Annotated in this window: 44 protein-coding genes and 1 CRISPR repeat array; of the genes, 29 read left to right on the plus strand and 15 right to left on the minus strand. The window is 62.4% G+C overall.

The annotated features are described in order from the left end of the window. The 19 genes from H6X51_RS20065 to H6X51_RS08930 all read left to right on the plus strand — a co-directional run. On the plus strand, positions 1-2,679 hold a 2,679-nt coding region (locus tag H6X51_RS20065; protein ID WP_235991283.1), incomplete at its 5' end, for an Ig-like domain-containing protein. Positions 2,680-2,739: 60 nt separating this feature from the next. Then, positions 2,740-4,224, plus strand: coding sequence for a TolC family protein (locus H6X51_RS08845; protein WP_185267179.1), 1,485 nt, complete (start codon positions 2,740-2,742; stop codon positions 4,222-4,224). Between the two features lie 489 nt (positions 4,225-4,713). Continuing rightward, a complete protein-coding gene (locus H6X51_RS08850) occupies positions 4,714-5,460 on the plus strand; it encodes an aspartate/glutamate racemase family protein (protein WP_185267180.1) in 747 nt (248 codons plus the stop codon). A gap of 22 nt (positions 5,461-5,482) precedes the next feature. Next, the gene (locus tag H6X51_RS08855; RefSeq protein WP_185267181.1) at positions 5,483-5,872 is read left to right on the plus strand and encodes a nuclear transport factor 2 family protein; all 390 of its coding nucleotides are present in this window, start codon (positions 5,483-5,485) and stop codon (positions 5,870-5,872) included. A 95-nt stretch (positions 5,873-5,967) separates the two neighbouring features. Further along, positions 5,968-8,085 (plus strand): FAD-dependent oxidoreductase, encoded by a 2,118-nt coding sequence (locus tag H6X51_RS08860; RefSeq protein ID WP_185267182.1) that lies wholly within the window; start codon positions 5,968-5,970, stop codon positions 8,083-8,085. A 55-nt stretch (positions 8,086-8,140) separates the two neighbouring features. Then, on the plus strand, positions 8,141-10,219 hold the full coding sequence (locus tag H6X51_RS08865) for an oxidoreductase (RefSeq protein WP_185267183.1): 2,079 nt from the start codon (positions 8,141-8,143) through the stop codon (positions 10,217-10,219). A 258-nt stretch (positions 10,220-10,477) separates the two neighbouring features. Further along, positions 10,478-11,677, plus strand: a complete 1,200-nt coding sequence (locus H6X51_RS08870) for a CaiB/BaiF CoA transferase family protein (RefSeq protein ID WP_185267184.1) — start codon at positions 10,478-10,480, stop codon at positions 11,675-11,677. Between the two features lie 2 nt (positions 11,678-11,679). Continuing rightward, complete coding sequence (locus H6X51_RS08875; protein WP_185267185.1) at positions 11,680-12,603, plus strand: hydroxymethylglutaryl-CoA lyase; 924 nt, start codon at positions 11,680-11,682, stop codon at positions 12,601-12,603. Next, entirely contained in the window at positions 12,596-13,573 is a 978-nt protein-coding gene (locus tag H6X51_RS08880) for a WD40/YVTN/BNR-like repeat-containing protein (protein ID WP_185267186.1), read from the plus strand. Before H6X51_RS08875 ends, H6X51_RS08880 begins: the two co-directional genes overlap by 8 nt. Positions 13,574-13,575: 2 nt before the next feature. Then, complete coding sequence (locus H6X51_RS08885; RefSeq protein ID WP_185267187.1) at positions 13,576-15,993, plus strand: efflux RND transporter permease subunit; 2,418 nt, start codon at positions 13,576-13,578, stop codon at positions 15,991-15,993. A gap of 19 nt (positions 15,994-16,012) precedes the next feature. Next, positions 16,013-17,665: a DUF1302 family protein gene (locus H6X51_RS08890; RefSeq protein WP_328795647.1), complete on the plus strand. Its 1,653-nt coding sequence runs from the start codon at positions 16,013-16,015 to the stop codon at positions 17,663-17,665. 16 nt (positions 17,666-17,681) lie between these two features. After that, positions 17,682-18,938 carry a DUF1329 domain-containing protein gene (locus tag H6X51_RS08895; protein WP_185267189.1) on the plus strand — a complete coding sequence of 419 codons (1,257 nt, stop codon included), beginning with the start codon at positions 17,682-17,684 and terminating at the stop codon, positions 18,936-18,938. A gap of 75 nt (positions 18,939-19,013) precedes the next feature. Continuing rightward, a complete protein-coding gene (locus tag H6X51_RS08900; RefSeq protein WP_185267190.1) occupies positions 19,014-21,077 on the plus strand; it encodes a hydantoinase/oxoprolinase family protein in 2,064 nt (687 codons plus the stop codon). 5 nt (positions 21,078-21,082) lie between these two features. Beyond that, on the plus strand, positions 21,083-22,936 hold the full coding sequence (locus tag H6X51_RS08905) for a hydantoinase B/oxoprolinase family protein (RefSeq protein ID WP_185267191.1): 1,854 nt from the start codon (positions 21,083-21,085) through the stop codon (positions 22,934-22,936). Positions 22,937-22,943: 7 nt separating this feature from the next. Further along, positions 22,944-23,534 (plus strand): isochorismatase family protein, encoded by a 591-nt coding sequence (locus tag H6X51_RS08910; protein ID WP_185267192.1) that lies wholly within the window; start codon positions 22,944-22,946, stop codon positions 23,532-23,534. Beyond that, on the plus strand, positions 23,518-23,889 hold the full coding sequence (locus H6X51_RS08915) for an isopropylmalate isomerase (RefSeq protein WP_185267193.1): 372 nt from the start codon (positions 23,518-23,520) through the stop codon (positions 23,887-23,889). Before H6X51_RS08910 ends, H6X51_RS08915 begins: the two co-directional genes overlap by 17 nt. A gap of 39 nt (positions 23,890-23,928) precedes the next feature. Further along, a complete protein-coding gene (leuC, locus tag H6X51_RS08920) occupies positions 23,929-25,344 on the plus strand; it encodes a 3-isopropylmalate dehydratase large subunit (RefSeq protein WP_185267194.1) in 1,416 nt (471 codons plus the stop codon). A 3-nt stretch (positions 25,345-25,347) separates the two neighbouring features. Then, a complete protein-coding gene (leuD, locus tag H6X51_RS08925; RefSeq protein WP_185267195.1) occupies positions 25,348-25,986 on the plus strand; it encodes a 3-isopropylmalate dehydratase small subunit in 639 nt (212 codons plus the stop codon). A gap of 39 nt (positions 25,987-26,025) precedes the next feature. Further along, positions 26,026-27,888 (plus strand): sigma 54-interacting transcriptional regulator, encoded by a 1,863-nt coding sequence (locus tag H6X51_RS08930; protein ID WP_185267196.1) that lies wholly within the window; start codon positions 26,026-26,028, stop codon positions 27,886-27,888. An 11-nt stretch (positions 27,889-27,899) separates the two neighbouring features. Here H6X51_RS08930 and H6X51_RS08935 read toward each other — a convergent pair whose 3' ends face one another. Next, positions 27,900-28,292, minus strand: a complete 393-nt coding sequence (locus H6X51_RS08935; RefSeq protein ID WP_185267197.1) for a RidA family protein — start codon at positions 28,290-28,292, stop codon at positions 27,900-27,902. A gap of 324 nt (positions 28,293-28,616) precedes the next feature. Between H6X51_RS08935 and H6X51_RS08940 the strand changes: the two genes are divergently transcribed. Continuing rightward, positions 28,617-29,468, plus strand: coding sequence for an EamA family transporter (locus tag H6X51_RS08940; protein ID WP_185267198.1), 852 nt, complete (start codon positions 28,617-28,619; stop codon positions 29,466-29,468). Between the two features lie 176 nt (positions 29,469-29,644). Then, positions 29,645-32,480: a CRISPR direct-repeat array (repeat unit 29 nt; unit sequence CGGTTAATCCCCGCAGGTGCGGGGAACAC). Between the two features lie 65 nt (positions 32,481-32,545). Here the strand turns inward: H6X51_RS08940 and cas2e are convergent. The 9 genes from cas2e to cas3 all read right to left on the minus strand — a co-directional run bounded on the left by cas2e (position 32,546) and on the right by cas3 (position 42,398). Continuing rightward, a complete protein-coding gene (cas2e, locus tag H6X51_RS08945; RefSeq protein WP_185267199.1) occupies positions 32,546-32,845 on the minus strand; it encodes a type I-E CRISPR-associated endoribonuclease Cas2e in 300 nt (99 codons plus the stop codon). Further along, entirely contained in the window at positions 32,845-33,771 is a 927-nt protein-coding gene (cas1e, locus tag H6X51_RS08950; protein WP_221627287.1) for a type I-E CRISPR-associated endonuclease Cas1e, read from the minus strand. Before cas1e ends, cas2e begins: the two co-directional genes overlap by 1 nt. A 2-nt stretch (positions 33,772-33,773) precedes the next feature. Then, positions 33,774-34,598 carry a KilA-N domain-containing protein gene (locus H6X51_RS08955; RefSeq protein ID WP_185267200.1) on the minus strand — a complete coding sequence of 275 codons (825 nt, stop codon included), beginning with the start codon at positions 34,596-34,598 and terminating at the stop codon, positions 33,774-33,776. Positions 34,599-34,622: 24 nt separating this feature from the next. Continuing rightward, entirely contained in the window at positions 34,623-35,285 is a 663-nt protein-coding gene (gene cas6e, locus H6X51_RS08960) for a type I-E CRISPR-associated protein Cas6/Cse3/CasE (RefSeq protein WP_185267201.1), read from the minus strand. After that, the gene (cas5e, locus tag H6X51_RS08965) at positions 35,282-36,049 is read right to left on the minus strand and encodes a type I-E CRISPR-associated protein Cas5/CasD (protein ID WP_185267202.1); all 768 of its coding nucleotides are present in this window, start codon (positions 36,047-36,049) and stop codon (positions 35,282-35,284) included. Before cas5e ends, cas6e begins: the two co-directional genes overlap by 4 nt. A gap of 2 nt (positions 36,050-36,051) precedes the next feature. Next, positions 36,052-37,086 (minus strand): type I-E CRISPR-associated protein Cas7/Cse4/CasC, encoded by a 1,035-nt coding sequence (gene cas7e / locus H6X51_RS08970; RefSeq protein ID WP_185267203.1) that lies wholly within the window; start codon positions 37,084-37,086, stop codon positions 36,052-36,054. After that, entirely contained in the window at positions 37,083-37,724 is a 642-nt protein-coding gene (gene casB, locus H6X51_RS08975; RefSeq protein WP_185267204.1) for a type I-E CRISPR-associated protein Cse2/CasB, read from the minus strand. Before casB ends, cas7e begins: the two co-directional genes overlap by 4 nt. Continuing rightward, positions 37,721-39,274, minus strand: coding sequence for a type I-E CRISPR-associated protein Cse1/CasA (casA, locus tag H6X51_RS08980; RefSeq protein ID WP_185267205.1), 1,554 nt, complete (start codon positions 39,272-39,274; stop codon positions 37,721-37,723). The genes casB and casA overlap by 4 nt, the downstream gene beginning before the upstream one ends. 394 nt (positions 39,275-39,668) lie before the next feature. Then, a complete protein-coding gene (gene cas3 / locus H6X51_RS08985; RefSeq protein WP_185267206.1) occupies positions 39,669-42,398 on the minus strand; it encodes a CRISPR-associated helicase Cas3' in 2,730 nt (909 codons plus the stop codon). Between the two features lie 167 nt (positions 42,399-42,565). Here cas3 and aguB point away from each other — a divergent pair, with 167 nt between their 5' ends. The 3 genes from aguB to H6X51_RS09000 all read left to right on the plus strand — a co-directional run bounded on the left by aguB (position 42,566) and on the right by H6X51_RS09000 (position 46,003). Then, positions 42,566-43,444, plus strand: a complete 879-nt coding sequence (aguB, locus tag H6X51_RS08990; RefSeq protein WP_185267207.1) for an N-carbamoylputrescine amidase — start codon at positions 42,566-42,568, stop codon at positions 43,442-43,444. A 3-nt stretch (positions 43,445-43,447) separates the two neighbouring features. Further along, on the plus strand, positions 43,448-44,545 hold the full coding sequence (aguA, locus tag H6X51_RS08995; protein ID WP_185267208.1) for an agmatine deiminase: 1,098 nt from the start codon (positions 43,448-43,450) through the stop codon (positions 44,543-44,545). A 108-nt stretch (positions 44,546-44,653) separates the two neighbouring features. Next, positions 44,654-46,003, plus strand: coding sequence for a hypothetical protein (locus H6X51_RS09000; protein ID WP_185267209.1), 1,350 nt, complete (start codon positions 44,654-44,656; stop codon positions 46,001-46,003). Here the strand turns inward: H6X51_RS09000 and H6X51_RS09005 are convergent. Continuing rightward, complete coding sequence (locus H6X51_RS09005) at positions 45,987-46,166, minus strand: hypothetical protein (RefSeq protein ID WP_221627293.1); 180 nt, start codon at positions 46,164-46,166, stop codon at positions 45,987-45,989. The two genes, H6X51_RS09000 and H6X51_RS09005, sit on opposite strands and share 17 nt — an antisense overlap. Continuing rightward, the gene (argH, locus tag H6X51_RS09010; RefSeq protein ID WP_185267210.1) at positions 46,166-47,560 is read right to left on the minus strand and encodes an argininosuccinate lyase; all 1,395 of its coding nucleotides are present in this window, start codon (positions 47,558-47,560) and stop codon (positions 46,166-46,168) included. Before argH ends, H6X51_RS09005 begins: the two co-directional genes overlap by 1 nt. A gap of 93 nt (positions 47,561-47,653) precedes the next feature. Here argH and H6X51_RS09015 point away from each other — a divergent pair, with 93 nt between their 5' ends. From H6X51_RS09015 to H6X51_RS09040, 6 genes are all read left to right on the plus strand, one after another. Next, the gene (locus H6X51_RS09015) at positions 47,654-48,715 is read left to right on the plus strand and encodes a sensor histidine kinase (RefSeq protein ID WP_185267211.1); all 1,062 of its coding nucleotides are present in this window, start codon (positions 47,654-47,656) and stop codon (positions 48,713-48,715) included. Positions 48,716-48,736: 21 nt separating this feature from the next. After that, on the plus strand, positions 48,737-49,486 hold the full coding sequence (locus H6X51_RS09020; RefSeq protein ID WP_185267212.1) for a LytR/AlgR family response regulator transcription factor: 750 nt from the start codon (positions 48,737-48,739) through the stop codon (positions 49,484-49,486). Positions 49,487-49,566: 80 nt separating this feature from the next. Then, a complete protein-coding gene (gene hemC, locus H6X51_RS09025; RefSeq protein WP_185267213.1) occupies positions 49,567-50,505 on the plus strand; it encodes a hydroxymethylbilane synthase in 939 nt (312 codons plus the stop codon). Continuing rightward, positions 50,502-51,260, plus strand: a complete 759-nt coding sequence (locus H6X51_RS09030; RefSeq protein WP_185267214.1) for a uroporphyrinogen-III synthase — start codon at positions 50,502-50,504, stop codon at positions 51,258-51,260. Before hemC ends, H6X51_RS09030 begins: the two co-directional genes overlap by 4 nt. A gap of 10 nt (positions 51,261-51,270) precedes the next feature. Next, positions 51,271-52,470 carry a uroporphyrinogen-III C-methyltransferase gene (locus H6X51_RS09035; RefSeq protein WP_185267215.1) on the plus strand — a complete coding sequence of 400 codons (1,200 nt, stop codon included), beginning with the start codon at positions 51,271-51,273 and terminating at the stop codon, positions 52,468-52,470. Then, positions 52,463-53,704: a heme biosynthesis HemY N-terminal domain-containing protein gene (locus H6X51_RS09040; protein ID WP_185267216.1), complete on the plus strand. Its 1,242-nt coding sequence runs from the start codon at positions 52,463-52,465 to the stop codon at positions 53,702-53,704. The genes H6X51_RS09035 and H6X51_RS09040 overlap by 8 nt, the downstream gene beginning before the upstream one ends. 41 nt (positions 53,705-53,745) lie before the next feature. Here H6X51_RS09040 and H6X51_RS09045 read toward each other — a convergent pair whose 3' ends face one another. The 3 genes from H6X51_RS09045 to rho all read right to left on the minus strand — a co-directional run bounded on the left by H6X51_RS09045 (position 53,746) and on the right by rho (position 57,573). Further along, on the minus strand, positions 53,746-54,711 hold the full coding sequence (locus tag H6X51_RS09045; protein ID WP_185267217.1) for a 2Fe-2S iron-sulfur cluster-binding protein: 966 nt from the start codon (positions 54,709-54,711) through the stop codon (positions 53,746-53,748). Then, on the minus strand, positions 54,711-56,177 hold the full coding sequence (gene ubiD / locus H6X51_RS09050) for a 4-hydroxy-3-polyprenylbenzoate decarboxylase (RefSeq protein WP_185267218.1): 1,467 nt from the start codon (positions 56,175-56,177) through the stop codon (positions 54,711-54,713). The genes H6X51_RS09045 and ubiD overlap by 1 nt, the downstream gene beginning before the upstream one ends. Before the next feature lie 136 nt (positions 56,178-56,313). After that, positions 56,314-57,573, minus strand: coding sequence for a transcription termination factor Rho (gene rho / locus H6X51_RS09055; RefSeq protein ID WP_185267219.1), 1,260 nt, complete (start codon positions 57,571-57,573; stop codon positions 56,314-56,316). Positions 57,574-57,671 lie beyond the last annotated feature (98 nt).

A 57,671-nucleotide genomic window follows, 5' to 3' on the forward strand; every position in this document is an offset into this window, starting at 1 on the left:
GGTGAAACCAGCACGATCACCATCACCTTCAGTGAGGCGGTGACCGGTCTGGATCTGGCCGACTTCAGTGTTGCCAACGGCGTTCTCAGCGGACTCAGCTCCAGTGATGGCGGTATCATCTGGACCGCGACCCTGACGCCGGACGCCAATATCGAAGACACCAGCAACCTGATCACCCTGGACAATACCGGCTATACCGATACCGCCGGTAATACCGGCAGCGGCACCACCGACTCCAACAGCTACGCCATCGATACCCAGCGTCCGACGGCCAGTATCGTGGTCAGCGATACCGCACTGGCGGCTGGCGAAACTGCCACGGTGACCATCACCTTTAGTGAGGCGGTGACTGGACTGCTCACGGCGGATTTCAGCGTTGCCAACGGTAGCCTTAGCGGACTCAGCTCCAGCGATGGCGGTATTACCTGGACGGCAACCTTGACGCCCAGCGCCAACGTCGAGAATGCAGCGAATCTGATCACGTTGAACAACGCCGGGTATATCGATGCGGCGGGCAACACCGGCACTGGCACCACCGACTCCAATAACTATGCTATCGATACCCAGCGTCCGACCGCCAGCATCGTGGTGAGCGATACTGCATTGGTGGCTGGTGAAACCGCTACGGTCACCATCACCTTCAGTGAGGCGGTCACCGGACTGACCACGGCGGACTTCAGCGTTGCCAACGGTAGCCTCAGCGGACTCTTCTCCAGTGATGGCGGTGTCACCTGGAGCGCGACACTGACACCGGACGCCAATATCGAAGACACCAGCAACCTGATCATCCTGGACAACACCGGCTATACCGATACCGCCGGCAATACCGGCACTGGCACCACCGACTCCAATAACTACGCCATCGATACCCTGCGTCCGACCGCCAGCATCGTGGTGAGTGATACCGCCCTGTCGATCGGCGACACCGCCACGGTCACCATCACCTTCAGCGAGGCGGTCAGCGGACTGGACGTAGCTGACTTTACCATCGCCAATGGCACATTGAGCGGGTTGACCTCGGCAGATGGAGGCATTACCTGGACCGCGACACTGACACCGAATGCCAATGTCGAAGATACCGCTAACCTGATTACCCTGAACAATGCTGCGGTGCAGGATGCCGCCGGTAATAGCGGCAGCGGCACCACCGACTCCAACAGCTACGCCATCGATACCCAACGTCCGACGGCCAGTATCGTGGTAAGTGATACCGCCTTGGCGGCAGGCGACACCGCCACGGTCACCATCACCTTCAGCGAGGCAGTCAGCGGGCTGGACATAGCAGACTTCACCGTCGCCAACGGCACATTGAGCGGGTTGACCTCGGCAGACGGAGGGATTACCTGGACGGCCACGCTGACGCCGGACGCCAATATCGAAGACACCAGCAACCTCATTACTCTGGACAATACCGGGGTGACCGACTTGGCGGGTAACGCCGGCAGCGGCACCACCGACTCCAACAACTATGTCATCGACACGCAGATACCTACCGTCAACAACGTAAGTGTCCCGCTCGCCGTACACTACAGTGCCGGCGACACATTGACCTTCGTGGTCAATACCAGTGAAGTGGTCATCATCGATGGCACACCGCGCCTGGTCCTGGATATTGGTGGCACCATGGTGTTCGCCGACTATGTGGCGGGCTCCGGCACCAATGCCCTGGTCTTCCAATACAGCGTGCAGGCCGGCCTCAACGATGCCGATGGCATCGCCGTCAATGGCCTGGAGATAAACGGTGGCAGCCTGCATGACGTCAGCGGCAATGCCATGGATCTGACGTTGAACAATGTGGGCGACACCAGCGGGGTGATCGTGGATACCACAGCACCCAGTGTCAGCGCGATCGTCACCATGGACCCATCACCTACCAATGCGCGCACTGTGCGTTATACCGTGACCTTCAGCGAGGATGTGAGCGGTGTCGACCTGTCCGACTTCGGCCTGGTGACTACCGGCAACGTCATCGGCAACCTTGGTAATCTGGTGCAGATAGATGGGCGTACCTACCAGGTGACCATCAATGATGTAGCCGGAAACGGAACCTTGGCGCTTGCATTGGCGGACAGCGGTACCTTGATTACTGATGCCGCTGGTAACGCCCTCACCAGTGGCCTGATCGGGCAGAGCTACATATTGGCAGCAAGCACAGGTGATCCCGAGTTTCGCGCCTATCCGCCGAGCCATAATGTCGATACGCCGAGCGTATCCTTGCAGCCCGCGCTGCCAAGCGTGCCACCGCCCACCACGACCTCGCCATTGTTGCCACCACCACTATTCGAGGTGCCGACGCTGGGTAGCGGCATTCCCACACTGGGCAATATCTTCATCAACCAGAACCCACTGGCACCGAGTTATATCGCCCAGGTCTTCGCCAGTTCCAGTGATGTGGGCGGTGATGGCTCGGGCATCGGTTTCCTCGGCTTTGGTGGCGGCGACGGTGGGGTGTTCGGCTCCAGCAGTCTCTCCAGCCTCTTCGGCCAGGACGTACTGCAAGAGAGCGAGCAACTGGAAGTCTTCGATGGCAAGAAATGGGGTGCTGGCCATGACGGCGGCATTTTTGGCGCACCCACGCTGGGTCAACAGTTGAACGATCTGCGAGAGGGCGAACAGAGTCAGCTCCGAGAGTTGGCCCAGGCTCTGCAACAAATAGCGGCGGCTCAGTCGCCAAGCTGACCCAACACATAACAACGAATAACCAGTGAGTTGGTGCCGTAGCGAGGAGGCGGCCCAAGGATGAAAAAGAGCCAAGCACTATTTGCGGTCAGTTTGCTGACCCTGACCATCAGCGGCTGCGCTGTAACCAGCCAGCCCATTGAGCGCAGTGTCAGCGAGCAGCGTGCGCAAAGCGATCTGCAAACCATGTTTGCCGATCAGGAATCGCTCAGCGCCCCGCTGACCCTGCACGAAGCCATGGCGCGTGCGGTGAAGTACAACCTCGAAGCGCGTCTTAAGGTAATGGAGGAGGCCATGGCCCAGCGCCAGGTCGACCTGGCCACCTTCGATATGCTGCCGCGCATGGCTCTCTCGGCCGGGTATGCCGGACGCAGCAATGTCAGCGCCTCAAGCAGTCGAAGCGTGGAAACCGGCACCCAGTCGCTGGAACCATCTACCTCGCAGGATCGCGATCGCGGCGTTGCCGACCTGACCATGGTATGGAACGTGCTGGACTTTGGTGTCAGCTACGTCAGCGCCAAACAGCAGGGTGACCAGCGCTTGATCGTTCAGGAACGTCGGCGCAAGGTGGTTCACACCATTGTTCAGGACGTGCGCTCCGCCTACTGGCGCGCAGTCGCCGCCGACCGTCTGCTGACGCAGATCGATAGCCTCATGGCGCGCGTCGCCCAGGCCCGTGACAACAGCCAGCGTCTCAGTGAACAGCGTATTGGCGATCCTATTCAGGCATTGAGCTACCAGCGTGCCCTGATCGAAGCCACTCGCCAGTTGGAAGAGCAGCGGCGAGCACTATCGCTGGCCAAGACCGAACTGGCCACCTTGATCAATCTGCCCCTGGGCACCCAAGTGGAACTGGCTCCCGAGGAGGGCTATCAGGTACCGGAGCTCAAGGTCGAACTGAGTAGACTCGAGCAGGAAGCGTTGGCCAGCCGCCCCGAGCTGCGTGAGCAGGACTACCATGCCCGCATCAGCGCCGCAGAAACGCGCAAGGCCATGCTGCGCCTGCTGCCAGGCCTGGAATTCTCGACCGGTGGACATTACGACAGCAACTCCTTTCTGGTTAACCAGAGCTGGGCCGACTACGGTGTGAAGGTCACCTGGAACCTGTTCAATGTTCTCTCGGCACCGGCTGCTATCGACGTGGCCAAAGCTGGGCAAGAGGTCGCGGATGCTCGTCGACAAGCCATGTCGATGGCAGTCCTTGCCCAGTTGCATGTGGCCAATGCCAATTTCCGTGAGGCCCAGCGCCAGTTCCAGACCAGCCAGCAACTGGCCGGCCTGGATGGGCAGATCGTTGAGCAGCTGCGTAACCGCTATCAGGCCCAAGGCATCGGGGAGCTGGAGTTGATCCAGGGAGAACTCAATACCCTGCAAGCCGATCTACGCCGCGATCTGGCTTATGCAGAACTGCGCAACAGCTATGGGCAGCTTTTTGCCAGCGTTGGCCTCGACCCACTGCCGGAGAGTATCGCCTCCGACAGCGTGGCGGATATCGCGGCCGCTTTTGCCAGCCGGGAAGCAGAGTGGCAGGCCGGTCAGTTGTAATTTTCGCATGAGACTGGCGATCCGGTAGTTGAGCAGCCCATGTCGTTGCAGACGGTGTGGGCTGTGAGGTGTCCGCGCCTGACTGACCTCTATCAGCAGGGCTTGCTGGTCTCGTAAGCGCTGCGGCTATGGGGTGTAGCGCGCCTGCAGGCCATGCGGGAGTGCAGAGGCCCGTCGTCGAGTCGAGCGCGACCCGGTCCAGCGCGACCCGGTCCGATCGCGGCCCTAGGCGCTCGACAACCCAAGGGGGCGCTGTGTCTGCATCATCTCGATCGATATCCGGATCATCCTGTCCGGGTTTCCTATTGCACTGAACGATTTCATATTGCACTGCTCGCTGAGTTGTCCTGCCAGATCCCTACCACCAGAACCACACGCTTCAAGGGCTGGAGCGATTTGTCCAGACTTGGCCGCCATATTGCATCGCCTTCGACAACAACAATAAAGGGCGTACGGCCAGACAAGCCATGGCGCCAGGAAGGAGACATCATGACGTATCGTATCAAGGTCATTATTCCGATCCCCATGGATCAGGCCGGTGCCATGAATCGTGCCTCGCAGCTACCCGACAGTCTTATCCTGCCGGGCTTTCATCCGGAGTTCGTGCCCGTGGCCAGGGGTGCCTCCCTGGCTGACAGTGCCTATGACGTGTTATTGATGGACTTTTCGGTGGTCGAGGCTGGCATCCGTGCCCAGGAAGAGGGCTACAGCGCCGTCTGTATCGACACGGTAAGCGACTCCGGGCTGGCGGCCCTGCGTTCCCGTCTGGATATCCCGGTGATTGCCCCCGGCATGTCGGCCTTCTACATGGCCTGCATGCTGGGCAAGAAGTTCAGCGTCATCACCATGTGGGACGAGTGGTTCCCCCTGTATGAGAAAACCCTGACTGAATACCGCTTGTGGGATCGTGTGGCCTCGCTGCGTTCGATCAAGACCCGCCCCGATCTCAAGGAGCTGCTGGGCGGCAAGGAAGATATCGTGTTCGCCAAGCTGGAGGCCGAAGCGCGCAAGGCCATGGAAGAAGACGGCGCTGACGTCATCGTCCTCGGCTCGACCACCATGCACCAATCCCATGCCTATCTGAGCGAGCACCTGCCGATTCCGGTAATCAATCCCGGGCAGGTCTCCTACAAGCTGTGCGAACTGATGCTCAGCCTGGGGCTGAGCCAGAGCCGCAAGGCCTATCCCGCACCGGAAAACCCCAACGATGCGGCCTACCACGCCTTTGTTGACTGACAATAACAATCAGGAGAGTGACATGACTCGTTTGACCCGTGAACAACTGACCGACCTGGCCATCAACTCGTACTTCGGCAATGTCGACAAGAAGAACATGCAGCAGGTGTTGGATTGCTGTCATGAAGACGTGCAGTTCACCATCCAGACCGACAACCTTACCCATAGCGGTCAGTCGGGTGTGCGCAAGATGTTCGATAACCTGTTTTCCGGTTATGAGGAAATCTGGCATGGCGACTTCGAGGTGGCTGCCGATGAAGTCACGCAAACCGTCTGCGCCCGCTTCAACGTCTACCTGAAGGATCACCAGGGCAATGAGAACCGCCTGCGCAACTGCAACTTCTGGTATGTCGAGGATGGCAAGTTTCGCCGGGTATTCGTGTTCATGAGTGGGGAGAACGTATTGCGCTGACGCCCTCAAGGCAACGGGCTGCCCGGCCAATCCTTGATTTCCCCGGGCTGGGCGGCCCTCTTCCTGAAATACAACAATAAAAAGGATGAGGCAGGATGAACCAACCCAAACAGCCTGGGGAGCTACGCTACCCTTCGCTCTTTACGCCGCTGAAGATCGGCAATATCACCATCCGCAACCGCCTGATGCAGACCGCCCACGCCAAGGGCTTCGCCTCGGCGGATGGCCTGACCAACGATCGTGATATCCATTACCAGGCCGAGCGCGCCAAGGGCGGCATCGGTCTGATCGTGACCGGTGCACGTCATGTCCATCCCCAGTCCACCGGGCCGAACCGCTCGCTGGCGCGGGGTAATCGTCACGAGATGATCGAACGCGATGCGGAAATGGTACGGGCCGTACACAGCTTCGGTGGGCGGATTTTCGCTCAGCTGATCCATTTCGGCCCGCAGGGGCGCAGCGGTGCGCTGGATGATTATCGCGTGCTGGTGGGGCCGTCCACCATGAAGTCCCCGGCATACAACGAGTGGGCCAGGGAAATCACCAAGGCCGAGATGGACGAGGTCTCGGATCATTTTGCCCTGGCTGCCTGCAATGCCAGGGCGGCCGGCTTCGATGGCGTCGAGCTGCACTATTCGCACGGCTATCTGCATCAGCAATTTCTGTCGTTCGTCTACAACAAGCGTACCGATGAGTACGGCGGCAGCCTGGACAATATCGTGCGTTTCCCGATCGAGACCATGCAGCGGGTGCGCGACGCGGTAGGGCCTGATTTCGTGGTTGGCATCCGGGTCTCGCTGGATGAATGCACGGTGGACGGCATGCACGCCGACACCGCGATCCAGATGACCCGCAAGATGGTCGAAACCGGGCTGATCGATTATGTCAGTGCCACCGCCGGTACCTACGCCGCGCATGCCGACCAGATTCCGCCTGGCGACTATCCGGAGAACTGGCTGGTAGAGGATGGCGCCCGGCTGCGCGCCGCGCTGCGTGAGATCAGCGATATTCCGGTGTTCATCGTTGGTCATATCGTCGATCCGGACAAAGCTGAGGCGCTGGTCGCCGAAGGGGCCACCGATATGGTCGCCATGACCCGCAGCCAGATCGCCGATCCGCAGTTCTGCAACAAACTGCTCGAAGGGCGCGAGGACGAGATTACCCACTGCATCCGTTGCAACCAGGCCTGCATCGCCCGGTTGATGGCGGGCAACGCCATCTCCTGCGTGGTCAATCCCGCCGCGGGACGCGAACAGCGCTTCGGACTGCATACCCTGCAGGCCGCCGGGCAGCCGGGGAGTTGGCTGGTGGTCGGCGGTGGCCCGGCGGGCATGAAGGCGGCACTGACCCTGCGCCAGCGAGGGCACCAGGTCACCCTGGTGGAGCGTGCTGCGCAGCTGGGCGGGCAGACGCTGCTGGCGGCGCAGCTACCGCGCCGGCAGAAGTTCGGCTTCATCGCCCGCGACCTGGAGCGCCAGTTGCGTAAGGCCGGGGTGGAGATCTGCCTGAATACCGCCATGGACGCCGAGGCCATCATCGGTGCCGGCGCCGATGGCGTGATCCTGGCGACGGGCTCGATCCCCCTGAAGACCGCATTCACCTCCACCCGGCCTGCGCTGGACCGGGTGCCGGGTACCGAGCAGGACAATGTGCACAGTGTCATCGAGGCATTGCAGGCGCCGGAGCGGCTCGGCAAGCGGGTGGTGCTGTTCGATGAGGATGGTGGCCGCTATGCCCTGGGCACCGCGGAGTTCCTGCTGGACCGCGGGCATGAGGTGCACTTGGTCAGCCGCTTCACCGCGTTGGCTCCCAACCTGGCGTTGACCCTGGATCTGCCGGTGAACTACCGGCATGTGTTCGCCAAGGGCCTGCGCTACACCCTCAACAGCTGGGTGCGGCGTATCGACGGCGGGCGTGCCCAGTTGCTCAACCTGTTCACCGACGAGGACAGCGAGCTGCTGGAAGCTGACAGCTTCATCATCGCCGCCGGACATCAGCCGGATGATGCGCTCTACCGCCAATTGCAAGGTCGGATCGAGCGACTGTATTGCATCGGCGATGCCAACCTGCCGCGTCCACTGCAGGACAGCCTGTACGAGGGCATGCTGGCTGGCCGCGAGCTGCTGGATGACCCGGCGCGCTTCATCGAGCAGGGCGAGCTGGAGGGCTTCGGTGCCGACTGGCATACCGCCATGGGCGCTACTGGCAGTTGAACAAGCATAACGATAAGGGGCCGGCGTCGGTGCGCCGAGCCCGGAGGAAGACCTGATGACCGTTGAGCGTTATCCCAATCTGTTCTCGCCGCTGAAGATCGGCAATATCACGGTGCGCAACCGTATCATGCAATCGGCGCACGCCATGGCCTTCAATTCGCCGGAAGGCCTGACCACCGACCGCGATGTCTACTATCATGCCGCCCGGGCCAAGGGCGGCATCGGCCTGATGATCACCGGCAACCGCCTGATCCACCCTACCTCCAATACCTTCTGCCGCGGCTACTCCTATGGCTACCGGCCGGAGATGGTAGAGCGCGATCGCGCCCTGACCGATGTGGTACATGGCTTTGGCTCGCATATCTTCGCCCAGCTCAACCATTTCGGCGTCATGGGTGAAACCCATGCCATGGACGATTACCGGGTGTTGTGGTCGGCATCCAACATCAAGTCGCCGGTATTCGGTGAAATGGCCAAGGCCATGGAGCGTAGCGACATGGATGAGGTGCTCGATGGTTGGGTGGTCTCGGCCGATTATTCGAAGCAGGCGGGCTTCGATGGTGTCGAGGTGCATCTGGCGCACAGTTATCTGCTGCACCAGTTCATCTCGCCGCTGTTCAACAAGCGCGATGATGAATATGGCGGCAGCTTCGAGAACCGCATGCGTTATCCACTGGAAGTGATACGCGCGGTGCGTGAGCGGGTCGGGCCGGATTATGTGGTGGGCATCCGCCTGTCGATGGACGAGATGGTGCCCGGCGGCATGGAGATCGACGACTGGATCGAGGTGGCCCGTACCGTGGAGGCGACCGGGGATATCGATTACATCATGGCCACCGCCGGTGTGTACCAGTCGGCCACCTACATCATGCCGCCGTACGATGTGCCCAATGGCTGGCTGGCCGATCCGGTGGCGCGGCTCAAGCGGGCGGTGCAGATCCCGGTATTCTGTGTGTCCGGGATCGGCAGTGCCGGTGAGGCCGAGGCGATCCTGGCCCGTGGCGGGGCGGATATGGTGGCGATGACCCGGGCCCAGATCGCCGATCCGGAGTTCGCCAACAAGACTGCGGAGGGCAGGGAAGATGAGATATACCACTGCCTGCGCTGCAACCAGGGCTGCGTGTCACGCCTGTTCCATGGCACCTCCATGACCTGCCAGATCAATCCGGCGACCGGTCGCGAGGAGGTGTTCGGTCCGCAGACGCTGGAGCTGGCACCGGTCAGCAGGCACTGGGTGGTGGTTGGCGGCGGGCCGGCTGGCATGAAGGCGGCGGAGGGGCTGGCCAAGCGCGGGCATCGGGTCACCCTGCTGGAAAAGGGGCCTGAGCTGGGTGGCCAGGTCAACCAGATCGTCAAGTTGCCACGCCGCGACTCCTTTGCCTGGATCACCGAGGACCTGAAGGTGCACATGGCCAAGCATGGGGTCAAGGTCAGGCTCAACTGCGAGGCCGATGTCGGGATGATCCAGGCCCTGAACCCGGACGGGGTGATAGTTGCCACCGGCTCGGTGCCGGATCGCAGTGGCTATTCCGATATCAACCCGCTGGTGGAGCAGGTGCCCGGCCTGGATAGCGACCGGGTGCTGACCGCGCTGGATGTGCTGGCGCACCCGGAGCGGGTCGGCAAGCGGGTGCTGGTGCTGGATGAGGAGGGCAACCGCTACTCTGCCGGGATCAGCGAACTGCTGGTGGAAAATGGCCATCAGGTGCATGTGCTGACCCGCTGGAACGCGCTGTTCCATCGTCTGGGTACGACCCTGGACCAGCCGGTGGTCTATGCCAACCTGTTCAGCCAGGGGCTGACCTACACCCTCAACGCCTGGGTCAGCCAGGTGCGCGACGGCGATGTGGATATCTTCAACCTGTATACCGGCGATGAGCAAACCCTGTCGGGCTTCGACAGCATAGTGCTGGCGGTGCGGCATCTGCCGGTGGACGCTTTGTACCATCAACTGAAGGCGGTCCTGCCGAACGTGCACCGGGTCGGCGATGCCGTGGTGCCCCGCAAGACCGACCATGCCATCTTCGAGGGCTTTCTCGCTGGACGGGAGATCTTCGACAACTGGAAACGCTATATAGAGCCGGGGTCCATCGAGCAATTCAGTGGGCCGATGGAGTTGGCTCGTTTCGGCTAAGCAGCTGCTCCGCCAGTAGGCGTTGCCGGCACCTTCGGGTGCCGGCTTTTTTTGGGTCCGCCTTGCCGCTTTATTGCGAAGTTGCAATGTGAAACGGGTATTTCACATTGCAACTTCAGCTTCTCGTTTGGTTTGTTCTGCAGTCTTTTTTGTATTTATAACTTGTTTAAAAACAATGAGTTATTTGTTTTCAAGGATGTTGGCAAGGTGCTTGCTTGAGGGATTGCAGAACGCAAATAAATATAAAAGAGAAAAGCCATGAGTAAACCGCTAGAGGGGATTCGCATCCTCGATCTGACCCACATGCTGTCCGGTCCCTACGCCGGGATGCTGCTGGCAGATCTCGGGGCTGAGACCATCAAGGTCGAGCCGCTATCGGGGGAGGGTACCCGCGCCTTGCTGGCGACTGATCCCAAGCATTCCTACAAGGGCATGGGGGCGTACTTCCTGACGCTCAACCGCAACAAGCAGAGCGTCTGTATCGATCTGAAGAACGAGCAGGGGCGCGCGGTATTCTATGACCTGGTGCGCCATGCCGATGTGGTGCTGGACAACTTCAGCGCCGGCGTACCGCAGAAGCTCAAGATCGACTTCGAGCAGCTCAAGCATATCAATCCGCGGATCATCACCTGCTCGGTCTCCGGCTTCGGTCAGGACGGGCCCAACTACCTGCGGCCGGCCTTCGACCAGGTGGTGCAGGGGATCGGTGGCGGCATGTCGATCACCGGCCTGGATGAGCAGACACCCACCCGCGCGGGTATCCCGATCGGCGACCTGGGCGGCGGCATGTTCGCGGTGATGGGCATATTGGCTGCCCTGCAGGCCCGTCACAGCAAGGGACACGGCCAGCATGTGGATATCAGCATGCTCGACTGCCAGATCAGCATGCTCAACTACATGGCCACCATGCACCTGCTCAGCGGCGAGAACCCCACGCCACTGGGCAATGGCCACTTCGTGCATGTGCCCTACAACACCTATACCACCGCCGATGGCTTCATCGTCATTGCGGTCATTTTCGACAGTTTCTGGGACAACCTGGTGGGGTTGCTGGACGTCGATGAGCTGAAGGACCCCAAATACAAGACCCAGCCCGTGCGTCTGGCCAACAAGCCACTGATCGACGGGATTCTCAATGAGGCGCTGCGCAGCAACACCACCGCCTACTGGGTCGAGCGCCTGGCCGAGGTGCGGGTGCCCTGTGGCCCGGTCAATCGCTTCAGCGAGGCGTTGGCCGACCCGCAGGTACGGCACCGGCAGATGGTGGTGGATATCCCCCATCCGCTGGGCGGCAGGGTCGAGGTGCCCGGCAACCCGATCAAGCTCAGTGCCGACAATGCCGACACCTACAGCGCACCACCGCTGCTGGGCGAGCACACCGACCAGGTGCTGCAGCAGGTCCTGGGTTATGACGCCGAGCGCATCGCCGGCCTCAAGCAGCAGAAGGTGGTGGGCTAGCCATGAGAGATTTCGTCAAGATCAACGAGGTCGGCCCGCGTGATGGCCTGCAGAGCCAGGGGCAGACGCTGAGCCTGGAGCAGCGCCTGCGGATGATCGAGGTGCTGTTGCAGGCCGGTATCCGGGCTGTCGAGGCAGGCAGCTTCGTATCGCCCAGGGCGGTGCCGCAAATGGCCGGTACCGGCGAGCTGTTTGCTCGCCTGCCGATGCGCGCCGAGGTCGACTATTCGGCACTGATTCCCAACCTCAAGGGCTATCAACTGGCCCGGGATGCCGGGGTGGAGTCGGTCGCTGTGGTGCTGTCGGCCACCGAAACCATGAACCAGCGCAATATCAACATGAGCCTGGCGCAGACCACCGAGGTATGTGCCCAGCTGATGCAGCAGGCCCGCGCCGACGGGGTGAATGCCCGGGCCTATGTCGCTGTCGCCTTCGAATGTCCGTTCGAGGGTCCCACGCCGCCGCAGGTGGTGCAGGCCCTGACGCACAGGATGCTGGATGCCGGGGCGGATACCGTGATCATCGCCGACACCATAGGCGCGGCCAATCCGGCCGCGGTACAGCGGCTGCTGCAACTGCTGGCGCAGGGGTGCCAGGCCGATCGGCTGTCCTGTCATTTCCACGATACCCGGGGCATGGCGCTGGCCAATGTGCTGGCGGCCCTGCAATGCGGTGTGCGCGAGTTCGACAGTTCCATTGGTGGCCTGGGCGGTTGCCCGTTTTCCCCCGGTGCCACCGGCAACCTGGCTACCGAGGACCTGGTGCTGATGCTGGATGCCATGGGCTACCGCACCGGGATCGAGCCGCTCGCGCTGGTCGAGGCGGTACACCAGGTTCAACTGCTGACCGGAGGGCAGCTGGGTGGACACGCGTTCCGCTGGCTCGAGCGCCAGTGGCACAAGCAACAGGAGGCTCGCAATGTTTAGTTCTCTCGGAGGCTGGCTGGCGCGCCTGGCGCCATGGATGGTGATTGGAGGCCTGGCCTATGCGGCCGTGTTCATCAAGCCCTCGGTCGACCCGGTGCCGCTGGACCAGCCATTGCTGGAACGCCGCGATGCCTTCTTCGACGGCGCCGTGCTGGGCAGCAACATCTGGATCGTCGGGCAGAACGGCGCGCTGCTGACCAGCGAGGATGCCGGGCAGCACTGGGTCAGGGAAGAGCTGCCGCAGCGCAGCAACCTGCAGTCGATTGCCGTGTCGCCCGCTGGCCAGAAGGTGGTGGTGGGTAATGAGGGGCAGATGTGGGTCCGCGTGCTGGATGGGCCATGGAAGCATCTCGAGCTGCAGGTGTCGGATCTCGCCGGCAAGTTGCAGAACGTCAAGTTCATCGATGGTGAGTTCTGGGTGGTCGGGGAAATGGGCGCCCTGTTTCGTGGCTCCGCGGACGCCAGCGACTGGCAGATGCTGGGGCTGGACGAAGACATCAACCTGAATTTCATCAGCGCCGGCGTGGATGGCGATCTGTGGATAGCCGCCGAGTTCGGTCGCCTGTTGCGTAGCCGCGATGGTGGTCGCACCTGGAGCGTTCAGGAGCTCGGCAGCGAAAGCCTGCGTGCGCTGCACTTCCACGACAGCACGGGTATCGCCGTGGGTAATCGGGGCCAGGTATTCATCAGCCATGACGCCGGTGACCACTGGAAGCAGCTGCCGGCCTTCACCAGCGAGCACCTGTTCGACGTGGTTGAGCGCGACGGTCAATGGCTGGTCACCGGGGCGCGTGGCGCACTGTTCAGGACCGATGATCCCGAGCGGCAATGGCAGGCCTGGGCTCCGGAGGGACTCGACATGAGCTACCACAACCGCCTGTTGGCCACCGCCGACGGTGTGGTGTTGATCGGGCAGCAGCTGGGACTGCTGCATGGGGACCAACTGCAAATCTGGCCCGGAGAACAATAATCATGAACTATCTTGCAACCCGCACGGCGCGCCTGAGCGCCTGGGCCATTCGTCATCGGCTGCTGGTGCTGAGCCTGGTCGGGCTCATCACCCTGGGCTTTGCCCTGGTACTCAGTGGCCTGGATATACGCACCCGCTTCAGTGACATGGTTCCCCATGACCATCCCTATGTGAAGGTGCACCAGAAATACCAGGACAGCTTCGCTGCCAGTAACCGCGTGACCATCCTGGTCAAGGCGCGCGAAGGTGACATCTTCCGTCAGGAGATTCTCCGGGAGATCCAGCGCATCACCGTCGGCCTGCAGCAGGTGCAGGGGGTCAACCCCATGCAGATCACCTCGCTGGCATCGAAGAAGCTCAAGCGCGTCAATGCCTCCAGCGAAGGTATTGAAACGCGGCCGCTGATGTGGCCCGACCTGCCCAGCACCGCGGAGCAGATGCGTGACCTGCGCCAGGCGGTGCTGAACAACCCGCTGGTGTATGGCCTGTTCGTCGATCGGGACCTGGGCTCCGCGCTGATCCAGGTCGACTTCTACGATCACCTGGTGGACTACAGCAAGATCTTTCCGCAGATCCAGGCCTTGCTGGATGCATCACCGGTTGCCGATCAGGTGAGCCTGCATCTGGTCGGTGAGCCCATCCTCTACGGCTGGGTGTCGCACTATCTGGATGAGACCGTGGGCATCGCCATCCTGTCGCTGGTGGCCATGCTGGTGCTGCTGTTCGTGTTCGCCCGTACCTGGCGGGGCACCATACTGCCGCTGATCGCCGGCGTGGTTGCGGCGATCTGGGCGCTGGGGATCGGCACCCTGCTGGGCTACAACTTCGATCCGCTGGTCATCGTCGTGGCCTTCATCATTACCGCCCGGGCGTTTTCCCACTCGGTGCAGATGATTACCCGCTTCGATGACCTGGTGCTCGAAGGCGGCGAGCCGGATACCCGCAAGGTGGCCGAGCAGACCATGCGTGAGCTGTTCCGTCCGAGCATGCTGGGGCTGTACGCCGATGCCGGCGCCATCCTGTGCGTGATGCTGACGCCGATCCCGCTGCTGCACAAGGTCGCCATCGTCGGCGCGATCTGGGTGATGAGCATTACCGTATCGGCGGTGTTTCTCACCCCCGTGCTGTTGTCCTATATCCGTCGTCCGCAGGGTTACGCCCACCCGTTCAACCTGGATGGCTTCATGCGGGCGATCCTGGTGGGCGCCAAGTGGGTGGTGCGTTCCCGTGCGCGCTACTGGGTTGGCCCGATCACCCTGGTGTTCGTGGCAGGTTGCATGTTCGAAGCCACCAGGATCAACGTCGGTGATGCCAGCGACGGCTCGCCGATCCTCTGGCAGGACTCGCAGTTCAACCGCGACAGCGCCCTGATCAACCAGCTGTACCCCGGCTCCGAGCAGATGTTCGTGGTGCTCGAAGGTGGCGAGCTGGACGCGATGAAGCGCCCGGAGGTACTGGACTGGATGCTGCGCTTCTCACGCTATATGGAGCGCCAGCCGGAGATCGGCGGTGCCGTGTCGTTGGCCGATATCGTCATCGACATCCGGCGCAACCTCTACGAGGGCAATCCCCGCTACGGCGAGCTGGGCGCCAGCAGCATGGAGAACGGCGAGCTGATCAGCTTCTATATGCAGGGAGCCGATCCGGATGACCTCAACCAGTTCGTCGACGTGGTATTCAACAATGCCTCGGTGACGCTGTTCTTCCGTGACCACAAGGGTGACACCCTGCGCAAGGCGACCCACTACGCCAACCAGTTCATTGCCGAGAACCCGCTGGAGGGCGTCGAGGTCAAGCTGTTCGGTGGCGTGCTTGGCATCATCGCTGCGGTCAACGAGATTCTGCTATCCGACCAGATCGAGGCGATCGCCCTGGCCTTCCTGGTGGTGGTGACCTGCTGCCTGGTGGTGTATCGCTCATCGGTCAGCGGTATCTTCTTCATCATCCCGGTGCTGATCTCCAACGTGGTGACCTTCGCCTTCATGGCCTGGCAGGGCATCGGCATGAGCATCAGTACCCTGCCGGTAGTGGCGCTGGGCATCGGCCTGGGGGTGGACTACGCCTTCTATATCGTCGATTCGATGAAGGAGTACCTGGAGAAGCACCCCGAGGCCGAGCACCTCGATGCCGTGCTGCAATCGCTGGGTTCGGCGGGCCGTGGTGTGGTGCTGACTGCCTTCACGCTATCGGCCGGCGTGCTGTTCTGGTCCTTTTCATCACTGCGTTTCCAGGCGGAGATGGGCATGTTGATCGGCCTGTGGCTGGCCGTGTCAGCGTTGACCTCGCTCTTCGTCATGCCTTCGCTTGCGCTGGTGTTCAAACCCAACTTCATCTTTGGCGCCAGCCAGTCGAACCACGCCCCAACAGAGGGCAACCTCACCAACCTGAATACATCGGGAAATGAATATGAGCGCGTATAAAAAGACAAAATCGAGCGCCATGCGGACTTCTCTTGCCTGTGCGGTAATGGCGGCAAGTATGGGAGCGCATGATCTAGCCAGCGCTGAAGGCGGGTTTTTCGAGGACTGGGAGGTCAGCGGTTATATTCGCGAACACCTCTCGTGGAACCTCGAGAATCCCTATCTCATGGATACACGGGACCCGAACGGGCTGGTAGGTGCCGAGCGACGCGGCAACTATCGCTATGACCTGTCCATGGCCCGCACCATCCTCAAGGTCAACCTGTACAAGGACCTGGGCAATTCTCAGCTGTATATCTCCGGCCGCGCGGCCCGGGAGATCGAGACCAACTACCTCAAGGACCTGCAGCGGGCGATGGACCGCAACGCGGCATCGGACCTGTTCAGCAACCGCAACAAATCCGCCGTGGACCTGATGGACGATGTCTACAACAGCGAGGAGATCCGCGAGTTCTGGTGGCAGACCGATGTGCGACCCACTACCTCGCTGAAGCTGGGCAAGCAGCAGGTGGTCTGGGGCGAAACCGACTTCTTCCAGTCACTGGACGTGATTCACGGGTATGACAACCGTATTCGTTCCTTCCTGGAGCCGGAAAACGAGGACTCGCGCAAGCCGTTGTGGATGATCAATCTGGTGGAGCGGTTCGATAGCCTGGATGGCAGCCTGCAGGTGCTGTACATCCCCGGCCGGATCAACCGGGCGCGTGACCGCGGCAACAGCTTCGACCTGGAAGGTGGGCGCTGGGCCAACAATCCGAACAAGGGCATCACCTTCGAATCCGCCACCTTCGGTGCCGATGTGCCGTACAACTTCGACCACAAGAACGCGGATATGGACGATCCGTCCTACGGCCTGCGCTGGAAGGCCAGGGCCGGGGAATGGGAATACTCCCTGGGCTGGTTCCATGGCCCCTCGGTGAACCCGGTGATCAACCCCAACCCGAACAACCCGCTGGGGGTGGGTGATGCGGCCAGTGGCCGGCGCTTCGAGGGCGCCTACAAAGGCGATTACCGCTCTGACCCGAATTCCACAGTGGGCGAGTTGATCTTCCCGTTCGTGGATGTGTTCGGGGTGACGGCCAACCGCTATATCGAGTCGGTCGATGCGGTATTCTCGGCGGAAGTGTCCTATATCCCCGACTCGCCCTACAACGTTGGGGTACAGGCGGGCGAGGTCGGTGGTTGCGCCTTCTTCCCGGGTTTCTGCGGCATCATCGAAAAGGATGTGGTCAAAACCATGCTGCGCATGGACAAGCAGCTGAGCCTGCAGCGCTACCTCAAGACCAGCCGTCCGTCGTTCTTCTCGGTGCAGCTGTTCAACACCTGGATCACCAACTTCGACCGTGATGACGAAGTGGTCAACTCGGCCGGCTTCAGCGGTCGCGCCAAGGAGCATTCGACCATCGCCACGGCCATCCTGGCGACCAACTACGACAACGACCGGATCAACCCGGCGCTGGCGCTGGGTACCGACCTGAGCTATGGCGGCAGTTTCATCATCCCCAGTGTCGAGCTTGCCTATGGCGACCATTGGCGAGTGCGTGCCGAAGCGGACATCTTCTTCGATGACCAGCGGCAGAAGCGTGCCCTGCAGGGCTTCAATAACACCAACCTGTTCGGTTACTTCCATGGCAACGACCAGTTGTCGCTGCGGATCACCTACCAGTTCTGATTGGGAGACAACAATAATGAAAAGCACCGTACATAGACTGACCGCAGCGCTGGCGCTGTCCTTCTCCATGGCTATGGTGGCACAGGCCGCGGAATTGGCGCCCGGTACCGTGATCAACAAGCAGAACCTCGATCAACATCTGGGTGACAGCTTTGAAGGCCACAGCATCGACAGCCTGCTGACCGAGCGGATGAAACTGCTGATCCAGAATGAGGGCCTGAGCCTGCGGCTCAAGGCCTCCGAACCCGTCACCCTGGGCAGGGACTACATGGCGGCGACCCAGGCCAATGCCGGCAAGGCCGTATACGATCCCGATACCCGTCTGGTCGAGGGCTGGGTGGCGGGCATGCCCTTTCCCGATGTCAGCGAGGATGACCCGCATGCCGCGGCCAAGCTGATCTGGAACCACCACTACGCACAGCCGATCAAGAACATGCAGGACTATCCGAACTTCGGCTACCTGTTCCTGAATGACAAGGTCGGCCTGGAGCGGCGTCAGCAGTGGGCATTCAAGCGCTACTTCATGAAGGGCCGGCTGGGTACCGACCAGGTGGTCGAGGGCGATGGCAGCATCCTGACCAAGACCCTGCTGTATGCGACCTATCCCAACGATATCCGCGGTCTGGGGCTGTTCACTATCCGCTATGACTCGCCCAAGCTGGAGGACTCCTGGGCTTATGTGAAGTCGGTGCGGCGCACCCGGCGCCTGTCGGGCGGTACCTGGATGGACCCGATCGGTGGTACCGACCAGCTCAACGATGACATCGAGATCTTCAACGCCCACCCGACCTGGTATCCGGAGTACAAGCTGCTGGGCAAACGCTGGATTCTGGCGGTCGCCAACTCCACCGGCGAGACCTGGAACCAGAAGGCCTCCGGCAACGCCGAGTTCCCGGTGGTGGATCTGGACAACTGGCCGCACTGGAACCCGAATGATCACTGGGAGCCACGCCAGGTCTGGGTACTGGAGGCTACTACACCACCGGAGCACCCCTACAGCAAGAAGGTCATGTACATGGATGTCGAGTTCCCGCGCTTCTATCAGGCCGAAGCCTATGACCGCCAGGGGCAGTTCTGGAAGTGGATGAACTATCACCTCAAGACCATAGCGACCGAGGATGGTGATGTCGGCATGATTTCCGCTGCGGGTTTCACCATCGATTACCAGCGGCGTCATGGCACGGTGTTCGTGCTCGGCGGGCCGCGACTGAACACACCCGGTGTCACCGGTGACGACATTGCCCTGCGTGAACTGGAAAGAGCTGCACGCTAAGCTGATGGCCGGGGTGCCGTGCACCCCGGTTTCCATAGCGCAACATAACGCCAATAAAAAAGTGCTGGAGGCAACATGAGTTTTCGTTTGGGTGCAGACGTGGGCGGAACCTTTACCGACCTGCTTCTGATCAATGATGCAACCGGCGACAGTTACACCGCGAAGGTCCCTTCCACACCGCATGATCCCTCGATTGCGGTGCTCAACGGGATAGAGAAACTGTGCCGGAACTCCGGGGTGCAGCCCTCCGAGATCCGCTCGGTGATGCATGGCACCACGGTCGCCACCAATGCCATCCTGACTCGGCGTGGTGCCAGAGTGGGCCTGGTCACGACCAAGGGCTACAAGCAGGTATTGCATATCGCCCGCTCCTTCGTGCCGGGCGGCCTGGGTGGCTGGGTTACCTTCAATAAGGGCGAGCTGCTGGCTCCCCTGGAATGGACGGTGGAAGCGGATGAGCGTCTCGATGCGCAGGGCAATGTGGTGCGCGAGCTGGACCGCGAGGCGATGATCCGGGAGCTGCACAAGCTCAGGGAGGCGGGTATCGAAGCCCTGACCATCAGCCTGGTCAATGCCTATGTCAGCGACGTGCATGAGCGGGCCGTGCTGGAACTGGCGCAGCAGGTGCTGCCGGGCGTGCCGGTGTCGCTGTCTTCCGAGGTGGTACCGGAGATGCAGGAATACGAGCGCACCGAAACCACCGTGGTCAACAGTTACGTACGGCCGGAAGTGGCCACCTATATGGAGCATCTGCAGAACGAGCTGGTGCAGCGCCTGCGCCCGGATGTGCAACTGTCCATCCTGCGCTCCGACGGTGGCCTGGCGACCAGCCAGTCGGCCGCCGCGACCCCGGTCAACATGCTGCTGTCCGGGCCGGCCGGTGGCGTCGCTGGGGCCATCTGGTTCTGTTCACGGGCCGGGTTCAGCAAGGTACTGACCTTCGACGTGGGCGGCACCTCGACCGATGTGGCGCTGATCGATAACAACCAGGCGCGCATTCGCCGGGAAACCCGGGTCGGGGATGTCGCCGTGCGGGCACCGTCGGTAGACGTGCGCACCGTTGGCGCTGGTGGTGGGTCGATCGCCACGGTGCCCGAGTTGACCAGGGCGCTGCGGGTCGGGCCGGAAAGCGCCGGCGCTGTGCCGGGACCGGCGGCCTATGACCGTGGCGGCGAGCAGGCCACGGTGACCGATGCCAACGTGGTGCTGGGCTATCTGCCGGTAGAACAGAAGCTCGGCGGTGATTTCCAGGTGCGCAAGGACCTGGCCGTCGCTGCGGTACAGCGGATTGCCGATGCCATGGGGGTATCCCTGTACGATGCCGCCGAGGGTATCGTGCGCATCGCCACCGAACACATGTACGGCGCACTGCGCCTGATCAGTGTCGAGCAGGGCTACGATCCTAGGGACTTTGCCCTGTGCGGCTTTGGCGGTGCCGGTCCGCTGCATGCCAACGCCATGGGTATCCTGATGAACTCCTGGCCGGTCATAGTGCCGCCATCGCCCGGTGTGCTGTGTGCCTATGGCGATGCCACCACGCGGGTCAAGGATGAGGCATCCCGCTCGCTGGTCAAGCGCATCAGTGATCTGGATACCGAGGAGGTCCTGCAACAGTTCCAGCAACTGGGTGATACCGTGCGTGACTCGCTGGCTTCGCAGGGTATTCCCGCAGAACTGCAACAGCTGACCTGCCAGGCGGACGTGCGTTACCAGGGCCAGGCCCTGCTGCTGACGCTGGATGTGGATCTGCAGGCGGTGCGCGAGCAGGGCCTGGCAGCCATCGTCAGCGCCTTCGATGCCGAGCATGAGCAACTGTTCACCTTTGCCTTGAGTGAGGCGCACGAGCTGGTCAACCTGCGCGCCATTGCGCGTTCCCCGCGTCCGGAAATCACCGAGCGCATATTCGAAACCAGCGGCGTCAGCCTGCAGGATGCGGTGACTGGCACCTCGACCATCTACTTCTCCGGCAAGGACTACCAGGCCACCCTGTACCAGCGCCAGCGCCTGACCCCGGGGCTGGTGGTGCCCGGCCCGGCCATCGTCATGGAGATGGACTCGACCACAGTGCTGTTCCCCGGTTACGAAGCCGCTGTCGATCACGTCGGCAACCTATTGATTCGCCCCCAGGGCCAGGAGTAACGACAATGGTTGCGAAAATAAAGCAGACAAACAACACCCCGTTCCAACGTATCGAGGTGGACAATATCACCGTCGATATCGTCGAAAACGCCCTGGCCAACGCCCGTACCGAGATGGACGCGGTGCTGTTCCGTACCGCCATGAGTCCGGGTATCCGCGAGCAGGGCGATGCCTTCCCGATGATCGCCACCTCCGAAGGCAAGATGATCGTCGGCCAGTTCGGCTCCTTCATCACCGGCTTCCTCGACAGCTATGCCGGCGAGATCGAAGAGGGCGATATCTTCCTGACCAACGATCCCTATCTGTGCAATGGCGCGGTGAGCCACCTGCCTGACTGGCTGGTACTGATGCCGATCTTCAAGGATGGCCGGATCATCAACTACGCCGCCATGTTCGGACATATGTCGGATGTCGGCGGGAAGGTGCCCGGCAGCCTGCCGACCAACGCCAGCACCATCTGGGAGGAAGGTATCCGCATTCCGCCGGTCAAGCTGTACCGCCGCGGAGAAATGAACGCGGACATGCTCGATGTCATCCTGCACAACGTGCGCATGCCGCGCTGGAACCGCTCCGACCTGAATGCCATCGTGGCGGCCTGCCGCACCGCGGGCAGGCGCTGCGTCGAGCTGGCCGAGCGCTTTGGCGACGATGCCTTCTACAGTGCGCAGCAGGAAATGCTCGATCGCACCCACCGCGCCATGCGCGAGGTCATCACCCGGGTGGTGCCCGAGCAGCGTCAGGAGTTCGAGGACTACATCTGTGACGATGGTGCCGGCTTGGGACCCTACACCCTGCGTTGCGCGCTGTGGCGGGAGGGCGACAAGGCCATCTTCGACTTCGAGGGCACCGACCCCCAGGCGCCGTCTTCGGTCAACTTCTACGTCAACGAGGAAATGTTCAAGATCTTCTTCGGCGCCTTGACCATCAGCCTCTACGATCCGGCGATCCTGCTCAACGATGGTTTCTATGACCTGGTGGAGGTGCGCATTCCTCAGGGCTCCATCCTCAAGCCGAACTTCCCGGCGGCGCTGTCGTGTCGTACCCACCTGCTGGGGCGCATCTTCGACATGATGGGCGGGCTGCTCGGCCAGGGCACACCGGAGGCGATGAATGCCGCCGGCTTCTCCGACTCACCGCACTTCATGTATTCGGGTTACGACCAGAAGGGCGAATGGTTCCAGCTGTTCCAGATCGGTTTTGGCGGTATCCCCGGCCGGCCGGTGGGTGATGGGCCGGACGGCCACTCGTTGTGGCCGGGCTTTACCAACGTGCCCAACGAGTTCGTCGAGGCTTACTTCCCGTTGCGTATCGACACCTACGAGACCCTGGCCGATTCCGGCGGTGCCGGGTTGCACCGCGGTGGCAATGGCCTGCGCGTGGCCTACCGACTGCTGGTGGACGGCGAAATCTCCATTCACGACGACCGCTGGCTGACCTACCCCTGGGGCGTGAATGGCGGGGCGCCCGGCGCGCGCAGCCGCAAGGAGCTGCTGCGGGCCGATGGCAGCCGGCAGATCCTGCCGGCCAAGTGCGACAACATCCAGGTCAAGGCCGGCGACCTGCTGCTGTTCGACACCTGGGGTGGCGGCGGCTGGGGGGACCCGCTGGCGCGTGATCCGGCTCTGGTGCTGCGTGATGTGCGCAAGGGTCTGGTCACTGTCGAGGGTGCACGGCGCTATGGCGTGGTGATGGGTGATGACGCCATTGACCAGCAGGCCACCGCCGCACTGCGCGAGCAACTGGCGGCAGAGCGCGGCGAAACCCAGCTGTTCGATCGTGGTGGCACACTGGAGCAGCTCAAGGCGCGCTGTCTCGCGGAAACCGGCCTGCCGGCTCCGGCTACCCCGTCCTGGAACTGAGGTGACTATGGCTCTGGATTCACGTGTCCTGACCCCGGCCCAGCGCTATGCGCTGGTGCTGGTTGACCTGACGGTAGGCTTTACCGACCCGCAACGCAGTCCGCTGGCCAGTTCCGCGGATGCAGTGGTGGCGGCCAATGCCCAGCTGCTGGCGGCGTTCCGCCGCCGCGGCTGGCCGGTGTTCTTCACTACCGTGGCGTATGACGATCCGGCCCAGGCCCGGGTGTTCCGGGAAAAGCTGCCGGTGCTGAACGTGCTGGCGGCGGACTCGCCGCTGGTGGCCATCGATCCACGACTGCAGCCCGCTGCGGACGAACCGGTGCTGGTGAAGTTCTGGGCCAGCGCCTTCTTCGGTACCCCGTTGGCGGAGCTGATCCGCCAGTCGGGGGCCGATGGCGTGATGGTCACCGGGCTGACCACCAGCGGCTGCGTGCGGGCGACCGCGGTGGATGCGCTGCAGCACGACTTCCGGGTGCTGATCCCGGAGCAGGCGGTGGGGGATCGTGACGCGCAGGCGCATGCCGCCAACCTCAGGGACCTGGACCTCAAGTATGCGGACGTGCGCTCGCTGGAGGAATGTCTTGCGCTGGTTGGCTAGCCCCTTGCTGCTGTGCCTGAGTGCCTGCGGCACTCACAGCGGTGGTGGCGCGCCTGCGGAGCTGCCCAGGCAGTCATCACTGTGCGAGCAGTACGTGGCGGCCTGGGTGGGGCACTTCCAGGCCAATGTCGCCCGTCTCGATGGCGCCGCAGCCGAGCTGAGGGGAACCGAGCTGGAGCAGGCCAGGCAGGCGCTGGGGGTGGCTGGTGTGGATGAGCGCAGTTGTAGCCGCCCGTTCTGCATCATCCAGCCGCAGGCGGGGGGAAGGCTGACCAGTTACTGCGGCTACCGGGTGGCCAGCGGCACGTCCGACGAACTCTATCGCTGGGTTCCCTGGGTGCCCCAATCCCGTTGAGGTTGGGCGCGCTCCTGATAATTGATTCTCGAGGTAGGTATGGGAGCAAAAACGCTCTATGACAAGCTCTGGGATCGGCACCGGGTGGCCGAGATGCCGGACGGTTCGACGCTGCTGTATATCGATCGCCATCTGCTGCACGAGGTCACCTCGCCCCAGGCATTCTCCAACCTGCGCCAGGCTGCGCGCCAGCCCTGGCGCCGCGATACCAGCCTGGCAACGCCGGATCACAACGTGCCGACGCTGTCCCGCGAGCAGGGCATCGGCGGTGTGGCTGACCCGATCGCCCGGCAGCAGATCGCGACCCTGGAAGACAACAGCCGTGATTTCGAGATCCCGTTGTTTTCCCTGGACGATGCGCGCCAGGGCATAGTGCATATCGTCGGGCCCGAGCAGGGTTTTACCCTGCCGGGGCTGACCCTGGTCTGCGGTGATTCCCACACCGCTACCCACGGCGCCTTTGCGGCGCTGGCCCATGGTATCGGCAGCAGCGAGGTGGAGCATGTACTGGCGACCCAGACCCTGCGCAGCCGCAAGCTGAAGAATTTCCGTATCCAGGTCAATGGCAGGCTGGCGCCGGGCATCACCGCCAAGGATCTGGCCCTGTACATCATCGGCCACATCGGCACGGCTGGCGGCAGCGGTCATGCGCTGGAGTTCACTGGCACGGCGATAACCGCGCTGAGCATGGAAGGTCGCATGACCCTGTGCAACATGAGCATCGAGGCGGGGGCGCGGGTCGGACTGATAGCCTACGACGAGGTCACCGAGCGCTACGTTCGCGGTCGGCCCATGGCGCCGGTGGGCGAGGCCTGGGAGCAGGCGGTGGCATACTGGCGCAACACCCTGCATTCCGATGCGGATGCCGATTTCGACAAGCATATCGAGTTCGATGCCCGGGACGTGCAGCCACAGGTGACCTGGGGTACCTCACCCGAGATGGTGGTCGCCATTGATAGCCGTGTGCCCGACGACGGGCAGGCCCGCGATGCCATCCAGCGCATGGACTGGCAACGCGCACGCAGCTACATGGGAGTCGAGCCGGGGCAGCCACTGGCCGGACTGCCGGTGGATCGCGTGTTCATCGGCTCCTGTACCAACGCGCGCATCGAGGACCTGCGCGCCGCCGTGGCGATCCTGCGCGACCGCCGGGTGCACAGTCGGGTTCGTCAGGCGCTGGTGGTGCCCGGCTCCGGACTGGTGCGCCTGCAGGCCGAGCGCGAGGGGCTGGATCGCATCTTCAAGGCGGCCGGATTCGAGTGGCGTGCGCCGGGTTGCTCCATGTGCCTGGGCATGAATGCCGACCGGCTCAACCCCGGGGAACGCTGCGCGGCCACCTCCAATCGCAACTTCGAAGGGCGCCAGGGCAAGGGCGGTCGTACTCATCTCATGTCCCCGGCGATGGCGGCTGCTGCCGCGGTGGCGGGTGAGCTGGTCGATTTCAGGAGCCTGTGACACATGCAACCACTGATCACGCATTCGGGAACCATCATTCCCTTGAACCGGGCCAACATCGATACCGACATGTTGTTGCCCAAGCAGTACCTGAAAAGTCTGGAATCCCATGGCTTCGGTGCCTTTCTGTTCGATGACGAGCGTTATCTGGACCCGGGGGAAATCGACACGCCACTGGCCTCACGGCGGGAGAATCCCGATTTCATCCTCAACCAGGAGCCCTATCGACACGGCAGCGTGGTGCTGGCCCAGGCCAATTTCGGCTGTGGTTCCAGCCGCGAACATGCGGTCTGGGCGCTACGGGATTTCGGCGTGCGGGTGATCATCGCCCCCAGCTTCGGCGATATCTTCAGCAATAACTGCTTCAACAACGGCCTGCTGCCGCTGACCTTGCCCCAGGCTGACATCGACCAACTGTTCGCCCTGACACAGGCTGATACCGGCCTGCAGGCGCAGCTGGACCTGGTTGAAAAGACCCTGCGGGTCGGTAGCCATGACTGGGCCTTCGAGCTTGACGAGGGGCGTCGCCAGCGGCTGCTCAGCGGGCTGGACGAAATTGGTGAGACTTTGCAATATGCTGGGCGTATAAAGGATTACGAGGCCGGAAGACGGCGGGAGGAGCCCTGGGTTTTCCGTGCCTGAGCACTGTTCCCTCCCTATAACAATAAAAGAGGTCAGAAGGTGGAATTTGCCAATGCGGAACTTGATCGGGTCAGGGTGTGCCTGATCGGCAACTCCAAGCTGAGCCGGCTGGTGCATAGCCTCATCCCCGAGTTCGAGGCCCTGGCCAGCATCACCATCATCGACAACATCTTCAACGATGCGGTGCGCGCAGCGCGGGATCTGATCGAACGCCAGGCGGTGGATGTGTTCATCAGCGCCGGCGCCAACGCCTTCTATCTGAAGGACACCTTGCCGATACCCGTACTGGGGCTGAAGGTGGAGCAGGCGGACCTGATCCAGGCGGTACTCACTGCCCGGCGGATTTCCTCGCGCATCCTGCTGCTCACCTACGAGCGGCAGGAAACCAACGTCGAAATGCTCGGACTGTTCGATGACTTCGAGCTGTCGCACCACACCTACAGCACCGCCGAGCACGCCAAGGAACTCTTCCATAACCTGCGCGACCAGGGGTTCGGCGTGGTCATCGGCTCCAGTTATGCCTGCGATCTGGCCGAGCAATGGGGGCTGGATTCGGTATTGCTGTATTCGCGCGAGTCCTGCCGCAACCTGATCCGCAAGGCGATACGCCACGCTGGCGCGGCCAAGCGCCAGCAACAGCAGCGTGCGCTGGTGCAGTTTCTGCTGGAGCAGTCGAGCAATGCCCAGATACTGACCAACCGCGAGGGCGCTATCGTGGCCTGGAATACCGGCGCCACCAACCTGGTACCTTCGATAGCGCGCCGCCGTTGGCTGGATGGCCTGGTTGATGCCAGGGTGCTGGAAGCCGACAGCATCAGCGCCGAAGGGCTGTTACTGGGTGAGCGCTTGTGCAGCCTCAGCAAGCAGCCGTTCGAGGTCGAAGGTGAGCGGGTCGGTTTCCTCTACCATCTGGTACCCAGCCCGGTGGCCCTGGAGAAGGGCGACAACCGCCGGCTGGTATACCACTCCAGCCGCATGGCCGACGTGCAGAACCAATTGCTGATCTACGGGGCCACGCCCAGTACCGTGCTGATCCGCGGCGAAACGGGTACCGGCAAGGAACTGGCCGCACGCCAGGTACATGACGTCAGTGCCCATGCGGACGGGCCCTTCGTCGCCATCAACTGCGGTGCCATTCCGGCCGAGCTGTTCGAGTCGGAACTGTTCGGTTATGCCGAGGGCGCCTTTACCAGCGCCAAGAGTGGTGGCAAGTCGGGCCTGCTGGAAAGCGCCAACGGCGGTACCTTCTTCATGGACGAGATCAACTCGCTGCCGCTGGCCCAGCAGGCCAAGCTGCTCAGGGTGCTGCAGGAACGGGAGGTCTCGCCGGTCGGCTCGCGGCGTTCCATTCCGCTGGATATCAAGTTCGTTGCGGCGGCCAACGTCGACCTGATGGAGGAGGTACGGGCGGGGCGTTTTCGCGAGGACCTGTACTACCGCATCAGTACCTTCCAGGTGCACATTCCACCGCTGCGTGAACGCCAGGAGGATATCCCGGTGCTCACCGAGTTCCTCATGCGCAACGAGTCGCTGCGCTACGGCATCGAGGTGGCCATCGACGAACTGGTCAAGGGCGTCACGCCGATCTTTCGGCGCTACCGCTGGCCCGGTAACGTGCGGGAACTGGAAAACTACGTCGAGCGCCTGGTGGTGTCGCTCAAGCTGTACGGCAACTGGGAGGTGCTGGTGGAAGCGCTGCCGCGAATCCTGCCCGAACTCTACGAGCAACCTCCGGCGGAGCCACGCGGTGGACACCTGCATAACATCGAGCAGGAGGAGATCGTCAAGGCCTTGCAGATGTTCGGCGGCAACAAGGGCCAGGCCGCAGAATACCTCGGCATCAGCCAGACTACGCTATGGCGGCGGCTCAAGCGCTTGCGTGGCGGCGAGGAGGAGCTATAGCCGGCAGCAGCTCAGTCTGCGCGCGCCCCGCGCATGGCGATGGCCTCGATCTCGAACATGAGTTGCGGCATCGCCAGCGCCTTTACCTCGACAATGCTGTCGGCGGGATAGGGCGGCGAGAAGTAGCGTCGCCGCAGCTCGACCACCTCGGGAAAATACTGCATGTCGGTCATGAAGATGGTGACCTTCACCACCTCCTCCAGCCCGGAACCCGCCGCTTCGAGAATGGCGCGCAGATTGCCGAAGGCGGTTTCGGCCTGTAGCCGAAAGTCGCCGGCACCCACCACCTCGCCCTGAGCATCGAGCGCGGCCTGCCCCGAGACGAAGATCCACTGGCCAACGGCGATGGCCTGCGACAGGGCGAAAGGCTCGAAGGGGTCCGGTTGGGTATGTATACGCTGCATGACAAGACTCCAGTGGCAGATGGCAGGGATAACGCAGCAAGAAACGCACCAGCAGGCGCAAAGCCTTGGTCCCAGCTGCCGGTTTGCCAATGGCTGTTCGCTGACAAGCAGTTGCCCACTGCAATCTGCAACGAAGCGCTTCATCCTGAACCGGCCCAGCGCCGTGACCGGGTACAGGGAGGCCGGGCTGGCGTGGCCGGCAAGACCTTGGCACTCATATTGCTGAAAGGGTTGTTGGCACCTCCGGTGGTGAAGGGCCGGAAGCTTTCGAGCTTCTGCCCGCAGCTGTGTACCGTCCGGAGAATCTGGGGGCAGGGGGAGAGCATGAATCGATTATGGGTCATGGCGGCGCTACCGCCGCTGGTCTGGGGCAGTACCTATCTGGTCACCACCGAATGGTTGCCGGCGGATCGGCCGCTGACCGCTGCGGTACTGCGCATCCTGCCGGTAGGGCTGTTGATGGTGCTGCTGACCCGCCACCGGCCGCAGCGGGCCGAGTGGCCGCGCCTGCTGTTGATCAGCGCGCTGTGCATGTCGCTGCTGCATTGGCCATTGTTCGTCAGCGCCTATCGCCTGCCGGGCGGGCTGGCGGCCTTGCTGATCTGCACGCAGCCACTGTTGGTGGTGGTCTTTGCCTGGCTGCTATTCCGCCAGCACACCGCCAGGCAGACGGTGCTGGGCGTGTTGCTCGGCCTGATCGGGGTTGCCCTGGTACTGGTCTCGCCAAGCCGGCTGGTCTGGGACGGGGTCGGCATCTTCGCCGCCACGGTGGCGGCTGTCAGCATGGCGCTGGGCACCCTGTTGATCAAGCGCTGGCAGATGCCCATCCCGCTGCTGGCCTTCACCGGATGGCAACTGCTGCTGGGTGGATTGCTGTTGCTACCGTTGATGCTGTGGTACGAGGGGCTGCCACCTGCGCTGCATGCCGGCGAGCTGGGCGGTTATCTCTACCTGGCGGTGCTGGGCACGGGGTTGCCCTATTTGCTGTGGTTTCGCGCTCTGCGCGGACTGGACCCGGTGTTCATGTCGATTCTGTTGCTGCTCAGCCCGTTGTCGGCACTGGTATTGGGCTATTGGTTCCTCGGCCAGGGGCTGACTGTCTGGCAATGGCTTGGGGCTGGTTGTGTGTTTGCCGGGATAGTGTTTAGTCAGTGGCGTTTCAGGACTGAGTGTTAAAGTTGGCTAGTCCATTTATCGATAAGCTGAGAGTTACAATGTTAAGTTATCTCCTGTCTAAACTCGTAATGCTTCGATTGCTATGCGGCGATGAAACGTGACCGAAACTACAGGATGTCCGCTTCTTGATTAGTTGGCTACTGGGGTCAGAAGCTCCCAAGAAGATTGACTGGCCCTGATTTATCCCCGTAGGTGCGGGGAACACCACCGGGTTATAAAGCGTCACCACTCCGGCATCGGTTAATCCCCGCAGGTGCGGGGAACACCGCACGTCCGGTGCCAGTTTCTCGATACTCGACGGTTAATCCCCGCAGGTGCGGGGAACACACCTTGGTTCTGACCCGTTTAGTTTGCGCTTTCGGTTAATCCCCGCAGGTGCGGGGAACACGCTGCAACCTCCATCTACACCTCACTTCTTCGCGGTTAATCCCCGCAGGTGCGGGGAACACGTGCTGCCGACCATCTACGGCGAGGAGGGCATCGGTTAATCCCCGCAGGTGCGGGGAACACCGCTTGCTGTACCCGGCGCGGATGGCCGCAGCCGGTTAATCCCCGCAGGTGCGGGGAACACTGTATGACCGGCACCCAGAGACCCCGGGCTTTCGGTTAATCCCCGCAGGTGCGGGGAACACAGATCGGCAGAACAGCGCGGGCTGGCCTTTACCGGTTAATCCCCGCAGGTGCGGGGAACACCGCAGCAAAGCTGTACGACGCCACGCGTTTATCGGTTAATCCCCGCAGGTGCGGGGAACACCTCATATCGTTTCTTGCTGGACATGATTCCTCCGGTTAATCCCCGCAGGTGCGGGGAACACCACCAGATATACCGCTGGCGGGTCCGGCCTTGCGGTTAATCCCCGCAGGTGCGGGGAACACGTTGGCGATGCGGTAGTCACGCTGCAGAACAGCGGTTAATCCCCGCAGGTGCGGGGAACACGCCAATCCGGTATCGCCAGCCTTGTCCGCTTTCGGTTAATCCCCGCAGGTGCGGGGAACACGCAAGCTGGATGGATGTCAGGAATGTTTCCATCGGTTAATCCCCGCAGGTGCGGGGAACACTACGCCGAATCCTGCACAAGACCGCGCTCCAGCGGTTAATCCCCGCAGGTGCGGGGAACACGATGAATCGCTGGCAGTGGATAAACACGCCGTCGGTTAATCCCCGCAGGTGCGGGGAACACGGATGACTGAGGGAGGGAATCGACACATTTGGCGGTTAATCCCCGCAGGTGCGGGGAACACGCCGGGTCAGTGATGGCGTGATCGGCAAGATCCGGTTAATCCCCGCAGGTGCGGGGAACACAGCCGAGGCTATGAACTGACATTCGGCGATGCCGGTTAATCCCCGCAGGTGCGGGGAACACATCGACACACCCCGCGAGGGAATGCCCATGTACGGTTAATCCCCGCAGGTGCGGGGAACACGGCATGACAAAGGCATCCAGCAACTTGCTGACCGGTTAATCCCCGCAGGTGCGGGGAACACCATGTCGTAACAGTTGCACATATCCCTCACCTCGGTTAATCCCCGCAGGTGCGGGGAACACGTACATGCTGGCGATGTCGCGCAGGTTGACCTCGGTTAATCCCCGCAGGTGCGGGGAACACCAGCTTGGTCATGCCGGTAGATAGGCTGTCCGCGGTTAATCCCCGCAGGTGCGGGGAACACCACCCCATGGACCTGAATGGCGGTGATCGGGACGGTTAATCCCCGCAGGTGCGGGGAACACGCAAGCACCGGCGCGGGGCCACGCTGAATGCGCGGTTAATCCCCGCAGGTGCGGGGAACACGCCGGACGCCTGATATCAACTAACCACGGCCCCGGTTAATCCCCGCAGGTGCGGGGAACACGACAGGGACGAATGGGTTGCCGAAAACGGTTGCGGTTAATCCCCGCAGGTGCGGGGAACACGTATCGGCAAGCTGGATCAGCTCAAGATGGAGCGGTTAATCCCCGCAGGTGCGGGGAACACGTCGTCACCGGCGTTATCCGCGCGCTCAGGCACCGGTTAATCCCCGCAGGTGCGGGGAACACTGATGCAACAGCGGCAAGGCTGCCTAGCTTTTCGGTTAATCCCCGCAGGTGCGGGGAACACGCCAAAAGCACCCTGAGCTACCCGATAATGGGCGGTTAATCCCCGCAGGTGCGGGGAACACTACCAGAGCATCAACGTCGATCACGGCAGCAGCGGTTAATCCCCGCAGGTGCGGGGAACACTGTCAACGCCCATAGAGACAAACACACTCCGGCGGTTAATCCCCGCAGGTGCGGGGAACACGGGAGCTCGCCATCCGCGATTGAGCGCATGATCGGTTAATCCCCGCAGGTGCGGGGAACACTCTGTCACGCTCGCGAATGTAGGCGTTGAATGCGGTTAATCCCCGCAGGTGCGGGGAACACTCCAGAGTGGGCGCCCTGGCCCCCGGCGTGTCCGGTTAATCCCCGCAGGTGCGGGGAACACAGGCTGACCAAGCGCGATCAGCAGATGGGTGACGGTTAATCCCCGCAGGTGCGGGGAACACATTTCCCAGACAACGCGATGCGCCAGCATAAGCGGTTAATCCCCGCAGGTGCGGGGAACACTTCGTCCAGGGTCATGCGGCCGCCCTCCACTGCGGTTAATCCCCGCAGGTGCGGGGAACACATCCCGACCTATGGGCGGCCCTGCTCGCCTGGCGGTTAATCCCCGCAGGTGCGGGGAACACATAGCTTGATTTCCACGAACGATATAGCCGTCCGGTTAATCCCCGCAGGTGCGGGGAACACCGGTTGCGGATACCCAGCGTCTCGCTGATGGCCGGTTAATCCCCGCAGGTGCGGGGAACACTCCCCAGAGCCTTCCTCAGTCGAGGTGGTCAGCGGTTAATCCCCGCAGGTGCGGGGAACACTCGTGCAGGTCGGCATCCGGCCACAGACCTACCGGTTAATCCCCGCAGGTGCGGGGAACACGATCCGCGCCCATTCGAGGGCGATAAGGACCACGGTTAATCCCCGCAGGTGCGGGGAACACTCTTAGCATAACCGACTGTTCCTTAAAGGAAAAATCGGCAGCTAAATTTCTACCAATTTTCCTTGTTAAAGATCGGGGGTATCAAGAGGGTGGAAAGCCACCAAGCGTAGGCCGTCAAATTCGACAGGTAAGCGCCGGTTGGCGCCCAAGGTTTGGAACTCATAACCGGATTCGTTATTGCTGGCCCAGGCCATTACCACGTTGCCCTCTTCGTGCCCTTCGCTGAGCTGCTGCCAGATCATTTCCCGTGTTCTTCTGGAAACATCACCGATATAAACGCCAGCTCGTACTTCGAGTAGCCAGATAGCCATTCGGCCTCGCAAACGAGGAGGAACATTCTCGGTAACGACGACCAGAAAACTCATTATTGTGCCCTGTGACCTGCATCGCCGATGCTTTCGGGGTTGGGTATTGCTGGTGGAACTGATTCGGGTGGTGCTTCTGGAGGTGATATTTCTCCTGCGGCCAGGACTTCTTCAATAGTGGGGATGATCTTTGCCAATATCTTGCTGGAACGAAACAGGTCGCGACAGCCCAGGCGTACTTCCCGTTCTGGCTGGTGCGGTGCTTTGGCGGCAATACGAAAGGCCAATGGTACTACTGTCTCGAACTTGAACAGGTCGGCAATATCGTAGACAAATGACAATGGTTTGCCGGTATGTATAAATCCCACGGCAGGTGCATAGCCTGCGGCCAGTACGGCAGCTTCGGTAATGCCGTACAGGCAGGATGTGGCTGCTGACAGGCAGCGGTTGGGGATATCTGCTGCGTCCCATTTGTTGCGATCGTAATTGCGCGATTGCCAGTTGACTCCGTACTGCTTGGCCAGCAATTTATAGGTCTCGCGTACTCTGGCGCCTTCGATGCCGCGCAACTGCTCCACACTGCGGCGTGCGGGTGCCGGCTCCTGAAAGCGTATTTCATACATCTTGCGTACCACTTTCAGGCGTAGGTCGTCATCCAGCGCCAGTTTGGCCTGGTAGAGCAGGCGGTCTGCCCGAGCGCCTCCCGGTTGGCCACTGGCATACAGACGTACACCTGATTCGCCCACCCATACCAGCAGGGTGCCCACGGTCGACGCCAGATGAACAGCAGCATGGGATACCCGTGTGCCAGGTTCCAGCATGATGCAGGCTACTGAGCCGACCGGGATGTGGGTTCGTATGCCGGTTTTGTCTATCACCACGAAAGCGCCATCCAGCACATCGATCTGTCCATACTGGACGAAAATCATGGATACCCGATCTTTCATGGGTAACGGTTTGAGAGGCGGTAACAGTGTGCTGGCCATGCTCAGTTGTCCTCACTGAGGAGCGGGGTGCGAGTGGTTTCAAGCAATACGCGCATTTGCCGAATGGCCAATTCATTCAACTTCTTCAGGCGGTCAGGCTGGGGTAAGCCTTCGGCAATAAAATGGGCATTCATTGTTTCCATATTGGCCAGACAGACCAACTGGTGAATATTGGCATGATCCCGGATATTACCCTTCAGGGTCGGGTTTGCATCTCGCCATTGCTTGGCGGTGACGCCAAATAGAGCCATGTTGAGCAGATCGGCTTCGCTGGCATAGACAAAGCTGATCTGTTTGGGAGACAAGGTTTCGGGGATCAGGTTTTCGCGGATCGCATCGGTATGGATCAGATAGTTGACCTTGGCCAGGTTGCGCCGGATATCCCAGCCCAGCTGTTGAAACTCCTGCTCCTTGAGGCGCTGGAACTCCTTGATCAGGTAAAGCTTGAACTCCACCGAAATCCAGCTGGCGAACTCGAAGGCAATGTCTTTCTGGGCAAAGGTGCCTCCGCCGTAGCGCCCAGCCTTGGAAATCAGTCCGATCGCACCCGTCTGCTCAATCCATTGCTTGGGTGTCAGGGTGAAACTGTTGAGACCGGCTTGTTTTTTAAAGTCATCGAATTCGATGACTTTAAAACTCGGATTGTTGAGCTGCTCCCAGATTCCGAGGAATTCGATAGTGTTACGGTTACGCAACCAGTTGCCGATAATGATGCCGGTTCGATCCCCACCCTTGTAGCGCGCAATGTCTGTAATACAGATATATTCCACACCATTCTTGGAATGGGTGGCGATGTCCTGCTCCAGTACCTGCAGCTTGGCTTTCATGGCTCGTCTTCTTCCCTGTTGTATCTACATGGGCTTGACCAGCAGCAGACCGCATCCGAACCCCTTGCTGTGACCGACACCTTCCAGTAATGCGGTGCGCAAACGTTCCGGGTCGCTGACCTGGGCTACGCCCTGATAATCGAGACTGGAGTATTCGATATTGTTGCCCTTGCGTCGGAGCCGGTGTTGACGATAGCCATTCTGCAGCAGGCTTTCGGGCCTGATCGACAACCCCCAGTGTTCGGCACGTTCCAACAACCAGGCCCGGCCGGCTGCATCGCGTATCTCTGACAGCCGCTCCTGTTGCTGGCCAGTCGCGCTCTGTTTGGCATGCATCAGGACATCATGCCGGCGAGAGCGGCCACTTTCCTGGCGCACGCTGACCGTAGGATTGGCACGCAGATCAAAGCGTAACCATGCCCCTTGTTCCAGTTGTGGTGCATAAGGTTTGCTCTTGATATCGAACAAGCCTGAGTCCGGTTGCGGTGGGCGGGCGGATACAACGTAGAAGCTGCGCTCGTCCTCCAGGCGTCGAAACAGAAAGTCCCGGGGCATGTCATCCCCGGGAAACAGCCGCCAGATCAATGCGTGATCCCGGTAGGGCTCACCGTGTCGTGCCAGATTGCGCAGCCAGTCATCCTGTCTCAGGCTGGCCACCAGGCGGACATGGGAAAAATAATGGCTCATGCCTGCTCTCCCTCGCTCAGAGCTACCCATTCACGGCGCGGTGCGAACTGCCAGCGAGTACGTGACAGCGGCTGGTCGTGGCGCACCGCTTCGAAGCTGGGTTGCAGACCTGCTTCCATACCGTCCTCCCAGTAGTAGCGCACCTGTTTTATGCGGAACGCCTGGCGATCCTGTCGATTTGGCCAGCTCTGCTGCGGCTGGTGCTTATCCAGCAACCCCAGCAATGAGGGCCATGTCATGTCATCCAGCGCCTCACGCAGAGTGGTGGTTGCCGCGCGTTGCGGTAATAACGGCAAGGCCAGTGGACAGGATTTGCGTCCCAGGTAGAGGGGAAAGTGCGGTTGGCGCAGTGCCTGCGCCAGCGTGTCCAGATCGGCAGGCGCCTCCGGCAAGGCTTCCACTGCCACCAGCGCCAGACTGTCGCAACGGTATTCCCGCGCAGAAAGGATGGTGTCTACCTTGGCTGCCGCCAGTTCCTGGCGGCGCGAGCGGAACTGGAACTTGCGCGGTGCAACGCCTACCTGAATCGTATGGTAGTCACGCAACGGTGAGCCTGTGCTCTCCAGCTTGATACCGAAGCGATAGCCAGCGGTCAGCGCTCTCTGACCAGACTCATCGTCTCGTGTGATGCCCAGTGTGGCACCCAGCAGCCCCAGCAGCGCAGAGCGAGAAGGGTGTGCCGCCGAGTGCCGCAATTCGCCCACCGCGATCTCGCCCCAGCTGGCCAGCGGCCCGTAGAGGCGCAGCAGCAGATAGTCTGTCATGGCTACTCCTGAGCAACGAAGTCAAGCAACTCGGCCAGCGAGCCTTCGCCCGTAAGCACATTGAACTGGTTTCGGCTGTCGGCACAGGCGCCGTAAACCTTGTCCATGTTGTCGCGTACCTGCTCCAGCACCTGTACCGCAGCATGGGCATAATCATCACCGGTGACCGGCTTGACGAAGGCCAGGGAAAGCGACCGGGGTTGCTGTGAACCCTTTTCCGCCAATGCATAGTGGGCATAGGCGCGGCTGGCGAAGCTGTTCTGCTTGCCGCTGGGGCCGACGGTCAGTGCGGCCTGCATGAGCGCGCGCAGTGCCTTTTGCGTGAGGGCTTCGTCGTCACCCAGATTCTGCTTCAACAGGTCACGGTCGATGCACAGGTACTGGTAGAACACGGCGGCGGCGAAGCCGGACTCACCAATATGAGCGGCGCCGGGATCGTCGCGGTTGAGATCATCGACTGCGGTGAAGTAGTCATCTTCGATGGCAGAAGCATGTACGCCCAGGGCATGGGCTACCTGTACTGCGGCCTCGCCGTTGAATTGCGTCTTGGAGGCCAGCATGCGCCCGAACATGGCAATATCCACTGCCGTCTGGGTGTGCAGCAGACTGTCCAGCTCTTCATCGGTAGGGGCGCGCTTTTCCTGGGCCAGCGTGGCAACCAGCGCATCCAGAGTAGCTCGCTCCTGCGGTGCAATATGCACCAATTGCTCGATTTCCAGCGGATTGTCCTTCTTCGCTGCGCCGTAGACTCTGGCGATCTGCCCGGCCCAGTCCCTAGCCTGCTTTTCAGCGATGCCCGCAGTGGTCAGGGCATCGAACACTTCGACACCCAGACGCTTGGTGCGTGTGCCGATGTTGCCGGCCAGCTCCTGCTGGAACAGCTCCGATGTGCGCCAGGCACGCTTGAGGCTTTGCGAGGATACCCGCAGACGTTCGATACCTCCCATGCGCGCGGTCTTGGGGTTACCCAGGTCGTCGCGGTTGAGGTTGGCGGGCGGGTAGGAAATCAGCATATGCAGCTGGACGAAACGAGTCATGCGGTCAACTCCTTGTTGGATACGGGTTCCACGGCTGCTGCCTGCTCCCGCTTGCTTAGGTAATAATCACAGGCCCAGTGAAACTTGATGCCATCACTGGCGCGAAGGGCGGATTGCCCGAGTTCCATTTGCCAGTTCAACAGGTCGTCGGCCAGCCGCGCTACATCCGCCGAGCCCTCGGCCAGTTGAACTGCGCGCCGCCAATGACGGAACAGGTCATGCAGAGTAGAGCTGCGTTGCATGGTCTTGAAGCGCAGCTCGCTCATCCTGGGGCGCTCATTGTCCGCGCCGTGGCCAAGATGCCAGGCTAGGCTTTTATTGTCCTGCGCATCGCTCTTAATGGTAGCCAGCACACCCGCCACCCACGCCACTCGTTCATAGCTGATGGGCTGGTCGGACAGAAAGCCTGCATTATCGTCCAGCGCAATCAGGCGCTCGGCCAGCAACAGGGTGGCGGCCTGACTCAGCAGTTCCTCGGCATCCTTGCAGCGACGCAGCTGGGCCCGCTCGCCGCGACCCATTGCCCAGAGTCCGCCGGGTAAAGGCGGATCTTCGGCCTGGCGTGGTTGCAAGGCTCGCCACCAATCGCGTACCCAGCGTTGCTGAGCGTCGTTCAGTTTGAGTCTTCTGGGTTTCATGCCGGCTCCTTGTGATGGCGATTTACAACTTCCCACAACGGCTTCAACGTCTTGCCGCTGTTGAGGTCCCTGGTTAACGCTGCCCTGGCCTTGATCACGCGCTGCATGTCCTGATGCTCGAATGGACTGCTCAATACCCAATGATCAAAGAGATCCAGCATCAGCCGACGTGTTTCCAGAAGCCAGCGGCGGTAGATAGGGGCCAGTTTTGCCTTGCTGTCGAAATCCAGCACGGCCAATTCATCCAGCAGTCGATAGAAAATGGCTTCCGAACCTTGCCAGAAGCTCTGTGGGACTGCGGGTTCATTACCGGCATCACCGGGACGGCGGAACCAGGCGGCCTTGACTTGTCTGTGTAATGTGCTCGCCATCTCCTCGGCGGAGTCGAGCAACTGTTTTACGGTCTTGGTGAAAGGGCGGAGCACATCAGATTCGATGACATGCACCGGCAGGGTGCTGTCGTACCAGCAAAGGGACTTCATGTTCGACATCGAAAATCCGAAGCACCATAGCCGCGCCTGCGGGCTGCGCACCTTGGTTGTGAAGTGGGACACCACCTTGGCGGCGTCAGGCTGGTGGGTGTCGTTGCCCAATACCAACCCCAGCCAGTCTCGATAGCCGCGACCGGCTTGGTGCCCCTTGCTGGATATGGGCGGTTTTTCACCCTTGGCGTCCAGGCTATAGGGCGTCAGCGGATGTACCCAGGTGCCGGTATAGTTGGTGCCGCCATGGCGAGTGCGGTAGTGGCGAATCAAGCGTACGTTCGTCGCGGCGCAGACAGCGCATGGGCCCTGATCCACAGTCGAAGCATCCAGTCGGATACGACGGGGCATGCTCCAGTAGGCTTGTAACGGATGCACGGATTCTGGCGGAGTGTCCTGCCCGCTCTTGTCGTCGCTGGTGCGGGTGGGTGCCAACCAGGGCAGCACGTCGCTCAACTCTTTCACCGGCGGATGGTCAAGGGCGTCCAGTGGTATCACATTGAGCCAGAGTTTCTGCCACAAGGTCGCGTTTTCATCGGCAGGCAGCAGTAGGGTGGTCAGCGGGCCGCCGCCACGCAGCGAGGTGCGAACGCCACGCCCGCCGGAAGGCGCATTGATCTGCAGAGTGAGCAGCGCCTGGGTGAAGCAGGCTTCGCACAGTCCATGATCTGATGCCGGCTTGTTGAAATAACGGTTGCTGGAGGAGCCGGCGTCGATTAACAGCTCCAGTACCGGTAGCTGGTTGACTTCATCCGGCAGCGCCAGATCCTGCATGAAGGCAGGGCCGTCGTTTTCCAGCAGAAATGCATGTTTGAAGGGTTCGAAGGCTGCCTGCAGTTCCTCATGGGTTGGTGGCCTGTTGTAGCGGTCTCGCCACTCCTTCACATCCCGTGGGGCGTAAGCGATTTGCAGCAGGCCGATCAGGAACTGATAGAGCGCGCCGCGAAAGTCCGGGCGGGGCGAGTAGATATCCAGCCAATTGGCATCACCTAGCTCCGCTACTGATACTGCACCTTGGCCACCACGACTGCAGATCCCTTGCAACCAACGCTCTGCTGTTAAGTTCATATCTAATCCCTGTCAATGCTGATGGTCAGCCTAAATCTCTTTATCGTGGTGATAAATCCCCACAACAGAAGTGCCCCTACAAAAAAGCTAACAGGCCAAGTTCTGCGCCTCCTGCCTCAGAAATCCCAAGTCCAGCTATAAAAGCTCGCATGCCCGTCTCCTCCAAATCCTGCAATGTTGGAGGAAGTAAAACATTGAGAGGTATTTTTTTCAAGGCTTGTTAGCTTTTTGAAATTTATTGTGAGGAACAAGCCCTTCACTTCAGATATCATTCTCCTAGCCACTTCCTTTCCTACAAGAGAGGATGAACCGGCTTGCTAGCTGTTCTAAGCATGTTCCCCGCCTTTGCGGGGATTAGTTTTATTGGAATGAGAGGTGTCAAAAATAGCGCCTCTCACCAACTCAGCCCGCTGCGCTGGTCATAACGCATCTCCAGAACCCTTCCCCGTTCATCTTGCACTTTCGCCAGCAATGCACCTTCTTTCTCCAACAACGGCAGAATGAATGCTGGCTCTTCCAGCAGTCGCCAACCGCTGCGCAGTTGCTGCAAAGCACTGTCGAATCGTTGTTGCCAATCCGGGGCCAGTGACTGGGCGTAGCCTGTGTGAATGCGCACTGCTGACTGCTCCCAGCAATAGGCGCCTTCATTGCGTAATGGCTGCAGTTCGCCGTCGCGCCATAGCGCCAGGTACAGGGTCAGCGTTTCATCGCCAAGCCGAGTCGGTACCTGATGCTCTTCATACCAGCGATCGCTGCTGTCAATGCAATAGCCCTTGTTCAGTTTCAGCGCATTGAAATGCGCCTGGCTTTTCATCGCCATGTCCTTGCCGGCCTGATCCTGGCTGGCCTTGCTCAAGGCGTCGGGCACTTCTTCGGCCTGTTCGCCATACACTGCTTCGACCAGTTCGCGCACGGCACCGGGTTGTCCCGCTTCGCCGGGAGTGATGATGCAGCCGGCGTGCAGCAGTGCGCGAGCACCCCGCCAGAGCGCACCGGCATCCGGGTAGACGAAGCAACCCTTGGGAAACATCGCTGCATACCAGTCTGCCTTGGCGTCGGCAACTGGCTCCGGTGTCAGCAGGCAGAGTACCGGGGCCGGGCGTTGCTCGACGCCGTCTGCAGCCGGGTTGCCATCGGCCTGTCTGGCATGGCGTTGCAGGCGCCCGGCGCGCTGGATCAGCAGGTCGATGGGGGCCAGATCGGACACCATCAGATCCACATCGAAGTCCAGGCTCTGTTCCAGGACTTGCGTGCCGACCAACACCCGTCCGGCCCGTTCGGCACCGGTGGAATGCTTGCCGAACCGTGCCAGCACCTCGGCCTCGATATCCAGACGGTCGCCCATGGCATAACGGCTATGGAACAGCTGCAGGTGTTCGGGTGGCAGATGCTCGGATAGCAAACGGTGGGCGCGGCGGGCGTCTGCCACCGTGTTGCGAATCCAGGCAACGCAGCGCCCGGCGCGGGCCTGCTCCGTGATCATCTCCAGTACGGCGGCTTCTTCATGCAGTGCCTGTACCTGCACTTTGCGCCGCACCTGTGGGCGGGTGGCGCAGGCATGCGCAACCAGCTCGCGACCAGCCCGTACCGCGAGGGGATAGCGTGCATCTGCGAGTCCTTCTCCGTCGTCGGTATTCAGGCCGAAACGGTAGGCGGCCAACAATCTGTCACGTGCCAGCAGCGGCAGGGTGGCCGACAGCAGGATGACGCTGCCGCCCTGCCGTGCATGGGCCGTCAGCAGGGTTTCCAGCAGGGACATCATATAGGCGTCATAGGCGTGCACTTCGTCCACCAGCAGCACTTTGCCCGCAAGGCCGAGCAGGCGTAATGACTGGTGCCGGGCCGGTAGTACTGCCAGCAGGGCCTGGTCCAGCGTGCCGACACCGACTTCGGCCAGCAGCGCCTTCTTGCGGTTGTCAGCGAGCCAGGCGTTGCATTGGGCACTGGCCGAGCCTTCACCGGGCTGATAGGTGTGATCGCTGGGCTGTTCTTGCAGAATGCTCTGGCGAAAACCATCTACCAGTTGCCGCGCGCCATGGGCGAGAATCAGCGACGGTTGCGCATCGCTTGCATACAGGCGTTGGTAGACGCTGCCGACGCGCTGATACATCTGGTTTGCAGTAGCCATGCTTGGGAGGGCGAAGTACAGCCCTTGTGCCCGCCCTGCCTGCATAAGGCGCTGGGTCAGGATCAGAGCTGCCTCGGTCTTGCCAGCGCCTGTTACGTCCTCCAGCAAGAACAGCTGGGGCCCGCTTTCCAGCTCCACCGTCGCCGCGTACTGCTGCAGGGGAGTTGGTTCACGCAGGTAGTCGAACAGGGCCAGGGGAGCAGGCCATTCACGCACTCCCTGCCCATGCAGACCTGCCATCGAGATGGCCTGAGTAGCCTGCGCCTGTGCATATGTCCAATACTTCGCAAGTGATCCCGGCTCGGCCCGATAGGGAAAGAACGCCTGGTTGGAGCCCAGCCAGTCCGCCAGTACCGACAGCCCCGCCAATCGCCATGTATGGCGTTTCAGGGCGACCAGATGTTCCCGGCCCGGCAGCGGAATATCTGTGGGTAACAGCAACTCTGCGATGTCAGCCATGAAGGATCGTGCGGCCCGGCGATCCGCTCGCAGAAAAAACTCGCCAGCGTCCTGGGCTATCAGCCCGCCGCCTTCGTGTTCTTGTGGTGGCTTGCCATGATGGCCGACCACGCTGCGCACCCAGACACTCCAGAATTCGCTGGCACAATCCGGCAGAAAGTCAGCTTGCATACTGTCAACGGCTTCTTCACGCCAGAACATCCACCCCAGGGTGTCATGCCGCTGGGTATAAGGTTTGTCCTCATCTGCCGGGACAAGGTCGGGTGACAGATCAGGTACCAGCCCCTGAAAGGCGCGGGCGAACTTGCCCAAGTCATGCAATGCCAGAAAAAAGACGAACAGGTGTTCGACGATTGCGGGAGGCCAGTCCAGTTCCTCGGCAAGGGAGTTCAGCGAAAACTGTGGCAAATCCAGCAAGGCACGCCCACAGGCTGATACGTCAAGAGAGTGGTAGGGCAGGAGATGGAACAAGTCCATGCCCTCATTGGCAGGAGACGCTTTACCCCAGTAGCGAAAATATGGATGCTCATCCAGCATGGTCCACTCTCCTGTCAGGCCATCAGTGATATTGCATGGTGCCACTATTAGCATGGATGTGCTGCGCTTTCATACCACAGTATCCCGCAGTTCTAACTTAAGGTGTTCCGCTGTAATTGCCGCTATGGGTTATGCTCTACCCCATAACCCACCCACCGGAGAAAGCCATGTCCCGCCTCGTTACCGTCGCCGCCACCCAGATGAGCTGCAGTTGGGACCGTCAGGCCAATATCGCCAGGGCTGAACAGCTGGTGCGTCAGGCCGCTGCACAGGGAGCGCAGATCATCCTGATCCAGGAGCTGTTCGAGACGCCGTACTTCTGTCAGAAGCCCAACCCGGAATATCTGCAGCTGGCCACCACGGTGGAGGACAACCCGGCCATTGCGCACTTCCAGAAGATCGCCCGGGAGTTGCAGGTGGTATTGCCGATCAGTTTCTTCGAGCTGGCCGGGCGGGCGCGCTTCAACAGCATCGCCATCATCGATGCCGATGGGCGCAATCTGGGGGTGTACCGCAAGAGCCATATCCCGGACGGCCCCGGTTATCACGAGAAATACTATTTCAATCCCGGCGATACCGGTTTCAAGGTGTGGAAGACCCGCTACGCGACCATCGGCGTGGCGATCTGCTGGGACCAGTGGTTCCCCGAGTCCGCCCGTTCCATGGCGCTGCAGGGGGCGGAAATCCTGTTCTATCCCACGGCCATCGGCAGCGAGCCGCATGATGCCTCGATCACCTCCAAGGATCACTGGCAGCGGGTGCAGCAGGGCCATGCCGGGGCCAACCTGATGCCGCTGGTGGCCAGCAACCGGGTCGGTCGTGAGGAGCAGGATGGTTATGACATCACCTTCTACGGTGCATCCTTCATTGCCGACCAGTTCGGCGAGAAGGTGCAGGAGGCCAATGCCACGGATGAGACCGTGCTGGTGCAGCAGTTCGACCTGGATCAGTTGGAACATATCCGCGCCGCCTGGGGGGTGTTCCGCGATCGTCGGCCGAATCTGTATGGCCCACTGAAAACCCTGGATGGTTCGCTGGAGTCCTGATTCATGTACACCTTGCACAGCACACCCCGCGCCGACGGCTATGCCATGCCCGCCGAGTGGGCTCCGCACAGCCAGACCTGGATGCTCTGGCCGGAGCGGCCGGATAACTGGCGCCTTGGCGCCAAGCCGGCACAGGCCGCGTTCGCCGAAGTGGCGCGGGCGATTGCCGGCTTCGAGCCGGTGACCGTCGGCGTGTCGGCGGCGCAGTACAGCAATGCCAGCCTGCAACTGGATCACCCGGCGATTCGGGTGGTGGAGATCAGCAGCGACGACGCCTGGGTGCGCGACACCGGCCCGACCTTCGTCACCAATGGCCAGGGCGGCCTGCGCGGTGTGGACTGGACCTTCAACGCCTGGGGCGGCTTCGACGGCGGGCTCTATTGGCCATGGAATCGTGATGACCAGGTGGCGGACAAGATCCTCGGCCTGGAGCGCTGCCCGCGCTACCGCACCGAGGGTTTCGTGCTGGAGGGCGGGGCCTTCCACGTGGATGGCGAGGGCACCCTGATCACCACCGAGGAGTGCCTGCTCAACCCCAATCGCAACGCCCATCTGCAACGCCATGAGGTCGAACAGATGCTGCACGACTATCTGGGCGTCGAATGCATCATCTGGCTGCCGCAGGGCCTGTATAACGATGAAACCGATGGGCATGTGGACAACTTCTGCTGTTTTGTCCGTCCCGGTGAGGTGCTGCTGGCCTGGACCGACGATCCGGACGATGCCAACTATCCCCGCTGCCAGGCTGCACTGGCGGTGCTGGAGCAGGCGGTTGATGCCCAGGGCCGGCAGCTGACCGTGCACCGGGTGCCGATCCCCGGGCCGATTCATGCCAGCAAGGCGGAGTGTGAGGGGGTGGACCAGGTGCCGGGTAGCCAGCCGCGCTCGCCCGGCATCCGCCTGGCCGGCTCCTATGTGAATTTCCTGATCGTCAATGGCGGCATCATCGCGCCGGCCTTTGACGATCCGCAGGATGCAGAGGCCCAGTCCGTGCTGGAGTCGCTGTTTCCCGAGCGCCGGGTGGTGATGGTGCCGGGGCGGGAAATACTTCTTGGTGGCGGCAATATCCACTGCATCACCCAGCAGCAGCCGGCGGTGTAAGCGAAGCGGCTGCCCAGCGGGGCAAAATCGGATTATAGTCTGCTCGCCTGTCCGGCAATGCCGTATTGTCGAGCGGGCCCTCTCAATCGAGTAGAAAAAGGACACCCCATGCACTTTGCTCATCGTGCCGTTGCCCTGCCGCTGGCCGGGTTGGCGATCCTGCTGTCTGGCTGCAATGAACCCGCTGCTAAAACCGCCGCGCCGGTACGCGATATGCCGGCCAGCCTGGCCGGAGAGCTGACCAGCCAGAGTAACGTCAACCTGAACGATGGTTCGCGCAACCAGAGTTTCGAACTGCAACTGCAGGCCGGTACGCTGTATCGGGTCAGTAGCAGTGGCGCCCTCAAGCAGCCAACCTTGCTGTTACTGTCCGAAGACAACCGCCCGGTCAGCGGACCGCGGGCCGAGCAGCTCTACCTGCAGCCGGAGCAGGACGGTCTCTACCGCCTGGCGATCAGCGGCAGCAGCCCCAGCGATTTCGGTCCGTTCCGCCTGGAGCTGAACACTGCGGAACTGACCAGCGAGGGTGAGCTGCAGCCGGGAGCGGATATCCTCGGACACCTGGGTTCCGGCACGAAGCAGGGCGGCAACCGCTACACCCTGCAGATTGCCGAGCCGGGGTTGTACGAGCTGCTGCTACGCTCCGACGAGTTCGACACGGTACTGAAACTGCGTGGTGCAGGTGTCAACCGTACCGATGACGATGGTGCCGGCGGTACCGATTCTCGCCTGCTGACCATGCTGCAGCAGGGCAGCTACCAGGTCATCGCCGGTGGTATCGATGCGGCTGATGAGGGCATCTACAGCCTGAGCTTCAAGCGCTGGGAGATGCCCGAGGGTATTACTCTCAGCGATGGGGACCAGCTGAAGCTCAATGAAGAGCGCTCCGGCATGCTCACCGGCCACCCGCAGAGTTATACGCTGGTGATCGAGCAGGCCGGGCTGCTGCAGGTGAGCATGCGCTCGGATGACTTCGACAGCCTGCTGGAACTGAATGGCCAGGGCATCAATACCCGCGACGATGACAGCGGCGGGGATCGTGATGCCTTGATCAGCGTGGCGGTCGAGCCGGGCAGCTACCGGATCAAGGCGGCGCAGCTCGATGGTGTGGACGGCATGTTCACCCTGGCTGCCGAGCTGTCCGAGGTGGCCATGCTGGGTGACAGCATCACGGCTGGCGAGACCCGGCTAGGTCGTCTGGTGACCGGACAGCCGGTCGCTACCCAACTGAACATCGGCGAGGCGGGGCTGTATCGCATTACCCTGCGCTCATCGCAGTTCGATGCGCTGCTCGGGTTGCAGGGTGCCGAGCTGGAAGAGCAGGACGATGACAGCGCCGGCGGCACCAACGCCCAGCTTGAGCTGTGGCTGGACGCGGGCGACTACCAGTTGCTCAGTGGCAGCTATGGCGATGAGGGAGAGGGCAGCTTCGTGCTGTCGGTCAGCGCGCCGCTGTAGGATCAGGCTGTTCCTGCTGCTCCTGTGCCAACTCGTCGAGCTGGCACAGGGTGCAGTCACCCTCATCCGGATGGTTGCTTTCCACATAGCGCACCCGGCGCCGTGCCGACTGCCGGTCGGCACTGACGCGATAACGCGGGCGGTCAGCTGATTCGCGCTGCATTACTGCCCCAGCAGCGCGCGGCCACGCTGTACCGCGGCCCTGACCTGGGCCGGTGCGGTACCGCCGATATGGTCACGCGCGTTCACCGAGCCTTCCAGGGTCAACACCTCGAACACGTCCTGTTCGATCTGGTCGCTGAAGCGGCGCAGCTCCTCCAGGCTCATCTCGGCCAGGTCCTTGCCGCTGTCCACACCGTATTTCACCGCATGGCCGACGATCTCATGGCAGTCGCGGAACGGCAGGCCCTTGCGCACCAGATAGTCGGCCAGGTCGGTGGCGGTGGAGAAGCCGCGGCGGGCCGCTTCGCGCATCACTTCGATGCGCGGCTGGATCGCCGGGATCATGTCGGCGAAGGCGCGCAGGCTGTCGCGCAGGGTGTCGGCGGCGTCGAACAGCGGCTCCTTGTCCTCCTGGTTGTCCTTGTTGTAGGCCAGCGGCTGGCTCTTCATCAGGGTCAGCAGGCCCATCAGGTGGCCATACACGCGACCGGATTTGCCGCGCACCAGTTCGGGCACGTCGGGGTTCTTCTTCTGCGGCATGATCGACGAGCCGGTGCAGAAGCGGTCGGGCAGCTCGATGAAGTTGAACTGGGCGCTGGTCCACAGCACCAGCTCCTCGGAGAAGCGTGACAGGTGCATCATCGCCAGCGAGGCGGCGGCGCAGAATTCGATGGCGAAGTCACGATCGGATACGCCGTCCAGCGAGTTGCCGGAAACGGCCTCGAAGCCCAGCAGCTCGCAGGTCAGGCTGCGGTCGATGGGATAGGTGGTGCCGGCCAGCGCGGCGCTGCCCAGCGGCATGCGGTTGACCCGCCTGCGGCAGTCGAGCAGGCGCTCGCGGTCACGGCACAGCATCTCGAACCAGGCCAGCAGATGGTGGCCGAAGGTCACCGGCTGGGCGGTCTGCAGGTGGGTGAAGCCGGGCATGATTACCGCCGCGTGCTGCTCGGCCTGCTCCAGCAGCCCGCGCTGCAGGCGCTCCAGTTCGGCGACGATGATGTCGATCTCCTCGCGCAGCCACAGGCGGATATCGGTAGCCACCTGGTCGTTGCGCGAACGGCCGGTGTGCAGCTTCTTGCCGGTGATGCCGATGCGCTCGGTCAGGCGTGCCTCGATGTTCATGTGCACGTCTTCCAGGTCCACCCGCCAATCGAACTGACCTGCCTCGATCTCGGTCTGGATCGCCTGCAGCCCGTCGATGATGCTGTCGCGCTCGGTTTCACTGAGCACGCCGACCTTGGCCAGCATGCTGGCGTGGGCGATGGAGCCCTGGATGTCGTGTTTGTACAGGCGCTTGTCGAAATCGACCGAGGCGGTGAAGCGGGCGACGAAGGCGTCCACCGGCTCGCTGAAGCGGCCGCCCCAGGATTGGTTGGTAGTCTGATCTTGGCTCATGTGTCGGATCGTTCCGCAGCTGTGATGTGAAAAGGCGCATAGCATAGCATTTCCGGCTTGCGCCATGGCGCCCGGCTGGCGGACACTGCGCGGATGAAGAATGGACTCTGGTCATTGTTGAGCAAGCCCCAGGCGGGGGAGGATTTCTTCCTCCCGGACCTGTGCTCGTCCGTGGCGGTGTTCACCCTGGTGGTGCTGGCCGAGCTGATGGTGCTGGTTCTGGTGCTGGCGCAGCCGATCGGCGACGGCTTCGACTGGCTGCAACTGGCGATGGCCTCGCTGTTCGTGCAGTGGATAGTGCTGCTGTCCGCGGCCCTGCTGTGTCGCCTGCGCAACTGGATGCGGCGGCGCCCGCTGGGACTGGCGATCGCCTGCTGCTATGCGGTGGTGGTGGGGCTGGCGCTGCTGTTCACCGTACTGGCCGACTGGGTATTGCAGCAGGGCATGGCTGGACGCCCACCATTGCATGGCGAGCAATTGCTGCGCCACGGGCTGATCGCGCTGATCATGACCAGCCTGCTGCTGCGCTACTTCTACCTGCAGCAGCAATGGCAGCTGCATAACCAGGCAGCCCTGCAGGCGCGCCTGCAATCGCTGCAGTCGCGCATCCGCCCGCACTTCCTGTTCAACAGCCTCAACAGCATCGTCAGCCTGATCGGCAGCCAGCCGGCACGGGCGGAGAGCGCGGTGCTGGACCTGTCCGACCTGTTCCGTGCCAACCTCACCGATACCGATGCACTGGCCACCTGGGGCGAGGAGCATCGCTTGTGCCTGGGCTACCTGCGCATCGAGCAGTACCGCCTGGGCGAGCGCCTGCAGGTGTCCTGGCAGGTCGAGGAGCTGCCGGCGGCGCTGCCGATGCCGCTGCTGACCCTGCAGCCGCTGCTGGAGAATGCCATCCTGCATGGCCTGCAGCCGAGCATCAGCGGGGGCGATATCCAGGTCAGCGGCCACTACCGCGAGGGCCGCGTTGAACTGCTGGTCTCCAACAGTTGTCCACAGCAATCGGAGCACCAGGGAGCCAGCATGGCCCTGAACAATATCCGCGCACGCCTGGCTGCCCTGTTCGGACCGGCGGCCCGGGTCGAAGCGTGGCAGGACGGGCCGCGCTACTTCAGCAGGCTGGTCTATCCTTGTAAGCAACCGTCCACTTAACGCACAGGAAGTCATTCAGGCATGAAAGTACTTATCGCCGATGATGAACCTCTTGCCCGGGAGCGTCTGGCCAGGCTGGTGTCCGCCTTGCCGGGCTACACCGCGCTGCCGGAGATGGCAGCCAATGGGCAGGAGGTGCTGGAACTGGTTGAAAAACTGCACCCGGACATCGTCCTGCTGGATATCCGCATGCCGGGCATGGATGGCCTGCAGGCGGCAGCCCGCCTGTGCGAGATGCCCGATGCGCCGGCGGTGGTGTTCTGCACCGCACATGGCGAATATGCGCTGGAAGCATTCGCCGTCAGCGCGGTCGGCTATCTGCTCAAGCCGGTGCGCAGCGAGGACCTGGCCGAGGCGCTGGGCAAGGCGCAGAAGCTCAACCGCCTGCAGCTGGCCAGCCTTGGCAAGGCCGGCATCGCCAGCGAGACGCAGCAGGCGCGCAGTCATATCAGCGCGCGTACCCGCAAGGGCGTGGAGCTGGTGCCGATCGAGGATGTGCTGTATTTCGTCGCTGATCACAAGTATGTGACATTGCGTCACAGTGCTGGCGAGCTGCTGCTGGATGAGCCGCTGAAGGCGCTCGAGGATGAGTTCGGTGAGCACTTCGTGCGCATTCACCGCAATGCGCTGGTCGCGCGCAACCGCATCGGGCGGCTGCAGCGCAGCTCCATGGGGCATTTTCATCTGCACCTGAAGGGCCTGCCGGACGAGACCCTGACCGTCAGCCGGCGGCACGTGCCGGGGCTGCGCAAACTGATGGAAGGACTCTGACGCCAGGTTGGCAGGCCGGCGCGCATGGATGATAGCCGGGGCATGGCGTATCATGCCGGTTGGTACAGGACGAGAATCCCATGAGTCGACATCTGCGAATCGCCACCCGCAAGAGCGCACTGGCCCTGTGGCAGGCCGAATATGTGAAAGCGCGCCTTGAACAACTGCACCCCGAGCTGACCGTCAGCCTGGTGCCCATGGTCAGCCGCGGCGACAAGCTGCTGGACGCACCGCTGGCCAAGATCGGTGGCAAGGGCCTGTTCGTCAAGGAGCTGGAAGCCGCACTGCTGGCCAACGAGGCCGACCTGGCGGTGCATTCCATGAAGGACGTACCCATGCAGTTCCCCGAAGGGCTCGGGTTGTACGTCATCTGCGAGCGGGAAGACCCGCGTGACGCCTTCGTTTCCAATACCTTCGAATCCATCGATGCGCTGCCCCAGGGCAGCGTGGTCGGCACCTCCAGCCTGCGCCGTCAGGCGCAACTGATGGCCCGCCGACCGGACCTGCAGATCCGCTTCCTGCGCGGTAACGTCAATACCCGCCTGGCCAAGCTGGATGCTGGAGACTACGACGCCATCATCCTCGCCGCCGCCGGGCTCAAGCGCCTGGGCTTCGACCAGCGCATCCGCAGCGCCATCGCCCCCGAGCTGAGCCTGCCGGCGGGTGGGCAGGGTGCGGTGGGCATCGAATGTCGCAGCGATGACAGCGAACTGCACGAGCTGCTGGCGCCGCTGAATGACCTGGACAGCGCCCTGCGGGTACGCGCCGAGCGTGCGCTGAACAATCGCCTGAACGGTGGCTGCCAGGTGCCAATCGCCTGCTATGCCGAGCGCAGCAATGGCGAGATCTGGCTGCGTGGCCTGGTTGGTGACCCGGATGGCCAGCGACTGCTGACCGCCGAGGCCCGCGGACCTGAATCCGAGCCGGAGCAGCTTGGCGTCGCGGTGGCCGAGGACCTGCTGCGCCAGGGTGCGCAACAGATTCTTGATGCGGTTTACCGGGAGGCCGACGGCCAGTGAGCGATGTGCTGCTGACACGTTCGCCGGAGGATAACCACCGCCTGGCTGCACTGTTGCAGCAGCACGGCATCACGGCGCGGAGCCTGCCGCTGCTGCAGATCGAACCGCAGCCGGAGACGCCGCAGCAGCGCAGCCTGATGCTGGAGCTGGACCGCTATCATGCGGTCATGGTGGTCAGCCCGATTGCTGCCCGCCTGGGCCTGGAGCGGCTGGATCAATACTGGCCGCAACCGCCGCTGGGGGTCGAATGGTTTGCCGTGGGCGGGGGGACCGCCGCGGTACTGGAAGACTACGGACTGCCGGTGCAGATCCCGCAGGACGGCCAGGACAGCGAGGCGTTGCTGCGCTTGCCGGCCTGGCAGCGCCTGCTGGGCCTGCCCGATCTGCGCGTACTGATCTGGCGTGGTGAAGGTGGTCGCGAGCATCTGGCCGGGACCATCCGCGACGCGGGCGGTCGCGTCGATCTGCTGGAGCTGTATCGGCGCGCCATGCCGACGGCGCTGGCAGAGCAGCTCGGCAGCGCTGCCGCGGATGACTGCCGGGGCATAGTGATACTTAGTGGCCAGGCACTGCAGCATTGGCAGTGCGCGGCCGGAACAGCATGGGAGCAGCAGCGTCACTGGCGCTGCTGGGTCCCGGGGGAGCGGATCGCCGCACTGGCGCAGCAACTGGGCTGCACCGATGTGGTGTCCTGCCAGGGTGCCGACGACGCCAGCGTGCTGGCGGCGGTCGTTGCTCACCCGCTCACGCCATAAGGGGAAATGCGTGGAACCGACCAAAGACAATAATCAGCAGAACGCCAACCCGCCAGCCACCGATGCCGTGCCGACAGCGTCGGCAACCGCAGCGCAGCAGACCGGCGACAAGCCTGCCGACAAGGCTGCCGGCAGCAGTGGCACCCCACCGCCCCGGGTGCCCCCGGCGAAGGCCCGGAAAACCACGGGTGGCGGACGTGGCGTGGGCCTGCTGGCATTGCTGGTCGCCGCCGCGGCGCTGGGTCTGTCTGGTTGGCAGTGGTACCAGACACAGCAGTCCGGCCAGGCCCAACAGCAGCAACTGGAAAACCGCCTGACCGAGCTGGCCAACACCCAGCGCCAGAACCAGAGCAGTGCCGAGCAACGCCTGCAGGGACTACCGGTGGCCGAGGAGTGGCAACAGCTGCAGCGCCTGACTGCCGACCTGCAACGCAGCCAGCAGGCGCTCAGCCAGCGTCTGGATACGCTGCAGGGGGATGCGCGGGCCGACTGGAAACTGGCCGAGGCCGAGTACCTGCTGCGCCTGGCCTCGCTGCGCCTGCTGGCCGCCCAGGACGTGGCCTCGGCCCGGGAGCTGCTGGAAGCGGTTGACGATATTCTGCAGACCCAGCCGGACAGCGGCGTGTTTGCCGTACGCGAGCAACTGGCGCGCTACCAGACCCAGCTTGAAGCCTTGCCGCTGGTCGACCGCTCCGGGCTGTTCCTCAAGCTGGCCGCGCTGCATGACCAGGTGGCCGAGCTGGTGGCGCTGCCGGTACCGGTATTCGACCCGGACGAGGTGACCCCGGAAGAGGAATTCGAGGATCGCCTGGCCCGGCGTACCCGTGGTGAACGCATGCTGATGCGCCTGGAGCGCTACGTACGGGTCGACTTCCAGCGTGGCAAGGTAATTACACCGCTGCTCGACGAGGCCGAGATGCAGCGCGTGCGGCGCACCCTGCAACTGACCTTGGAACAGGCCCAATGGGCGGTATTGCGGGGCGAGGGCGAGATCTATCGCGACAGCCTGGAGCGTGCCGGCGGCATGCTCGAACAGTTCTTCGAGCTGGATAACCCGCAGGTGCGGGCCGTGCAGAGCCGCTTGATGCAACTGGCCGGCGAGCGTGTCAGCGTCACCGCGCCGGACCTGGCTCCGCTGCAACAGGGGTTGGCGGCCTATATGCAGAGCCGCAAGAGTCCCGCCGCCAGTGGGGAGAGCGCCGATGAGTAAAAGCTATATCGCGGTGCTGGTGGTCCTGCTGATCGCTGCCTTGCTGGGCATGGCGGTCGCCGAGGACCCCGGTTATCTGCTGATCGCCTGGCGCAATATGTCGGTCGAAACCAGCATCTGGGTGGGGCTGGCCTTCGTGCTGGCCCTGTGGCTGCTGTGGGCGCTGCTGCGGGCCACGGTGCGGGTGATCAACGCCTCCAGCCGCCGGGTCAATCCATGGTCGCGGCACAACCGTGCCCGGCGGGCCAACCAGGTCACTACCCGCGGCCTGCTGGAGTTTGCCGAAGGCCATTGGGCCAACAGCCTGCGCCTGCTGCGCCGCGCCGCGCCGCATGCCGATCAGCCGCTGATCAATTACCTGGCCGCTGCCCGCGCCGCACACGAGATAGAGGATTATCGCGAGGCCGACAGCCTGCTGCGCGAAGCCTATGAAACCACGCCCCAGGCCGATGTCGCCATCGCCGTGACCCAGGCGCAGTTGCAGATCGCCCGCGGCCAGCTGGAGCAGGCCCTGGCGACCCTGACCCGGGTGCGCAAGGAACATCCCAAGCACCTGTATGCGCTCAAGCTGATGGGGCAGTTGTATCTGCGCCTGGAGGACTGGGAACGGCTCGAACAGCTGCTGCCGGAGTTGCGCCGTCACCGCCTGTACAGCGAGGCGGACCAGCAGACCCTGGAGCGTCAGGTCTATGTCGCCCTGCTGACCCAGGCCGCGCAGCGCAGCGAGGGGCTGGCGGTCGGCGCCGCCAACCCGGTGAGCAGTGTCTGGGAGCGGGTGCCCAAGCCGTTGCGGCAGGATGCCGGGCTGATTGAAACCTACGCCCTGCAATTGCGTGCCTCCGGCGCCGAGGTGCATGCCGAGAAGGTGCTGCGCGAGGCGTTGTCGCACTTCTACAGCGATCGGTTGGTGCATATCTACGGCCTGGTGCGCGGCGCCGATCCGGCCCGCCAGCTGGATACCGCCGAGCACTGGCTGGCCGATCATGCGCATGACGCCACGCTGCTGCTGGCACTGGGCCGGCTGGCGCTGCGCAACAGCCTGTGGGGCAAGGCCCGTGAGTACCTGGAGGCAAGCTTCGCCAGTCGCCGGGATATCCAGACCTGTGCCGAACTGGTACGCCTGCTCGAACACATGGGCGAGACCAAGGCGGCGCAGCAGGTACTGCGCCAAGGCTTTGCGCTGATGACCCACGATCTGCCACAGCTGCCGCAGCCGCGAGCATCCGGGGTGTAGCGCCCCGGCCTGCATTCGGGCGCTATACCCCGACGCCGTGCTCAGCGTGGCGCGTAGGCGAACACATCCGAATGGATCTGCTGCTCCACTGCGCCGGCGGCGAGCAGCGCGTCCAGCGTGGCGTAGACCATGGGTGGTGAGCCGCACAGGTAGAAGTCGTAGTCGGCCAGGTTGCTCAGGTCCTCGCATACCGCCTCGGACAGCATGCCCTGGCGGCCCTCCCAGTCTGGCACGTCGCTGACCACCTGGTGCAGGTACAGGTTGGGCTGTTGCTGCCAGTGCGCCCAGTGCGGTGCCTGGTAGAAGTCCTCCGGCTGGCGTACCCCCCAGTACAGGTGCATGGGCAGTTGCAGGCCCTGATGCAGGCAATACTGGGCCAGGCTCTGCATCTGCGCCAGGCCGGTGCCGGCGGCGATCAGTACCAGGGGCCGCTGCGGCAGGCGGGGCAGGCTGCAGTCGCCCAGCGGTGCCTTGATGCGCACCAGGCGCTGCTGGCGGATATGCTCAACCAGCGCCCGGGTACTCTGCTCGCGGACCAGGATGTGCAGCTCCAGCACGCGCTCCTCGTGCGGGGCGGAAGCGATGGAGAAGGCCGACAGCTCGCCATCGAAGCGCTCCAGCAGCAGGTACTGGCCGGCATGGTAGCGTAGCGGCTTGCCCGCCGGGGTGCGCAGCAGCAGGCGGCAGACATCGCCGCCGACATCCTGGATCTCGATCAACTGACAGGCCAGGCTGCGCAGTGGCAGCTCATCCGGCCCCAGCACACCTTCCCAGAGCAGCTCGCAATCCTCCAGCGGTTCGGCGACGCAGGTGAACAGCTCACCGCTGCGCCGCTCGGTGCCGTCCTGGCGCACCCGGCCGCTGATCAGGTTGGCGGCGCAGATATGGCAGTTGCCGTTGCGACAGCTCTGCGGCGCATCGAAACCCAGGCGCCGGGCGGCGTCGATGATGCGCTCGCCGGGCAACAGCTCGATCACATGCCCGGAAGGCTGCAGGGTGACTTTCATCAATCGATTCCCAGTTCGGACCAGATGGCGTCTATGCGCTGTTTTACCGCCGGGTCCTGCTCGATGGCGGTACCCCATTCGCGGCTGGTCTCGCCATGCCACTTGTTGGTCGCATCCAGGCCCATCTTGCTGCCCAGGCCGGAGACCGGCGAGGCGAAGTCCAGGTAGTCGATCGGCGTGTTGTCGATCATCACGGTGTCGCGCTTGGGGTCCATGCGGGTGGTTATGGCCCAGATCACATCGTTCCAGTCGCGCACGTTGATGTCATCGTCGACCACGATGACGAACTTGGTGTACATGAACTGGCGCAGGAAGCTCCATACGCCGAGCATCACTCGCTTGGCATGGCCGGGGTACTGCTTCTTCATCGACACCACCGCCATGCGGTAGGAACAGCCTTCGGGCGGCAGGTAGAAGTCGGTGATCTCCGGGAACTGCTTCTGCAGGATCGGCACGAACACCTCGTTCAGTGCTACGCCGAGTACCGCCGGCTCATCCGGTGGACGACCGGTATAGGTGCTGTGGTAGATCGGCTTTTCCCGCTGGGTGATGCGCTCCACGGTGAATACCGGGAAGCTGTCCACCTCGTTGTAGTAGCCGGTATGGTCGCCGAACGGACCCTCATCGGCCATCTCGCCGGGGTGGATCACCCCCTCCAGCACGATCTCGGCCCCGGCCGGCACCTGCAACTCGGAGCCGCGGCACTTGACCAGCTCGGTGCGCTGGCCGCGCAGCAGGCCGGCGAAGGCGTATTCGGACAGGGTATCGGGCACCGGGGTCACCGCGCCGAGGATGGTCGCCGGGTCGGCGCCCAGGGCCACCGCCACCGGGAACGGCTGGCCGGGATGCTTCTCGCACCACTCGCGAAAGTCCAGCGCGCCGCCGCGGTGGCTGAGCCAGCGCATGATCACCTTGTTGCGACCGATTACCTGCTGGCGGTAGATGCCCAGGTTCTGCCGATCCTTGTTCGGCCCGCGGGTAACCACCAGCCCCCAGGTGATCAGCGGCCCGGCATCGCCGGGCCAGCAAGTCTGCACCGGGATCTGTGCCAGGTCCACGTCATCGCCTTCGATCACCCGGGCCTGGCAGGGTGCATCACGCACCACCTTGGGCGCCATGGAGATGACCTTCTTCACCAGCGGCAGCTTGGACCAGGCGTCCTTCAGCCCCTTCGGCGGATCGGGTTCCTTGAGGTAGGCCAGCAGCTTGCCGATCTCGCGCAGCTCGCTGACATCATCGGCGCCCATGCCCAGGGCGACCCGTTCCGGGGTGCCGAACAGGTTGCCGAGTACCGGCATGTCGAAGCCGGTGGGGTTCTCGAACAGCAGTGCCGGGCCGCCCTTGCGCAGGGTGCGGTCGCAGATTTCGGTCATTTCCAGCACGGGGGAGACGGGTGTCTGGATGCGCTTCAACTCGCCGCGCTGTTCCAGGCCCTTGATGAAGTCTCGCAGATCGGAGTATTGCATGGCAGCTTCAGGCCTCAAGCTTCAAGCGGCAGGCTGACCGTGGTCAGCGCTGCCGCCCGTGAATGGGGTGTGCTACAGATACTGACACTGCGGCAATTCGGCGAGGCCGGCTTGCCGCTGGTAGCTGGCCGCTGATTTACTTGCGCTTCATCGACAGGAAGAACTCGTCGTTGGTCTTGGTGTCCTTCAGACGGTCGAGGAGGAATTCGATGGCGGCGATCTCGTCCATGGAGTGCAGGATCTTGCGCAGGATCCACATGCGCTGCAGTTCGTCCTCGCTGGTCAGCAACTCTTCGCGACGGGTACCGGAGCGGTTGATGTTGATCGCCGGGAACACACGCTTCTCGGCAATCTTGCGATCCAGGTGGATCTCCATGTTGCCGGTACCCTTGAATTCCTCGTAGATCACCTCGTCCATCTTCGAGCCGGTATCGACCAGCGCGGTGGCGATGATGGTCAGGCTGCCGCCTTCCTCGATGTTACGCGCGGCACCGAAGAAACGCTTGGGCTTCTCCAGCGCATGGGCGTCGACACCACCGGTCAGCACCTTGCCGGAGCTGGGGATCACGGTGTTGTAGGCACGGGCCAGACGGGTGATGGAGTCGAGCAGGATGATCACGTCCTTCTTGTGCTCGACCAGGCGCTTGGCCTTCTCGATGACCATCTCGGCGACCTGCACGTGACGGCTCGGCGGCTCGTCGAAGGTCGAGGCGACCACTTCGCCGCGCACGGTGCGCTGCATCTCGGTCACTTCTTCCGGGCGCTCGTCGATCAGCAGTACGATCAGATGGCACTCGGGATTGTTGCGGGCGATGTTGGATGCCACGTTCTGCAGCATCAGCGTCTTGCCCGCCTTCGGCGGCGCCACCAACAGACCGCGCTGGCCCTTGCCGATCGGTGCGCACAGATCGATGATGCGCGCCATCAGGTCCTCGGTGGAGCCGTTACCGGCTTCCATCACCAGGCGCTCATCGGGGAACAGGGGGGTCAGGTTCTCGAAAAGGATCTTGTTCTTGGTGTTTTCCGGGCGGTCGAAGTTGATCGAGTCGACCTTCAGCAGTGCGAAGTAGCGTTCGCCATCCTTCGGTGGGCGGATCTTGCCGGAAATGGTGTCACCGGTGCGGAGGTTGAAGCGGCGGATCTGGCTGGGGGAAACATAGATATCGTCGGGGCCGGCGAGGTAGGAGGAGTCAGCCGAGCGGAGAAAACCGAAACCATCCTGCAGAATTTCCAGTACGCCGTCGCCGTGTATGTCTTCACCGCCTTTGGCGTGCTTCTTGAGGATGCCGAAGATCACATCCTGCTTGCGCGATCGGCCCATGTTCTCGAGGCCCATCTGGTCAGCGGTTTCCAGCAGTTCGGTTATAGGTTTTTGCTTGAGTTCAGTCAGGTTCATAGGTTCGGTGAGTTGTGGCGTCTTTCGGCAGGACGGGGTTAGTAACAGCCGCCATGTGAGTATGGGGCGATGGTTTGGCAAGTAGGGAAGCCAGTTGC

The organism is Halopseudomonas xiamenensis (assembly GCF_014219065.1).
Classification (GTDB): Bacteria; Pseudomonadota; Gammaproteobacteria; order Pseudomonadales; family Pseudomonadaceae; genus Halopseudomonas; species Halopseudomonas xiamenensis.

Bases quoted from the DNA above. Each gene is read 5' to 3' on its own strand.
- H6X51_RS08845 (WP_185267179.1), top strand. From the start codon at position 2,740: ATGAAAAAGAGCCAAGCACTATTTGCGGTCAGTTTGCTGACCCTGACC.
- H6X51_RS08850 (WP_185267180.1), top strand. From the start codon at position 4,714: ATGACGTATCGTATCAAGGTCATTATTCCGATCCCCATGGATCAGGCC.
- H6X51_RS08855 (WP_185267181.1), top strand. From the start codon at position 5,483: ATGACTCGTTTGACCCGTGAACAACTGACCGACCTGGCCATCAACTCG.
- H6X51_RS08860 (WP_185267182.1), top strand. From the start codon at position 5,968: ATGAACCAACCCAAACAGCCTGGGGAGCTACGCTACCCTTCGCTCTTT.
- H6X51_RS08865 (WP_185267183.1), top strand. From the start codon at position 8,141: ATGACCGTTGAGCGTTATCCCAATCTGTTCTCGCCGCTGAAGATCGGC.
- H6X51_RS08870 (WP_185267184.1), top strand. From the start codon at position 10,478: ATGAGTAAACCGCTAGAGGGGATTCGCATCCTCGATCTGACCCACATG.
- H6X51_RS08875 (WP_185267185.1), top strand. From the start codon at position 11,680: ATGAGAGATTTCGTCAAGATCAACGAGGTCGGCCCGCGTGATGGCCTG.
- H6X51_RS08880 (WP_185267186.1), top strand. From the start codon at position 12,596: ATGTTTAGTTCTCTCGGAGGCTGGCTGGCGCGCCTGGCGCCATGGATG.
- H6X51_RS08885 (WP_185267187.1), top strand. From the start codon at position 13,576: ATGAACTATCTTGCAACCCGCACGGCGCGCCTGAGCGCCTGGGCCATT.
- H6X51_RS08890 (WP_328795647.1), top strand. From the start codon at position 16,013: ATGCGGACTTCTCTTGCCTGTGCGGTAATGGCGGCAAGTATGGGAGCG.
- H6X51_RS08895 (WP_185267189.1), top strand. From the start codon at position 17,682: ATGAAAAGCACCGTACATAGACTGACCGCAGCGCTGGCGCTGTCCTTC.
- H6X51_RS08900 (WP_185267190.1), top strand. From the start codon at position 19,014: ATGAGTTTTCGTTTGGGTGCAGACGTGGGCGGAACCTTTACCGACCTG.
- H6X51_RS08905 (WP_185267191.1), top strand. From the start codon at position 21,083: ATGGTTGCGAAAATAAAGCAGACAAACAACACCCCGTTCCAACGTATC.
- H6X51_RS08910 (WP_185267192.1), top strand. From the start codon at position 22,944: ATGGCTCTGGATTCACGTGTCCTGACCCCGGCCCAGCGCTATGCGCTG.
- leuC (WP_185267194.1), top strand. From the start codon at position 23,929: ATGGGAGCAAAAACGCTCTATGACAAGCTCTGGGATCGGCACCGGGTG.
- leuD (WP_185267195.1), top strand. From the start codon at position 25,348: ATGCAACCACTGATCACGCATTCGGGAACCATCATTCCCTTGAACCGG.
- H6X51_RS08935 (WP_185267197.1), bottom strand. From the start codon at position 28,292: ATGCAGCGTATACATACCCAACCGGACCCCTTCGAGCCTTTCGCCCTG.
- H6X51_RS08940 (WP_185267198.1), top strand. From the start codon at position 28,617: ATGAATCGATTATGGGTCATGGCGGCGCTACCGCCGCTGGTCTGGGGC.
- cas2e (WP_185267199.1), bottom strand. From the start codon at position 32,845: ATGAGTTTTCTGGTCGTCGTTACCGAGAATGTTCCTCCTCGTTTGCGA.
- cas1e (WP_221627287.1), bottom strand. From the start codon at position 33,771: ATGGCCAGCACACTGTTACCGCCTCTCAAACCGTTACCCATGAAAGAT.
- H6X51_RS08955 (WP_185267200.1), bottom strand. From the start codon at position 34,598: ATGAAAGCCAAGCTGCAGGTACTGGAGCAGGACATCGCCACCCATTCC.
- cas6e (WP_185267201.1), bottom strand. From the start codon at position 35,285: ATGAGCCATTATTTTTCCCATGTCCGCCTGGTGGCCAGCCTGAGACAG.
- cas5e (WP_185267202.1), bottom strand. From the start codon at position 36,049: ATGACAGACTATCTGCTGCTGCGCCTCTACGGGCCGCTGGCCAGCTGG.
- cas7e (WP_185267203.1), bottom strand. From the start codon at position 37,086: ATGACTCGTTTCGTCCAGCTGCATATGCTGATTTCCTACCCGCCCGCC.
- casB (WP_185267204.1), bottom strand. From the start codon at position 37,724: ATGAAACCCAGAAGACTCAAACTGAACGACGCTCAGCAACGCTGGGTA.
- casA (WP_185267205.1), bottom strand. From the start codon at position 39,274: ATGAACTTAACAGCAGAGCGTTGGTTGCAAGGGATCTGCAGTCGTGGT.
- cas3 (WP_185267206.1), bottom strand. From the start codon at position 42,398: ATGCTGGATGAGCATCCATATTTTCGCTACTGGGGTAAAGCGTCTCCT.
- aguB (WP_185267207.1), top strand. From the start codon at position 42,566: ATGTCCCGCCTCGTTACCGTCGCCGCCACCCAGATGAGCTGCAGTTGG.
- aguA (WP_185267208.1), top strand. From the start codon at position 43,448: ATGTACACCTTGCACAGCACACCCCGCGCCGACGGCTATGCCATGCCC.
- H6X51_RS09000 (WP_185267209.1), top strand. From the start codon at position 44,654: ATGCACTTTGCTCATCGTGCCGTTGCCCTGCCGCTGGCCGGGTTGGCG.
- H6X51_RS09005 (WP_221627293.1), bottom strand. From the start codon at position 46,166: ATGCAGCGCGAATCAGCTGACCGCCCGCGTTATCGCGTCAGTGCCGAC.
- argH (WP_185267210.1), bottom strand. From the start codon at position 47,560: ATGAGCCAAGATCAGACTACCAACCAATCCTGGGGCGGCCGCTTCAGC.
- H6X51_RS09015 (WP_185267211.1), top strand. From the start codon at position 47,654: ATGAAGAATGGACTCTGGTCATTGTTGAGCAAGCCCCAGGCGGGGGAG.
- H6X51_RS09020 (WP_185267212.1), top strand. From the start codon at position 48,737: ATGAAAGTACTTATCGCCGATGATGAACCTCTTGCCCGGGAGCGTCTG.
- hemC (WP_185267213.1), top strand. From the start codon at position 49,567: ATGAGTCGACATCTGCGAATCGCCACCCGCAAGAGCGCACTGGCCCTG.
- H6X51_RS09040 (WP_185267216.1), top strand. From the start codon at position 52,463: ATGAGTAAAAGCTATATCGCGGTGCTGGTGGTCCTGCTGATCGCTGCC.
- H6X51_RS09045 (WP_185267217.1), bottom strand. From the start codon at position 54,711: ATGAAAGTCACCCTGCAGCCTTCCGGGCATGTGATCGAGCTGTTGCCC.
- ubiD (WP_185267218.1), bottom strand. From the start codon at position 56,177: ATGCAATACTCCGATCTGCGAGACTTCATCAAGGGCCTGGAACAGCGC.
- rho (WP_185267219.1), bottom strand. From the start codon at position 57,573: ATGAACCTGACTGAACTCAAGCAAAAACCTATAACCGAACTGCTGGAA.